We start from the raw sequence: 55,794 nt of genomic DNA on the forward strand, positions 1-55,794 counted from the left end.
AGGGCCCAGCCGGGCAGGCCCGAATCAGACAGGGCCGAGACCACGGTCCAACTCACCAGCGCCCCCACCATCAAAATCTCGCCATGCGCGAAATTGATCAGGTTGATGATGCCGTACACCATCGTGTACCCCAGCGCCACCAGGGCGTACATGCTGCCGAGCACCAGACCGTTGATGATCTGTTGCAAAAAAGTTTCCATGGCCTGTCTTCCTAAAAAAATATTTGCGGATGACTGCCACGCTCCCGGTGAACCGGAAGACGCGGGTCGATGCCAAGACATTCGCAAGCCACATGCCAAAAATCACACATCGCGGGTATTCACCGAGGGCTCCCCATGGGGGCGCAGGCGATTCGGCCCGGCCTGCGGGCCGGCGCGTGCGGAAATCGGCACCAGGCCGCAGCAGCGCGTGTGAAGTTCGACACTGCGCCCTGCAAATCGGCGCTGGCTGGGTGCGCCTGGCGGAGCGGACGAAGGGTCGGCCCTGGGCTCGCAGTGCCAGGCCTCGAGCACAGCCCTCCCGGCTTTGGGCACACTAGCGGCCTGTATGCAGACCCGCAAGCCCAGCGCCCCCCACTCAAGCTCGACCGACTCATCACGTCTGCGTGAGCTGGGTTGGCGCGAACGGGCGGTGCGCTACTGGAGCCAACCCAGCATCCTGGCCAGCCTGACCCTGGTGCTGATGGCCCTGGGCCTGGCCCTGGGTCACCGCCTGAGCGAGCGCGCCGGCATGGAGCAATTGGCCGCCGTGGCGGCCGAGCGCCTGGAGCTTTACGCCGCCAGCCTAGAAGCACAACTGGCGCGTTACGACTACCTGCCCAGCCTGATCGCCATCGATCAGGACATGATGGCCGTACTCAACGCGCCCCAAGATGCCGCCCTGCGTCAGCGCAGCAGCCGCAAGCTGGCCCGCATCAATGTGCGAGCCGGCCTGGGCCTGATCTTCATCATCGACGCCCAGAACCGGGTGGTGGCCTCCAGCGAGGACTATCCCGCCAAGAGCGGCGGGGGCACAGCCGGCCCGCAGACCCCGGCCGAGGCCTTGATGCAGCGTTTGGGGGCCCACATCAGCTCGGGCGCCGGCCAGTTCTTTGCCGCCGACGCCAGCAATGGCAGCACCGACTACTTTCTGATCCAAAGCCTGCAGCGCGAGGGCCGCGACGTGGGTCGGGTCGTCGCCAAGCTGAACCTGGCGCCGCTGGAAGCCACCTGGGTGGACCAGGGCCTGCGCTCCCAGGGCGAACGCCTGCTGGTGGTGGACAGCCATGATGTGGTCATCATGTCTTCGGTGCCGGAGTGGAAGTACCACCTGCTCAATCACAGCACGCCCGAGCTGCGCCAGGAGTTATTAGCCAGCGGCCGCTACGCCGGGCCCATGCTGGCCGGCCTGGGTATCGCCATCGAAGGCCTGGCGCGCAGCGAGACCAGCCTGGTGCAGGTGCAAGAACCCATGCCCGAGGGTTCGAGCAAGCCGGGCGCGCGCAATCTGCTGCTGGCCCAGGAGCGCGCCGTCGTGCCCCTGGCCCTGCGCCTGGTGACGCTGTCCGACCCTAGCGAGGTCTGGCTGCATGCCCGCTATGCCGCCTGGGGCGGCGCGGCGGTGGGCACCTCCATCGGCCTGGTCGCCCTCTACCTGGCCTTCAGGCGGCGGGCGGTGCAGCAGCTGTTCCGCGCCAGCGAGGCCTTGCAGCGCGCCCATGCCGAGCTGGAGCGCCAGGTCAGCGAACGCACGCATGAGCTGCGCAGCACCAATGAGGAACTCAAACACCAGATCAACCAGCGCCTGAAGGCCGAGGACGAGCTGATCCAGGCCGGCAAGCTGGCCGTGCTGGGCCAGATGTCCGCCGGCATCTCGCACGAGATCAACCAGCCGCTGACCGCCTTGCGCGCCCTCTCCCGCAACAGCCTGCTCTTGCTGGAGAAAGGCCGCAGCAGCACGGTGGCCGAGAACCTGTGCGCCATCGACGAGATGGTGGAACGCATGAGCAAGATCACCCGCCAGCTCAAGAGCTTCGCCCGCAAGGCCGAGGCGGTGCACACGCCGGTGCTGCTCAGCGCCGCCATCCAAGGCGCTCGCCTGCTGCTGGACCACCGACTGCAGGCCGAGCAGGTGCGGCTGGAGATCAAGCTGCCCGAGGGCATGCGCGTCAACTGCGACGGCAACCGGCTGGAGCAGGTGCTGGTCAATCTGATGGGCAATGCCCTGGACGCCATGCAGGGCTGCAACAACCCCTGCCTGCGCATCAGCACGGCCCCGTTTGACAGCGATACCCCAGGCAAGACCCAGACGCCGGCTCAAACCCGCGTCTGGCTGCGCATCATCGACAACGGCAGCGGCATGCCGGCCCATCTGCTGCAACGCTTGTTTGAACCTTTTTTCACCACCAAGCCGGCCGGCCAAGGCCTGGGCCTGGGCCTGGTGATTTCATCAAAAATCGTGCATGAATTTGGCGGCAGCCTGCGCGCCCGCGCCAATGCCTCTGAGGGCTCGAACGAACCCGGCATGTGCTTTGAGTTCGATCTGGAACTCAAGACTTGAGGCTTGCGCCACCACACCCACAAAGAATCCCCAAAGAGACCCCCCTCACCATGTTTGAAGGCTACAAAATTTTGTTCGTCGAGGACGACCCACCCGTCCGCGCCAGCTTGACCCAGACCCTGGAGCTGGAAGGCCTGGACGTGATCGCCTGCGGCAGCGCCGAAGAGGCCCTGCCCCATATTCAGGCCGGCGCGCAAATCGTCGTCGCCACCGATGTGCGCCTGCCCGGCATGGACGGCCTGGCCTTGCTGGACCATGTGATCAAGACCGACGCCGAGATGCCCGTGGTGCTGGTGACGGCGCACGGCGACGTGGCCATGGCGGTGCAAGCCATGCGCACCGGGGCTTACGACTTTCTGGAAAAGCCCTTCGCGCCGGAACGATTTGTCGACACCCTCAAACGCGCGCTGGACAAGCGGGTGCTGCAGGTGGCGGTGGACGAGTTGCGCGGGCAATTGCAGCGGCGCAGCGGCATGGAGGCGGTGCTGCTGGGCAACTCGCCCGCCATGCAGCAGGTGCGGGCCCAGGTCTTGAACCTGGCGGACACCTCGGCCGATGTGATGATTCTGGGCGAGACCGGCACCGGCAAGGAGTTAGTGGCGCGCTGCCTGCACGACCAGAGCAGCCGACGCGACCGCAACTTCGTCGCCATCAATTGCGGCGGCCTGCCCGAGGCCTTGTTCGAGAGCGAACTCTTCGGCCACGAGCCCGGCGCCTACACCTCGGCCGGCAAACGCCGCATCGGCAAGATCGAGCACGCCAACGGCGGCACTCTGCTGCTGGACGAGATCGAGACCATGCCCATGACGCTGCAGATCAAGCTGCTGCGAGTGCTGCAGGAGCGCAAGGTCGAGCGCCTCGGCTCCAACGACGAGCTGCCCATCAATGTGCGGGTGATCGCCGCTACCAAGGCCGATCTGCGCGCCCTGAGCGAGCAAGGCAAGTTCCGCAGCGACCTCTACTACCGCCTCAATGTGGCGACGCTGCAGCTGCCGCCGCTGAGCGAGCGGCGCGAGGACATCCCTTTGCTGTTCGAGCATTTTGTGGCCCAGGCCTGTGCCCGCTACGAGCGCCAGGCGCCCGAGCTGACACCGCAACGCCTGCGCGAATTGCTGGCCCACGACTGGCCCGGCAATGTGCGCGAGGTGCGCAATGCGGCCGATCGTTTTGTGCTGGCCATCGATAGCAAGGAAGGCGCTTGCAGCGATGAGGTCGACAAGGCCGCCGCGCCCGGCGCCAGCCTGGCCCAGCAAATGGACCAGGTGGAAAAGGCCTTGATCGAACAGGCCTTGCGCAAATGCCAGGGCCGCATCCCGGCGGCCATGGAGATGCTGGGCACGGCCAAGAAGACGCTTTACGACAAGCTCAATCGGCACGGCATCGAGCTGGACAAGTTCCGCTCGACTTGAGCGTTCGGGCTCAGCGGTAAAGCGCGGGGTCGGGCGAATCCGTAGGCTTGGCGATCACCTTTTTGAAGGCCTCGCTCATGGCCAGCTGCAAATTGATGCCGCGTGGGGGGATGGGTGAGAGAAACCACTTCTTGTAAATGGCCTGGATCTCACCGCGCTGGTAGAGGCCGGCAATGACCCCGTCCACCAAGGCCTTGTAGACCGCATCATCGCGCGGCAGGCCGATGGCATAGGGCTCGACGGAATAGGCCTCCTCCGAGATCACGAACTCGGCCGGATTCGGCGCCGTCAGCAAAGACATGCGCAAGAGCACATCGTCCATGGCGTAGGCGACGGCCCGGTCGGTTTGCAGCAGGCGGAAGGCATCGCGGTCGTCCAGGCCTACGAGGATGCGCAGGTCCAGCTTGTGGGCCTGATTGGCCTGATGCAGGAACTGGATGCTGGTGGTGGCGATGGTGGAAGCCACCGCCTTGCCGCGCAGATCTTCCAGCGTGCGCACCTCGGACTCGCGCTTGGACAGCAAGCGGCTTTCGGCCACAAAGGTGGTGAGGGAGAAGGCCTGGGTCTTTTGCCGCTCGCTGGTATTGGTGGTCACACCACATTCCAGATCCACTGAGCCATTGCCCACCAGGGGCATGCGGGTGGCCGAGGTGACGGGCAGGAGCTTGACCTCCAGCTCCGGCATGTCCAGGCGCTTCTTCACGGCGGCGATGACCTGCTGACACAGATCGATGGAATAACCTTGCGGCCGCAGCTTGGCGTCGAGGTAAGAGAAAGGCGCGGATGCGACTCTAAAACCCAGCACGATCAGGCCGGTGTCGCGGATCTTGCGCAAGGTGGGCGAGTCTTGCACCGAGGCCGGGCTGCTGGCCGTTGCAGCGCCCGCTCCTGCATTCGCACTGGCGCTCGCGCCAGCCGAACCCGCCGCCCAGCTGGCACCGGCCAGCAGCCAAGCCGCCAACAGGATCAGCAGCCATGGGGGAGAGAAGGCAAAGCGCGTGAATGGGAAACAAGGCAGAGGCAAGATGAAATCCAAGAGCACCGACAGCGGGACCCAGGCATTGTCCTCAGGCCACAAGCCTGCACAAGCGGCCTAACCCCGCTTGCCAACAAGGGGCGAGCTGAGGCAGGCTTGGGACGCGGCCCTGTTCAGCCGGCGCCCACCCCTTGTTTTGTGGCAGCATCAAGCCATGCCTTCTGCCAGCGCCCAGAACACCGCCCACGATCTTCCGGCCCTGATACGCGGCCTGCCCGAGCGCAGCCAGCGCCTTTACCGCGAGGCCGAAGCCGCCTGGGACCGCGAACAAGGCCTGCTCTTGTTTGCCTACGGCTCCCTGATCTGGAAGCCCGGTTTCGACCCCGCTGAGCAAGGTCCCGCCCTGGTCCACGGCTTCCACCGTGCCCTGCGCCTGCGCTCCTTGGTCAACCGAGGCAATGCGCAACAGGCCGGCCTGGTCCTCTGTCTTTTGTCGGGTGGCAGTTGCCGGGGGCTGTTTTACCGCGTGGCGCCAACGCAGAGCGCCGCCGTCCTGTGCGAGCTGTGGGCGCGCGAGATGGTCGTGGGCTCCTACGAGCCGCGCTGGCTGCTTTGCCAGACGCCACAAGGCCCGCGCCCTGCCCTCAGCTTCACCCTGCCCCGCCAAAGCCCTGGCCTGCAAGCGCATTTGGACGATGCGGCTCTGCTGCACATTCTGCGCCATGCGCAGGGCCGCTACGGCAGCACCCTGGACTATCTGCAGCGCACCGTCATCAGCTTGCGCTCACACGGGATTTGCGATGCCGAACTGGAACGCCAACTCACCCTGGCCGAGCGCCACGGCCTGTTGAAAGAAGCAGCTCAGAGCTGTTGACTGCGCAAGCGGTCCAGGTCTTCCACCGTGTCCACATCGACCAGCACTCCGGGGTCATCGACCTCCACCGCTTGCGAGGGATAGCGGGCCAAGATGCGGCGCGCGCCTTCGTCGCCTTGCAATTCCAACAGCTCGGAATACAGCTCGGGGCTGAAGCCCACGGGGTGGCCCTGCCGCCCCTTGTACTGGGCAAAGGCGGCCGGGTATTGCTCGATGGCCGCGGCCACCGCCAGGATGCTGCTGGGACGCAGCAAAGGCATGTCGGCCGGCATGATGAGCCAGCCATCGGCATCGCCGCTGGCACTGACACCGGCCGCGATGGAGTAACCCATGCCGACCGGTGTGGGTCGGCCCTGGGCATCAAAATCGGGACGCACCACCACATCGGCACTGGCCACCCAGCGCTGCACCAGTGGCGCGAGTTTGGACGTGGTCACCACCACGACGGGCAGACCGCTGTCGATGGCATGGCGCAGGCTGCGCGAGAGCACGGTGTCTTGACTGAGGTCTGAGAAGTCGGCGTTGCCCTCGGGCTCAAGCCCGGCCATCGGCTCCGCCGACTGACCCAGTCTTTGCGCCAGTTTGTGGCCGGAGCCGTGAAATCGTATGCCGCGCCCTGCCGCCAGCACGACCACAGCAGGTCGCCGTTTGCTCATCCGCTTGAACTCACTTTTAGAAAACCCTCTCGAGCTGCCCCGGTCTGACGCCGGGCTAACGCCAGAGTCCACAGCATGCCGCCCGGGGCCTGGGCGTGGAACTGGGGCCAACACTTAGGGTGTTCTACGAGCCAGCTGACATATGTCCCCTCCTTGGGCCGGGCTCACACAGAGCCCGATCAAGGCAGGCGTCGATAAACATCGCATACTTATGCCCATGAGCAAATTATCCGATCTGCGTAAAAGCTATGAGCAAGGTGAGCTGGACGAGAGCGTCGCTGCCGATCAACCCCTGAGCCAGTTCAAGCAATGGCTGGATCAGGCCTTGGCCGGCGAGATCCCCGAGCCCAATGCCATGACTCTGGCCACGGTCAACGCACAGGGGCGGCCCTCCACCCGCATCGTGCTAATCAAGGGTTTTGATGAGCGCGGCATCGTCTGGTTCACCAATTACGACAGCCGCAAAGGCCAGGAGTTGGCCAACAATCCGCACGCCGCCCTGCAGTTCCACTGGGTGGAGCTGGAACGGGTGGTGCGCATCGAGGGCGTGGTGAGCCAGGTGGATGCCGCTGAATCCGATGCCTACTACCATTCCCGCCCGCTGGACTCCCGCCTGGGTGCCTGGGCCTCACCGCAAAGCCAGGTGATCAGCTCGCGCGGGGTGCTGGTGGCCAATGCCGCCAAGGCCGCCCTGCAGCACGGCATGAACCCGCAGCGCCCGCCGAACTGGGGCGGCTTCCGTCTGGTCCCTGAGCGCTGGGAGTTTTGGCAGGGGCGCAAATCGCGCCTGCATGACCGCATCAGCTACCGCCGGGATGAAGCGGGCCACTGGATCAAGGAAAGACTGGCCCCCTGATCGCCGCCGCAAGCGCGGAGTGAAGATAGAGCGGGGTCAGGTCTTGCCTGCCCCGCCCTCTTGCTTGCTTTGAACTCGCTTAGAAGCGAACCTGCACCCCGGTGTGCAGGGAGCGCCCGGCCAGCGGACTCAAATCTCGGATGGTGGCCACCGAGGAGGCGCTGTAGGCCAGCTTGTTGGTCAGATTGTCCAGCTTCAAGTACCACAGCGCATCGCTATTGCCCAGCATGAACTGGCGCGCCAGGCTCAGCTTGACGATGCCGTAACCCGCGGTGGGCTTGTCCAGCACCGGCACGCGGTCCTGGCGCGCGGCCAGGCGCCATTCCAGGCGGCCCGACCAGGCGCCTTGGCTAGCGTCCAGGCCCAAGGTGGCGCGCAATGGCGCCAGGCGCGGCAAGGCTTCGCCGGTGGCACGGTTCTCGCCGCGCACGCCGTCCAACTGGGCCGAGAGGGTCAGCAGCGCACCCGGCAGCGCTTGGGCCGGCAGGGTCCATCGCCCTTCCAGCTCAAAGCCCTTGAGCAGAGCTGGCACCGATTTAAAAGCATAGACCGGTAAGGCGTCCGCGCCTGGCTCCTGATGCTGCTCGCCGGTCGCATCGAGCGCGATATAGCTGGAAAAGCGCGTTTGGTAGACGTTCAGGCGCAGCAGCTGATTCGCCGTCTTCCACTGCAGGCCCAAGTCCACGCCCTTGGCCTTTTCCAGGCCCAGATCGGCGTCGCCGCGCTCGAAGGCACCGCTGGCCACATGCACGCCATGGGCATGTAACTCATAAAACATGGGCGCCCGCTCGGTGCTATTGAGATTGAGGTTCAGGCTCAGGCCTTGGACCACACTGGCCAGGGAGTAGCTACCGCTGAGGGAGAAGCTGTGCGGCTTGAACTTGCGGGTGCTGGCCGCGCCGAACTTGGGCTCGGCGGCGTCGGCCGCATCGCCGTCGCTATCCACCCGCACCGACTCGGCGCGGGCGCCGGCCGACAGGCTCAGAGGGCCGGCCTCATACTGCTCCAGCACAAAGACGGCGCCGTTTTCGGTGCGCGAACTGGGCACCAAGGCCTCTTCGCCCAAGGCCGAGAAGTCAGACTTCTCCCACTGCAGACCCAGCACGCCGTGCACCGGGCCGAAGGCGCGATGCTCGGCCTCCAGGCGCAGATCATTGCCATGGCTCTTGAACACCGTGCCGACTTCGCCCGTGCCTTCGATCTCCTTGTGCTCGTAGTCGCTGCGGCTGAGCTGCCAGCTCAGGCGCTGCAGCAAGGCACTCTTGTCCTCGCCGGCGCGCCACTCACCGGCGGCGGCCAGGCGCTGGCGTTGCATCTTGATCTTGATATCGGGCTCCACCGTCACGCCGTAGTCGCTGCGGTAGTCATCCACCGAGACGCCCGCAAAACCATTGGCAAACACATAGGACGCGCCCAGCGCTCCACCATGGCTGTCCGAGGCCGAGTTGCGCACATGGCGGCTAGGGCCGTCCACGCTGTCAAAGCGCGGCGTGCTTTGATCACCGGCTCGCCGCCCCGACAGATCGGCATGCCAGGCAAAGCCTGCTTTGCCCTCACCCGTGCCGCCTTCCAGCAGCAAGGCGGCATTGCGCTCGGCAGAGGCGCCGCCCAGGCGCAGCTCGGCCGCACCGCCGAAGCTTCCCAAGGCCTTGCGGGGAATGCGGTTGTCCAGGGTATTGACCACCCCACCTACCGCATTGCCGCCGTAAAGCAAGGCGGCCGCACCGCGCAGCACCTCGACCTGCTCGACCACCAAGGGGTCCAGAGGCACGGCGTGGTCAAAGCTCAGGCTGGAGGCATCAACCGAGCTGCCGGAATTGCTCAGCATGCGCACCCGGTCGCCATCCAAGCCACGGATGGTGGGTCGATTGCTGTTCGGGCCGAAGTAGCTGGCGCCCACGCCGGGCAGGCCGTCCAGGGTCTCGCCCAGGGTGGAGGCACGGCGCAGGATCAAGGCGTCGCCCGAGAGCACATCCACCGGCTGGGCCAGATCGGCGCTGCGCAATGGGTTGCCGGTGGTGACGACGCGGTCAAGCTTCTGGGCACCGGCCGAAGTGGCCTCGGTCGGCAAGGCGGCGGGCTTGGCCGTGTTTTCTTGGCCATGGCCGATCAAGGGGAAAGCAGCCAGGCTCAGGCACAGCAGATGGGCGCTCAGGGCCAGGGGCCGAGGCGCGAAAAAAGTCGTTTGCATGGAAATCTCGTGTAGGCGCGCGTCGACTCGTGAGCGACAGCGCAAGCCAGGATGGGAAGGAAGGAGCAGTCCACCGACCCGCAGCTTGGCGGGCTCGGCAGAGGCCTACAGTTCAAGCCATCAAACGAGAGGGAGGACCGCGCGCGCCGCGCTTCCAAAACAGCTGCGCGGCCGCACTGGCGGGCAGCAGGCCGGGCACGTCGCCCCTGCCCATCTGCAGCAGGCCGAGCTCGCAGCCGGCCGTGGGCAGCTGATGCTGGCCCAGCTGATCCAAGAGATGGCAGGCGGCGTCGCCCGCCTGGTGACCCCAAAAACCAGTGTCGGTCCATGAGCTGGAGCCAGCCTTGGCGCCCGCTTGATGCAGGGCCAAGATCGCCACAGGCGCATTGCCGTGCACCACCCGGTGCCATTGGCCCAGGGCCTGCATGCTCAGCAAGCACAGCGCACACAGCAGCGCCAAGCAGAACTTAACCGTCTGGCTGGCTGCTGCGGTAGTGGGCGGCGCGCGTCTCAGCATCGATTAAGAATCAGGGCTTGTAGGCCAGGGGCTGGCCCTCGCTGAGGCGATAGAACAGGCCGTAGGGGTCGTCATTCAAGACCGACAACACGCCCTCGACCAGCACCGGCTCCAGGCTGTAACGCACGGGCTGTTTGGTCCGCACCTCGATCAAGCCCTCGGGCCCGGCCGGCACGCAAAAAGAACAACTGGTGGGCACCGAAGACAAGAGGAAGTGGCGCTGCTTGTCACCCGGCTCCAGCGGCATCATGAAGCCCTGAACCTTGACGGTCTTCTTGTCCAAGGCCTGCACCGCACTGGGGAAGACCGGAATCAGCCGGGTCTTGTCGGCCTTGGTCGTCACCGAAGACAGCAAGCTCCAGGTCAACACGCCTTCATGCTCTTGCAAAGGTTTGAAAGGGCTGCGCGGGTCGTGATAACCCGGCCCCTGGCCGATGACCGGCGCGGGCTGGGCCCAGACCGACACCGGCGCCAAGCCGGCCAGCACGCTCGCCAGCAGCAAGGCTGGCAAGCCAACAGGCCGAGCAAGGCGAGGGCTGCGCAACTGGCGGTTGAAAGTCGGGGCCTGCTTGTCCACGTTGGCGTTGTTTCTCATGAGTAAGAGCCCGTCAGGCATGACGGAAAGCGCTATTGTGCCTGCGCCTCCATGACAGGGCCGTCACAAGAGCAAGCAAAAAGCCTCCCCAAGCCTTAGCGCGGCGCCTGCAAAAGCTCGGTCACATCCAACCTGAAGGCCCGCCATGCCGGCCAGGCGGCAGCCAGCAAGGCCAGGCCCAGGGCCAGGGGCAAGACCAGCCACTCCCCCGCCGCCCACCACCAGGCGCTAACGGGCAGGGAATGCTGGCTCGCCAGCAGCTGGCCCAACAGACCCGCCAAGCCATGGCCCAGGGCCAGACCCAGGACGGCGGCCAGGGCGGCCAAACTCATGGCCTCCAAGCTCACCAAGGCCGCCACACGCCAGGGCGGCGCGCCCAACATGCGCATCATGGCCAGATCGCTTTGCCTGGCCCGCACCGCATGCAGCAAGGCCACAAACACCGACAAGCCGGCCGAGAGCAGCATCACCGCCGCAAAGCCCTTCAATACTTCCTCGCCCGCCCCCACCATGCGCAGCAAACGGGCCGTTTCCAGGGCCGGCGCGCTGGCCTGCAGACCCGGCTGGGCATTGACCCAGCGCGGCAGGCTGATGGCGGCCAGAGGGCTGCGATAAGTCAGCAAGACCAGCGTGATTTCGCGTGGTGGCTGCTCGGCCTCGTGTCCGTGCCCGTGCCCGTGCTCGCCATGATGCTCATCATGGTCCTCATGCTTGCCTCCTGCTGCTGAGGCTGCAGCCGGATGGTGGGCCTCATGCGCCGCCCACACCGAGCGCAGATCGGTCAGCACCAGGCGATCCAAGACCGCGCCACTACCCTCCAGAATTCCCACCACCGTGTAGGGCTGGCCGGCATGCGCGTCGCCCTGCTCACCCAGGCCATGAGTGCTGGCAAACTGATCGCCCAGCTTCAAACCCAGTTCGCGTGCCACCTCGGCGCCTAGCACGGCCTGCATGGGTGCATCCCACAAACGGCCTTGAGCCAGGGTAGAAGCACTCAGCTCCAGGTACTGCGGCGTCGTGCCCACCAAGCGATAAGCGCGCAGGCTGTCACCCAAAGACAGGGGCACGGCCCGCGCCACCAGGGGGTGGGCGCGCAGGGTCTCCAGCGTGGCCAAAGGAATATTGCTGGTGGGCACGTCCAGATGGAACACCCCCGACAGCAAAATCTGCATGGGGCTGCCCTTGGCGCCCACCACCAGATCGATGCCCTTCAGATCACGCTTGACTCCGGCCTCGATCTGCTCGGACACCAGCATCACAAAGCTGATCGCCGCCAGGCCCAGGCTCAAGAGCAGCAGATTCAAGGCCGCCGTCAGAGGTTGGGACCAGAGGTACGTCCAGGCCAAACGCCACAGCTTCATGCCAGGCTCCCGGTCGCGCCGTCAGCGCTTGTAGCGCTTGTAGCGCCTGTAGCGGCGTCAACGGCATCAGCGGCGTCGGGCAGCACCAGGGTTTTGGCCCCGGCCGTGAGCGTCGAGTCAGCCCATTGCTTGGCAATGCGGCCGTCGTGGGTGGCCAGCAGCAGGCTGGCGCCCTGCTCTCTCGCCGCTTCCTGCAGCAGGCGCAAGACCTGGGCGGCATTCGCGTCGTCCAGGCTGGCACTGGGCTCATCGGCCAGCAGCAGGCGGGGCTTGCGCAGCAGGGCCCGCGCCAGGGCGACGCGCTGGGCTTGGCCCACGCTGAGTTGATGCGGGTAGCGGGCGGCCAATTCGGCCAGACCCAGGCGCTCCAGCATGGCCCCTGCTCGCGCGGTATCCGGCGGCAAGCCCACGCTCAAAAATGGCAGGCTGAGGTTGTCCATCACCGTCAGCGCCGCACTGAGATGCAGGCGCTGGGGCACAAAGCCCAGGAACTCGCCCCGCCAGGCATCGCGCTGACGCAAGCTCAAGCCCTGCAGAGCGCGGCCTTGCACCCTGACCTCGCCGCTCGTGGGGCTCAGCAGGCCGGCCAGCAAAGCCAGCAAGGTGGACTTGCCGCTCCCTGAATTGCCGCGCAAAAGCAGGTGCTGACCGGCGGCCAGCTCGAAATCGGCAAAGCGCAGGCTGCGCCGAGACCCCGGGTAACGATGGCTCAGACCCTGGACCTGCAGCAAGGGTGGCGATCCGGTCTCATTCATCAGGGCTGGGGTGCTGCAAACCAGGGAATTTCATGGGTTTCAGGCGACTGGCCAAGTTAAAAAACAAGGCGCAGAGCATAGCCGCCTCAATCGGTGGCCAGCTTGAGTTCTACCGTCGGCGTCCAGCCCTCGCCCTTGCCTGAAGCCTCGCTGTGATGCAGCTTGGGGCTGGCCAGGAAGATGCGACTATTGGGCAGGCCTTTGGCGATCAAGGCATCGCGCACAGCCACTCCGCGGGCGAGAGCCAGGGCTCGCACGCGGTCCTCGTCTATGGGAAAGCTGACCAAGAGCAGGCTGCGCATCTCAGACGCCGGCAAATCCTTGGCAAAACCCAGCACATTGCGCGGCTTGTTGGGCAGCTTGGTCGCCTCGTAGACCGACTTCAGCAAACGGGCGCGGTCGGCCTCGCTGAGGCTGAGATCGGCCGCGGCCGCTTGGGCATCGCCGCTAGCAGTCTGGCGGCGCTGCAGTTCCAGGCGGCGCTGCGCCAGCATCGCGCGCTCCAGCTGGGCTTGTTGGATGGCATCGCGCTCCTGCTCCAGGTCGGCAGAGCCGATGATGGTCAGGTTCAGGCTGGGCTTGTCGAGCAAGGCCTTGGCCACCTTGTCCAGCACCTGGGGCGAGCTGGGCGTGGCGCTGCCGGGCGCAAAGGCGATGCGGCTGTGATCATCACCCCCGCCGCCGCTCAGCAACGAAAAAGGCGAGGTCAAGGCCTTGCCGATCAGGTTCAGCACCAACTTCCAGACCACGGCCCCCACGCTGAACTGCGGATCGTTGATGGAGCCGGACACCGGCAGATCCACATCGATCACCCCGTTGCGATCCTTCATCAAAGCCACCGCCAGCAGCACAGGCAGCTTGGTCGCGTCGGGGCTGGCCACGGCTTCGCCAAAGGTCAGCTGATTCAGAATCACCTGGTTATTGGCCTGCAAGGCGCCGCCCGGCTCTATCTTGTATTGCACCTTGGTGGACAGCTTGCCGCGTTCGATCGCATAGCCCGCGTATTTGGCGGCATAGGGCGAGAGCGGAGCCAGCTCGATATCGGTGGCGCTGGCGCGCACATCCAGCTGCAGGGGTGAGCCCAGGGGGTTGAGTTGGCCCTCGATTTCCAACAAACCCGTGCCTGCCACCTTGCCCCGCAGTTGCAGCGGCGCCAGGCCGGCCTGGCCGCTCTTGACCGCCCCCAAACTGCCCTCCAACTCGGACAGCTGGGCGCTGTAATTGGGGCGCACGAAGTGATCGGTGAAGTCCACCCGGCCCTTGCTGATGCGCGTCTGCTCCAGGCTGATCTGCAGTGGCAGGGGCGCTGGCGCTGCGACGGCTACCGAGGCGGCAGGCGCCGCGGGCGGGGCCGCAACAGGCGCTTCAGCGGCCTTGGCCTCTTTTTCTGCCCCCAGGCTGCTGAGGTTGAAGTGGCCCTGCTCATCGATCAAGAGGCGGGCGAAGAAATCGCTCAATCGCAACTCGGCAATCGCCAGCTGCGGCGTTTGCTTGGGCTTCATCTCAAAGCGCACGCCGTCGAGATTCAAGGCCTGCCAGTTCAGCAACTCCTCACCCAGCACCCGCTGACCGTCCTGCAGCCGGGTTTGCTGCAAGCGCAGATCGGTCAGCAACACATCGGCTTTGGCGCCGGCCAACCAGTCACTGCCCTGTTGTTTGCCATTGAACTCACCGCGCAAGCCCAGCTCGGCTCGCTGCAGAGAAAAGCCCAGGGCCGGGTCCAGATAGGGGGCCAGCAAATGCAGGGGCAGGCGCTCGGCTCGCAGCTTGCCGCTGGCACTCAGGGGCTCCAGCACAATGCGTCCTCGCCAATCAAAGCTTCCCGCCGGCACGGCAGCGGCGGCGATTTGTGTCTGCCCACGACGACCGGCTCGGCGCCCCTCCTGCTGGGCCGCTTGCACCCCACCCATGCGGAAGTTCAGCTGGGCGGCGCTGCCCGCCTTGCTGCCCGGCCAAGCCACATCATCCAGGCGCAAGCGCAGCTGGTCGGCCTTCAGCGAAGCCACACCGGCCGGCGCGGCCGCGTCCTGCAGACGCAGCTGACCGCCGTCGACCTTGAGCGATTGCAGGCTCAGCCGCCAATCCTTGGACCTTGGAGCCACTGGCACCTTAGGTTCCCCCTCGTCTTCGGGCGCTGACAACTTCAAGACCGGCCGCCTCCCAGCCTTGGGCGCAGGCGCTTTCTTCGCAGCCCCAGCGGGCGCGGCCGCGGGCAGCAGCGCGGCGAAATTCCAATCCGCGCCCTTGGCCCTTGCCAGCAGCAGATCGGGCTTGCTCAAACTCAGCTCGCCCGCCTTGATTGCCTGGCCGCCCAGATCCAGCTCGGCCTTGTCCAGTTTCAAAGCATCCAGTTTGAACAGCGCCTCAGCGGACTTGGCACCCTGGGCAGTCGCACTCAGCTTGCTGACTTGCAGGTCCTGCAGGCCTAGGCTCAGGCGCGCCAACGGGTTCTCATCCAGGGGCTGGGTCAGTTTGATGCTGGCACGGCCCGAGGCATGGGCAGTGAATCTGAGCGGCGTCTGAGCCGCCCAATAGGGTTCAAACCATTGCAGGGGCAGTTGCTCCCAGGCCAGCCCGGCCGTCAACTCGCTTGGGCTGATTTGAGCTTCACCCTTGAGCTGGGACGCCGCCGCGGCCTTGCCCGCTTCAGGCTGCAGCTGGGCGGAAAAAGCAAGTGGGCTGGCCGACTTCAGGGGCCACTGAATCGCCCCCAAGCTCAGCTCCAGCTGCGTCAGGTTCAAAGCCACCCGCCCGGGCACGCCAGCGTCACGCCAGCTCAGCTTTGAATCGCTCAGCTTGAATTGATCCAGACTGAACTGCCAGGGCGAAGCCGCAACCGCATTCTTGCTCGGAACCGGCTTGGCCGATGCGCTGACGGACGCATTGGCGGCCGGCGGCGCCGTGCCGCTCGGCAGCCAGATATGGCCGGCGGCATCGCGGTCGAGCTGCAGGTCCAGGCCCTGCCAGTTCAACTCAGCCAGGGCGATGTGCTGCTGCAGCGGCTGCACCTGCTTGAGGCCAAGCCCCAAGGAATTCCAAGCCAGCCAAGGCGTTTGATCGGGCTTTTGCAAGGCAAAGTCAGCCAGCTTGATCTGACCCGACAGCGTCAGCTGCGGCTTTTGCTTGGGAGGCTGTTGAAACTGAAGGGCCAGCTCGGCCTGCACCTTGCCCTTGACCAAGCGCAGGGGCAAGGCCGCGGGCAGATAGCCCAAATAAGGCGCCAGGTCCAGCTCGTCCAACTTGAAATTCAGCTTGGCTTCCGGCTGGGCTGCAAAAGGCAAGGCCTCCCCCTGGCTGCCGAAATGAACCCCGTTCAGAACGCCGGCCAGCACCGGCTGCACCCAAACCTTGACGTCGGCACTGGCGGTGGAGACAAAAGGCAGGGCCAGTCGCAACTGGCTCAGCTCATGGCGGCGCTGCAGGGGCTGGTCATCCAGCAGGATTTGGCCGTCTTGCAGCTGAATGTTGTAAAGCGCCACCGCCAGGGGCTCGCTCTTGGCTTTAGCTGGCACGGGTGCGCTGAACTTGGCGATCAGATCATCGATGTCGTAATGGCCTTCGGCCGTGCGCGTCAGGCGCAGCACCGGCTTTTGAATGGCCAAAGCGTCCACCACAGGGCTGAGATGCCAGAGCGAGCTGAGGGACAAATCCACGTCCAGGCGATCCAGCGTCAACAGAGGATCGTGCTGCTTGGGCAGGCCTGCCACCCGCACATCCTGCAGGCTGAGCCCCAAGCGCCAGGGGGCAAACTCGACCCGACCGATGCTGAGCTCTCGCCCCAGGGCTTCGCTGCCGGCCTTGGCCCCCAGGGATTGGACCAGTCTGGGCACCAAGAGGTAGCTGACAATCATCAGCAGCAAAAGGCTGGCAAACACCATCAAGACCCAGCGTTGCCAGGACTTCAAACGCGGGCGGGAACTCAGGACTTCGGATTTGGACACGGTGGGCGCTTTGCGGAAAGCCGGCTCAGCCGGCCAAGTCGGGTTCGCTCATTCTCAATCGAATATGCATAGAAAGCGCCATGACCCCCCATGATTTGAAACCTTTTGTCCTGGCAGCCCTGCTGCCACCAACGCCCTTCTTGCTGCTGGCCTTGCTGGGCCTGGGCTTGCAGGGGCGGAAACGCCGTTTGGGCAAGGGGTTCTTGCTTGCTGGCCTGCTCGGGGTTTGGATGAGTTGCACCGACGCGACAGGGCAGCTCTTGGCCAGCCATCTCTTGAGGGTGCCGCCCGGTCTGAGCAAGGAACAGCTGCTCGATTTGAAGCGCTCATCCCTGCAAAACCATGATGTGGCTGTCTTGGTGCTGGGAGCGGGAGCCCGCCGAATGGCGCCTGAGTACCTGGGCCCAAGGCTGAAAACCCTCAGCCTGGAGCGGCTTCAGTATGGGGTTTGGCTGTCCCGCCAGTTGCAAGCGCCCCTGGGTTTTTCTGGCGGCATTGGCTGGAACTCCAAGCAACGCGGGGTCAGCGAGGGCGAATTGGCCCAGGACGCGGTTCAAAACGAGTATCTGAGCCGCCTGCGCTGGGTTGAGAGCAAGTCCAGAGACACGGCGGAGAACGCCAAGCTGAGCTTGCCCTTGCTCAAGGCCGAAGGCATACACAAGGTCCTGCTGGTCACCCACGATATGCATATGCCCAGAGCCTTGCGCGCCTTTCAGGCCGAAAGCCAAGGCGAGCTAGAAATCATCGCCGCGCCCCTGGGCTTGGCGGCCGAGGGCGGACAGACCGACTGGGAGGATTGGTTCCCAAGCTGGGAGGGCATGCAACGGGTGCAATACGCGGTGTACGAGGGCTTGGGGCTGCTGGCAGGCCGCTGAATCGGATCAAGCTCTGCGTCACCCGAGGTTTAGCACCCTGAAAAAAGAAACCCCTGGAAAGAGAAACCCCTCTCGACCCGAAGGCGGAGAGGGGTGGATGGCTGACGCCACCGATGGGGCTCTCAGGCGATTTGCCCGAGGGCTCCTGGCGCGCAATGATTGCGCCAGAGGGATTGCCTTGCACAGGCCTCCTTAATCTAGGTGAGCCCAATCAACAATTCAAGGACGAATCAAGATTTACTCGAAAAAAGGCGATCGAACATCTGATCGGCCTTGCTTTGCACCTCGGGTGTCATCTCAATCGCCCGACCCCATTCCCGGCTGGTCTCACCCGGCCATTTATTGGTGGCATCCAGCCCCATCTTGCCGCCCAGACCGCTGATGGGCGAGGCGAAGTCCAGGTAGTCGATGGGCGTGCTGTCCACCAAGGTGCAATCCCGCACCGGGTCCATACGGGTGGTGATGGCCCAAACCACTTCCTTCCAGTCCCGCACATTGATGTCCTCATCCACCACCACGATGAACTTGGTGTACATGAACTGGCGCAGATAGCTCCACAGGCCAAACATCAGGCGTTTGGCATGGCCGGGGTAGGACTTCTTGATCGAAATCACCGCCATGCGGTAGCTACAGCCCTCTGGCGGCAGATAGAAATCGACGATCTCGCTGAACTGCTTTTGCAAAATCGGCACGAACACCTCGTTCAGCGCCACGCCCAGGATGGCCGGCTCGTCCGGCGGCTTGCCGGTGTAGGTGGAGTGGTAAATCGGGTCGGGCCGCTGGGTCAGCCGGCCGACCTCAAAGACCGGGAACCAGTCCTGCTCGTTGTAATAGCCCGTGTGATCGCCGTAGGGGCCTTCCAGCGCATGCAGATAACCGCCCTTCTCCTTCAGCGGCACGCCGTCTTCGCTGACGCCGGTGTAGCCTAACGCCGCCACCGGGATGTGGCCCTCCAGCACCATCTCTGCACTGGCGGGGACCTGCAACATGCGGCCGCCCTCGCCCACACCGCTGTCGACCAACTCGGTTCGGGATCCCCGCAGCAAGCCGGCAAACTGATATTCAGACAAGCTGTCCGGCACCGGCGTCACCGCACCCAAAATGGTCGCTGGGTCGGCGCCCAGGGCCACGGCGATGGGGAAGGGCTTGCCGGGATTCGCCAAGGCGAAGTCCCGGAAGTCCAGCGCCCCGCCCCGGTGGGCCAGCCAGCGCATGATCAAGCGATTGCGGCCTATCAGCTGCTGGCGGTAGATACCCAAGTTCTGACGCAGCCGCGGCTGAGCAATGCTTTGCGGGCCGCGCGTCACCACCAAGCCCCAGGTCAACAAGGGCGCGACATCGCCGGGCCAGCAGGTTTGAATCGGCAGCTTCTTCAGATCGACCTCGCTGCCTTCAAACACTTCCTCCTGGCAGGCCGCCTTGCGCACCATGCTGGGCTTCATATCCCACAGGGCCTTGGCCATGCTCAGCAAGCGACCGGCATCCTTGAGCCCCTTGGGCGGCTCGGGCTCTTTGAGGCTGGCCAGCACATGGCCGACGTCCCGCAACTCCCGCAGGCTCTCTGCGCCCATGCCCAGGGCCACACGACGGGTGGTGCCGAACAAATTGGTCAAGGCCGGGGTCTTGTGGCCGGTGGGCCGCTCAAACAAGAGGGCAGGACCTTCGGCGCGCAAGACTCGGTCGCTGAGGGCCGTCATCTCAAGCACAGGCGAGACCGGCTCGGCAATGCGCCGCAGTTCCTGGATGTCCTCCAGACGGCGGATAAAGTCACGCAAATCTCTGTACTTCATATCTTTTGGTAATATCAAAGCATTGTCTAAAGCTTGACGAGTTATTTTTGCTCCCTAGAATTTCCGAAACTTTGGGAATCCCAGGGTTAACCCGTGCCTTCGGCCCCAGTGCCTGGAGGCACCCCGCTGCCGATGAAGGTCGACCACTTGGCGTCTTTTGTCCTGCCCTCAGGCAAGACAAAAGCCAGTGGAAGGATCGACCGATTATCACTGTCGCGCTTGCAACGCCTGGCCTCGGCCGGGCGCGAAGCGCCGCAGAACGAAGGAGTCGCATGACAGCACGTCGTGATCTTTTATCCTTGGTGCGTGGCACTCGTGCCACCCTGTCCTTGTTCATCAAGGACATCGGCCAAGGCCTGTTGGTCGTCAGTCATAACAGTTTGGCCCTGGTGGGCTTGGCCGTTGTGGCCCTGGGTCTGGTGTTTGCCAGCCAAGCCGATTTGCGCAAGAACCTCGAAGAGCAAGCCCTGGGCTGGCTCAATGCCCGCGAAGAAGCGCGCGCCCTGGCCGATGGCAGCGCCCCGCTTTCCGCCGCCGAGCCCAATGCCGTCGAGCGCGCCACCGCCGCCGACCCCAAAGACCTACCGCGTCAACAAGCGGCCGTGGCCATGTGGTTGTCGCGCCGCTACAAGGTGGCACCCGAGCCCATCAGCCGCCTGGTCCAGGAAGCCTGGGCGATTGGCCAGAAAGCCCAGGTCGAACCGACCTTGATCCTGGCCATCATGGCCGTGGAGTCCAGTTTCAACCCCTTTGCGCAAAGCCCCGTGGGTGCGCAAGGTTTGATGCAGGTGATGACCAGCGTACACAACGACAAGTACGAAGCCTTTGGCGGCAATCTGGCGGCCTTCGATCCGATCACCAACCTGCGCGTTGGCGTGCAGGTACTCAAAGAATGCATCCAGCGCGCGGGCAGCGTCGAGGAAGGCCTGCGTTACTACGTCGGCGCGGCCAACCTGCCGGATGATGCGGGCTATGCCGCCCGGGTGATGGAGATTCACGGACAGATGAAGAGCGTGGCCACAGGTCGCCCCGTGCAGGCCAAGCCCATGCGCGACGCCGCACCCGTGCCCCTGGCCAGTGCCAGCCCCTTGGCCGGCGGCGACAGCCCTGTGCAGGCCGAAAAGGTCGCCCTGGTTCAGTAAGAACGGCTCGGCTGCGCTTCAGCTGAGGCTACACTTCACGCTTCGCGCGACTGGCGATAAAAGGTTGAGCGGCTTCTAGCCAAGTCAATCGACCCGAGGTGGTGGACCACCGGGAAGCGCGAACGATCTCTGGACTGTGTCCGAGACCGCATCAAGCCGTTCGCCTGGGCAGTTCTGCAGCGCATTCATGGGTCCAACCCAAGATTTGCGTTCGCCAGAAACTCCACTTCAAAGCTCAGCCACCATCATGTTTGATCGCAGCACCTCTACCCTTGCCCAAGTTGACCCCGATCTGTGGGCAGCCGTCCAAAACGAGAACCAGCGTCAAGAAGACCATATCGAGCTGATCGCCTCCGAGAACTACACCTCGCCGGCCGTCATGCAGGCCCAGGGCAGCCAGCTGACCAATAAGTACGCCGAAGGCTATCCCGGCAAGCGCTACTACGGTGGCTGCGAGTACGTGGACGTGGTCGAGCAACTGGCCATTGACCGCCTGAAGGAGCTCTTCGGCGCCAACTACGCCAATGTGCAGCCCAATTCCGGCTCGCAAGCCAATCAGGGCGTGTTTTTTGCCCTGCTGCAGCCCGGCGACACCATCATGGGCATGAGCTTGGCCGAAGGCGGTCACCTGACCCACGGCATGGCCCTGAATATGAGCGGCAAATGGTTCAACGTCATCTCCTACGGCCTGAACGCCAAGGAAGAGATCGACTACGACGCCATGGAAGCCCTGGCCCGCGAGAAGAAGCCCAAGCTCATCATCGCCGGTGCCTCGGCCTACAGCCTGCGCATCGACTTCGAGCGCTTTGGCAAGATCGCCAAGGAAATCGGCGCCTATTTCATGGTGGACATGGCCCACTATGCAGGCCTGATCGCCGCCGGCGTCTACCCCAACCCGGTGCCCCATGCCGATGTGGTGACCTCCACCACCCACAAGAGCCTGCGCGGCCCCCGCGGCGGCATCATCTTGTGCAATGACGAAGCGATCGCCAAGAAGATCAACTCGGCCATTTTCCCCGGCATCCAGGGCGGCCCCCTGATGCACGTCATCGCCGGCAAGGCCGTGGCCTTCAAGGAAGCGCTGACGCCCGAGTTCAAGGCCTACCAAGCCCAAGTGGTCAAGAACGCCAAGGTCCTGGCCGACACCTTGATCGAACGCGGTCTGCGCATCGTCTCGGGCGGCACTGAGAGCCATGTCATGTTGGTGGACCTGCGCCCCAAGAACCTGACCGGCAAGGAAGCCGAGGCCATCCTGGGCGCAGCCCATATGACCTGCAACAAAAACGGCATCCCCAACGACCCGCAAAAGCCCATGGTCACCAGCGGCATCCGTCTGGGCACACCGGCCATGACCACGCGCGGTTTCAAGGAAGAACAGGTGCGCGCCACCGCTCACCTGATCGCCGACGTGCTGGACAAGCCGCATGACGAAGCCAATCTCGCAGCCGTGCGCGCCAAAGTGGCCGCACTGACCCGCGATTTCCCCGTCTACCGCTAATAAAACTCAAAGGCCAGCCCGGCGATGCGTTGCCCCTTTTGCAGTCATACCGAAACCCAGGTCTCCGAGACACGTGAGTCGGATGAAGGCGATGTGGTGCGGCGGCGTCGCCGTTGCTTGGCCTGCGACAAGCGCTTCACCACCTACGAGCGGGCCGAAATCGCCCTGCCCGTGGTGGTCAAAAAGGACGGCACCCGCGCCGACTTCGACCCCAAGAAGCTGCGCGCCTCCATGCAATTGGCCTTGCGCAAGCGGCCGGTAAGCATCGAACAGATCGACGCCGCCCTGGCCAAGATTGAAGAAACCCTGCTGACCAGCGGTGCCCGCGAACTGCCCTCCACCCGCCTGGGTGAGTTGGTGATGCGCGAACTCAAGCGCATCGACAAGGTGGCTTATGTGCGCTTTGCCTCGGTTTATCGCAGCTTTGAAGATGTGGATGAATTCCACAAGCTGATCCGGGAGATCTAAACCTCCCCCCCCCAGCCCCCTCCCCCATCGGAGGGAGCTCGTGCCCCCTTCAGCAGGACAGAAGTCGCCCCCTCGAACGCCTAGATTTTGCTCATCGCCCCGAGCAAGTTCAGCAGGAGTCCGAGATGCGCGCCACCCACTTCATTCAGTTCAGCAGCAAGCGCCACAACCGGGGCCTGAGCCTGATTGAGCTGCTCACCGGCTTGTGCATCAGTGCCGTGCTGCTTTCGCAAGCCGTTCCGGCGCTGGAGCGCATGAAGCAGAGGCAACGCCTGAACCTGCACGCGCAGACCTTGATGATGGACTTGAAGCACGCCCGCCATGAGGCCTTGCTCGGTACCGAAAACGTCAATCTGCTCTTTGAACAACAAAGCCAGGGTGCTTGCTACATCGTCTACACCGGGCCCAGCAAGCAGTGCCATTGCGATGCCAGTGGCGTCGCCGTTTGCACCGGCGGCGCCAGGGCCCTCAAGTCCCAATGGCTGCCCAGCGAGCAGAAGATCGGGTTAAGAACCAAATCCAGCCATCTGAGCTTCAGCGCCAAGCAAGGCGCAGTGACACCCACCGCCAGCATCGACCTCAGCACCCAGGAGGGTGATTCCATTCGGCAAATCATCAGCGTCGCTGGCCGCGTTCGCAGTTGCAGCCCCAATGCCAGCATGGGTCAATATCCGGCTTGCTGAACAAGGTCGGCGGCACCAACGGACCATGAATTGCGCACCGATGGCTCCGCTAACAAAGAAATCAAGTCTCAATCGTGGGGATGTCACCTGTTTGGAAGAAATCCGATCAACGGTTGTATTCAGCAGACAAGCGGCGCGAACTACTGACAGCCAATTCACACGCGCCTTTCCATAATCCGCCCATGTGGCCTGCTTGCAGTAACTCGCCAAACACACTGCTCCAGCGACTTCGGCTGAGCGGGGAAATACCCGCATCCCGAATCCAGGGTTTCACCTTGATTGAGCTGATGTTTGTTGTGGTGATCGTGGGCATCTTGATGGCCGTGGCCCTGCCCAGCTATCAAAAATACATTGCCAAGAGTCGGCGATCCGACGCCATCAGCGCGCTCAGCGCCATTGCCCAGGCGCAGGAGCGCATGCGCAGCAATCGCAGCAGCTACCTCAGTGTTCTGGACGATCTCAAGCTGGGACTGAACAATAGCTTGTCACCTGGCGGGCACTACACATTGAGCCTGAGCGGTGTCGGTGACCCGCCCAGCTACAACTTCGGCTACATCGCCACCGCACAAGCCAGCTCCGGCAGCCCCCAGGCCAAGGACAGCGATTGCGCACAGATGTCGATTGAAATGAGCGGGGGCAATCTGAAATACAAGGCGCAAGACAGCGCCGGCAACGACAGCAAGTCCAAATGCTGGCCCAGCTGAACCTCAGTGATCGAGCACGCCGGGGCCTGTCCCTGGTGGAGCTGATGGTGGTCATCGCCGTCATGGGGATTGTGCTGGCCGTAGCCATCCCGTCGTTCGGCGATATGTTGGCGCGCAAACGAGTGCAGTTGGTTGCGGCCGAGTTGGCCAGCGATTTGGCCTTTGCCAGATCCGAGTCGGGGCTGAAATCCGTGGGCATCTACACCTACTTTAAGCAAAACGCGGAGATGAGCTGCTACGTCATCGTCCAACGGACCGGCGCCATTGATCGCTGCGACTGCACCCGCGAAATCGGCACCGCCTGCGCCGGCACCATAGGCCTGACCGAAATCAAGACCGCCCAGATTTCCAAAAGCTCAGGGGTCACCATCAAGGTGCTGACGCCGCTTGCGATTGCCTCCGGCCTGACCGGACTGCAGTTCCGGCCCCTGCATATGGATCCCTCGGCGGCCGACCTGAAAGTGCTGATATCCAGCAGCCGAGGCAGCCAGCCCAAGCTGCAGATCGAGCTCAATGGCATGGGTCGGGTCAAGCTCTGCTGCCCGGACGGCAGTTTCAGCGGGGTTCAGTCATGCGCCTGACACACCGCCAGCGCTCCGACACCGCCCAGGCTCAGCAAGGCCTGAGCCTGATCGAGATGATGGTGGGCATCACGGTCGGCATGATTGTGGTGGCGGGTGCCAGCCTGATGATGACCCAGCAACTCAGCGAACACCGCAGACTGGTTCTAGAAACCCAGGTGCAACAGGATTTGCGGGCAGCCGCCGATTTGATGCTTCGCGAGCTGCGCCGGGCTGGGGCGATGCGGCAATCGGCCCAGTTTGTGTGGGCCCCGGGGTCCGCCGCACCCTTGCCAGTCAATAACTATGCGATCCGAACCAGGGTCAATGAAGATCAGAACCAGGTGCAATACGCCTACTCGACATCGTCAGCGGCCGCAGAGGACAACCTTGCGGGAAACCAGGAGCTCTTCGGCTTTCGCGTCTCCGACAAGGTCCTGCAGTTTGAATTCACCAATGGCAATTGGCAGCCTTTGACCGACAAAGAGGTTTTGCTGGTCACCAATTTCAGCGTCATTCTCAAGCCGCAACTCCTGCCCTTGCCCGATCTTTGCGAGAAACCCTGCGGGGGACTGGCCAACTGCCCCCCGCAGCTGACGATCAACTACTTTGAAATCGCCCTGAGCGCCCAAGCCAAGCACGACCCACAAATCGTGCGTACCTTGAAGCTCAAGGACCGCACTCGCAATGATGCCGTCACCGGGGTATGCGCACCATGAAGTCGCCCAGCCCTCGCCGCCAGCAAGGTACGGCCACCTTGGTCGTGGTGATGGTGCTCTTTCTCATCATGGCCATGATGGCGGCCTATGGAAGCCGCAATCTGATTTTTGAACAAAAGATTGCGGGCAACTATTTTCGCGCAGGGGTGTCGCAAGAAGCGGCCGAAGCGGGAGTGGAGTGGGCGATCGCCCTACTCAACGGGGTCAAGATAGACGCCAATTGCCAGGTGAGCGCCGTCGGCGCCAACAGCTTTCGCGAGCGCTACCTGAACATCAATGCCGGCGATCGAACCGTGGTCGCGCCGGTTATTTACAAAAACAGAGTGGCCGACTGCGTTCGCAATGAGGCCGCGGGCTGGACCTGCCGCTGCCCCATGGGCAACCCACCCGCCCTCCCCACCCAGGTCGCATTGAATGACGCACAGAACCTGCAACCCCGCTTCGCCCTATCCTTCACCTCCGCAACGCCAGGCCCGTTGCCGGCCACCGTTCCCCGGCCAGGAATTATTCGCCTGATTTCAGAAGGTTGCTCCAGCAGTGGCAGCGCCGAATGTATTGAATCAGACAACTTCGCCGTCCAGGCCTCCGTCGGGGTCAGCTTGGTGACGGTAGACCTCGCCCTGCTCAGTGCCTTGAAAAACCCGCCCGCCACGCCCTTGACCCTCACCGGGGCGATGAGTCTGGGCGCCTCAGGCATTGGCCTTCACAACGCCGCGCCACGCAGCAACGGCCTTTTGCTCAGCTCAGCCTTGGGCAGCAGCCAGACCAGCGGCCTCGATGAAACGCGCCTGGAAAGCCTGCCCGGCACGCCGGGCCGCCAAGCCCTGATCTTTGACGACCCCAGCCTGAAGAACCCCGATGGCACGGCCAAAGACGGCGAGGCCCTGTTCCGCATGTTCTTCGGCATGAGCCGAGCGAGCTACCGCGAGCAAGCGGCCCTGCGTCGCATCGGCTGCCCGGCTGGCGATTGTGGCCCGACACTCCAGCAGGCCTATGACGCCGGGGCGCGCATGGCCTGGATCGATGGGCCGCTCACCATCAATAGCAATGTCACCCTGGGCGCAGACACCAGCCCCATGCTGATCGTGGCCGATGGGGCCGTGCAACTGAACGGCCCCATGCGCCTGACTGGCCTGTTATTCGCGAATGGCAATCTTGACTGGAGCAATGGCAGCGCCATGCCAGCTCAACTCAAAGGCGCGATGCTGGTAGCCGGAGCGCTCAGCACGAGCGGAGTCATCGACCTCTGGTACGAGGGCAAGGTGATGGATGAGTTGAGCAATCGAACAGGCAGCTTTGTGCGCGTGCCTGGCAGCTGGTTTGACTCGCCATGAGCAAGCAAGGCACTCACAAGTCTCGGCAGCCCCGCGGCGTGGCCTTGATCGAAGCCCTGGTCGCCTTGCTCATCATGGCCTTTGGCATGTTGGCCTTGGCAGGCCTGCAAAACAGCATGCGGCGCGGCGCCGACCTGGCCAAGCAAAGAGGTGAGGCTGTGCGTCTGGCCCAGCAAGAAATGGAATGGCTGCGCAGCTTCGCGCTGTTGACGCCCGACCCCGACAAGCCCGAGATCCTGGCCTTTGACAGCATCGTCAATCGCGACCTCAACGATCCCATCTCGGTCAGCGACGCCGACACCAACACCACCTTCACCGTCGTGCGCCTGGTCCAACCCGCGCCAGCAGGTACGCTGGCGACCCAAAGACTGGACATTCGCGTCAGCGTGACTTGGGCCGACCGCAGCGAAGGCGCGCAAATCGTCACGCTGGACAGCATTTTGTCGCGCAGCCCTCCCTCCCTGGGCGTCGCACTGGGGCTGGCCCCTGAGGCCACGCCGGTGCGCCGCCCCGGCGGGCGCGACGCCTCGATTCCGGTAGGCGCCAAAGACCTGGGGGACAAGAGCAGCGTGTTCAGACCCTCGCCCAACACCGCCACGGTCTGGGTTTTCAACAACCTGACCGGCGTGATCACCGGCGTCTGCAATCTACCCAACACCCCGCTGGCCAATATTTCGCCCATCGATGTCGACGCCTGCCGCAACAACGCGCTGGGTTTCTTGCTCAGCGGCTTCGTCCGTTTCTCGGCCGCCTCGCCCAGCGACCCCGGCAATCCGCTAGGCACGGCCCTGCCCATGAACTTGGACTTGCTGCGCAGCGACGAGCCCACCCTGCTGCCCAGCTACCAATGCTTCCATGACGCACCCTATAGCGCGCTGACAACCCAGACCTATGTGGCCTATTACTGCATCGTCTACCCCAAGATCAGCACGACCGCGCTCTGGAGTGGCCGACTCAACATCACGGACATCCCGCTAAGCGGCCCCGGCGCCAAGACCATCTGCCGCTACAGCGCCGACTATGACGGTGACGGCAAGACCAGCAATGCCGAGCATCCCGCCGACTACATCAAGGTGGACAGCGCCCTGACTCGACAGAATTTTCTGGTCATCCCCCAAGGCGAGACTTGCCCCACGGGGCATGGCGTTGACCCCAGCCTGGGCTGGTTCAGCAATACCGCCACGGTTCTACATCAGCCGCCGCCCTGAGCCGCAACCCTCGCTCATTCGGAGCGGCCGCCAAGCCTGAGACAATCGCAGCTTTTCCGCCCCCGGGTTCAACAACACCCGGCGAGGCACAGCAAGCAACGCATGGTTGTCAAAGGATTGCAGCAGTGTTCAAGAACCTGATGGTTTACCGCATCGGCCCGAACTGGCAGGCCACCGTCCCGCAGATTGAAGAAGCCCTCGAGAAAACCGTTTTCGTCGAATGTGGCGCCACCCAAGCCCAGTCCATGGGCTGGGCCCCGCCGCGCGACATCCCCCACGCCCCCCTGGTCGAAGACATTGGCGGCCACTGGCTGATGAAGCTCAAGCTGGAGCAGCGGGTGCTGCCCGGCTCGGTGGTCAAACGCCGCACCGACGAGATGGCCGCCCGGGTCGAGCTGGAAACCGGCCGCAAGCCCGGCAAGAAGCAGACCAAGGAGCTGAAGGAACAGGCCACGTTGGAACTGCTGCCCATGGCCTTCACCAAGCAGTCCAGCATCAAGGTCTGGATTGACCCGGCCCAACAACTGCTGATGATTGACGCCAGCAGTGCCAGCCGCGCCGAAGAAGTGGTCAGCTTGCTGATCAAGGAACTGGCTGGCCTGCAGCTGCACCTCTTGCAAACCGCCGAGTCCCCCGCCGTCTGCATGACGGCTTGGTTGATGGACGGCGTGCCACCGGCCGGCTTCACCATAGACCGCGAGTGCGAACTCAAGAGCGGCGACGAGATGAAGTCCGTGGTGCGCTACGCCCGCCATGCCCTGGACATCGAGGAAGTGCGCCAGCATCTGGCCGGCGGCAAGGCCCCCACCCGCCTGGCCATGAGCTGGAAAGACCGCGTCTCCTTCATGCTCACCGACACCCTGCAGATCAAGAAAATCTCCTTCCTGGACTTGGCCTTTGAAGGCCGCGATTCGCCCGAGAAGGACGAAGCCTTTGACGCCGATGCGGCCCTGGCCACCGGCGAGTTGAGCAAGCTGATCCCTGAGCTGCTGGAAGGCCTGGGCGGCGAGCACGACTTCCTGGCCTCCGGCGCGGCCCTGGCCGCCCTGCCGGTGCCGGGTGCGGTGGCCTTGGAGCTGGCAAGCAACCCCGCAGCGGCCGAAGCCGCACCCTGGGACTGAGGCCTAAGCCATGAGCAAAGCAGCCGCCTGGCCGGAGCAGCACGCCAGCGATCTAAGCGCCATGCAGCATGCCCTGGCCTTGGCCGAGCAGGCCGTGGGTCTGTCCGACCCCAACCCCAGGGTCGGCTGCGTCATTACCGACGCCCAGGGCCGGGTGCTGGGCAGCGGCCACACCCAGGGAGCTGGCCAGGCCCATGCCGAGGTGATGGCCTTGCGCGACGCCCAGGCCCGAGGCGCGGATGTGCGCGGCGCCATCGCTTACGTGACGCTGGAGCCCTGTGCCCACTACGGCCGGACGCCGCCCTGCTGTGAGGCCTTGGTTGCCGCTGGCCTGGGTCGCGTTGTGGCCGCCCTGGTCGACCCCAATCCACAGGTGGCAGGCCAGGGAATGGCACGCCTGGCCGCAGCCGGCATCCAGACCGAAACCGGCCTGCTGGCCGAAGCGGCGCTGGAGATGAATATCGGCTTTTTCTCCCGCATGCAGCGCGGCCAGCCCTTTGTGCGCATGAAAATCGCCGCCTCGCTGGACGGCCAGACCGCTTTGCGCAATGGGCAAAGCCAATGGATCACCGACAGCGCCGCCCGCACCGACGGCCACGCCTGGCGCCGCCGCGCCGGCGCGGTGCTGACCGGCTACGGCACGGTGCGCGATGACGACCCCCGTCTGGATGTGCGCCTGGTGCCCACGGCCCGCCAACCCATGCGGGTGCTGATCGACTCGCGCCTGCAAACCAGCCCGCAGGCCAAGCTGCTGGATCGCGACTCCGGTGGGGGTCAGGTCTTGATCTACTGCGCCGTCGACCCCGACACGCATCCGAACGCCGCCCCGCTGCAGGCTGCCGGCGCTGAACTGTGCCGCCTGCCCAATGCCCAGGGCAAAGTCGAGTTGGCGGATGTGCTCAAAGACCTGGGCCGACGCGGCATCAACGAGTTGCATGTGGAGGCCGGCGCCAAGCTCAACGGCTCTCTGCTGCGCGAAGGTCTGGTGGACGAATTGCTGCTCTATCTGGCGCCAAAAATGCTGGGCGCTGGACTGGGCATGGCCGAGATTGGCGAGTTCCAAAGCCTGGATCAGGCCTTGCAATGGCGCTGGCTGGAGTGCTCGCCAGTCGGGGTGGATCTGCGCCTGCGGGCCAGGCACATCGCAGGATAGGACTGAGCCGCAGCCGAAAAGCCGCGCGGATTGAGAACTGGATCTAGGGTTTAAACCCAGAGCAGGCCCGCGCCCGCCTACAATCGGGGGATGCCCATCTCACCCGTACACGAGCTCGTTGCCGAGCTGGCCGCTGGCCGCATGGTTATTCTGGTTGACGAAGAGGACCGCGAAAACGAGGGCGACCTCGTCCTCGCCGCCGACCACGTCACACCCGAGGCGATCAATTTCATGGCCAAGTTTGGCCGTGGCCTGATCTGCCTGACCCTCACCCGCGAACGCTGCGAGCGGCTCAATCTGCCGCCCATGGCCAGCCGCAACGGCACCAAGCATGCGACCGCCTTCACGGTCTCCATCGAGGCGGCCACCGGCGTCACCACCGGCATCTCGGCCGCCGACCGTGCCCGCACGGTACAGGCCGCCGTGGCCCGCGACGCCCAAGCCCGCGATCTGGTGCAGCCCGGCCATATCTTCCCCCTGCAGGCCCAGGACGGCGGCGTGCTGATGCGCGCCGGCCATACCGAAGCCGGCTGCGATCTGTCCAAGATGGCGGGCCTGACGCCCGCCGCCGTGATCTGCGAGATCATGAAGGACGACGGCACCATGGCTCGCCTGCCCGATCTGGTCGAGTTCGCCAAAGAGCATGGCCTCAAGATCGGCACCATTGCCGATCTGATCGAACACCGCAGCCGCAACGAAACCCTGGTCAAACGCGTGGGTGAACGCAAGCTGCAAACGGCCCAGGGCGAGTTCGACTGCGCCGTCTTCCAAGACCGCACCGGCGGCACCCATCTGACCCTGAGCCATGGCGCTTGGGAGTCCAGCGACGAGGTGCTGGTGCGTGTGCACGAGCCCCTGTCGGTGCTGGATCTGCTGGATGTGCAGGCCGGTGGTCATTCCTGGCCCCTGCCCGCCGCCCTGGCCGAACTGAAGAAGAGCAAGGGCGGCGTCGCCGTTCTGCTCAATTGCGGCGACGATGCCGGCAGCCTGCTGGGCCGCCTGCTGCCAGAACAAGCCAGCGAACAAACCCCCGCCAAGATCATGGACCTGCGGACCTACGGTGTCGGCGCCCAGATCCTGCGCGAGCTGGGCGTGCACCGCATGCGCCTGCTGGGCAGCCCACGCCGCATGCCCAGCATGACCGGCTATGGACTTGAAGTCACCGGCTTTGTGGCCGCCGACGCGCAAGCCTGAACACCCTCCCCAAAAAAGAAGAGAGCAAGCGAATATGCAAGGATCCGACAAAGGCACGGCCACGGCGGGCTCCCTCCAAGGTGAGGACCTGCGCATTGGCATCGTGCAAGCGCGCTTCAACAACGCCATCACCCAGGCCCTGGCCGATGCCTGCGTGGCCGAGTTGCTGGCCCTGGGCGTGGCCGAGAGCCATATCCGCCATGTGACGGTGCCCGGCGCGCTGGAAGTGCCGGTGGCCCTGCTGGCCATGGCCGATAGCGAGGACTACGACGCCTTGGTGGCCCTGGGCTGCATCATCCGCGGCGAGACCTATCACTTCGAGCTGGTCGCCAACGAGAGCGGCGCCGCAGTGACCCGCATCGCCCTGGATTTCCAGACCCCGATCGCCAATGCGATCCTGACGGTCGAGAACGAAGAACAAGCTTGGGCGCGAGCCGAAGAAAAAGGCCGCGACGCGGCGCGAGTAGCGGTCGAGATGGCCAATTTGATGGAAGAACTGCAGTGAGCACGAACGACAGCGCCCCGACCCCTACGCCTGCCAAGAAACCCGCGACCAAGCGCGCACAGCCCAAGTCGGCTCGCCGCCGCTCGCGTGAGCTGGCCCTGCAAGGCCTGTACCAGTGGCTGATCACCGGTGACGACGTCGCCACCATCGACGCCCATATGCGCGAGCAAGAGGACTTCGACAAGGCCGACCGCAGCCATTTCGACGCTCTGCTGAACGGCTGCATCCTGGAGGCCGCCGACCTGGACGCCGTGCTGGCCCGCCATGTGGATCGCAAGACCACCGAGCTCTCGCCCATCGAGCACGGCGTGCTGATGATCGGCGCCTACGAGCTCAAGCATTGCATCGACATCCCCTACAAGGTGGCGATCAACGAGGCCGTCGAGCTGGCCAAGTCCTTCGGCGGCACCGATGGTCACAAGTATGTGAACGGCGTGCTGGACCGCTCGGCCACCGATCTGCGGCCGACCGAAGTCGCCGCAGTACCCAAGCGCAAGGTCTAAGCAAGAGCGGCCACTCCAGCAATGAAACTGGCCACCAGGCTTGATCAGATCGAGCCCTTTTATGTGATGGAGTGTGCCAAGGCCGCCGCCGAGATGGCGCGCGGCCCCTTGTGCGACCCGGCCCAGGGCGGCCGGCGCATGATTTACCTGAATATCGGCGAACCCGACTTCGGCGCCCCGCCCATGGTGCAAGCCGCCGCCCAGCGCTGCATCGAAGCAGGCCGCACCCAATACACCTCGGCCACAGGCCTGCCGGAATTGCGCCAGGCCTTGTCGGACTGGTATCAACAGCACTTTGGCCTCGCCATAACGCCCGATCGCATCGTCATCACGGCCGGTGCCTCGGCCGGCTTGCAACTCGTTTGCCAAGCATTGTTCGAGGCGGGCGACGAGGTGTTGATGCCCGACCCCTGCTATCCCTGCAACCGCCATTTCGTGGCCGGCACGGACGCGACGCCGGTGCTGCTGCCCACCGGCCCCGAGCAACGCTTCCAGCCCAGCAGCGCACAGATCCGCCAGGCCTGGAACGAACACACCCGAGCCGTCTTGCTGGCCTCACCCAGCAACCCCACCGGCACCTCGATTGAGCCGGCCGAGCTGCGCGCCATCGTGGAAGCGGTGCGCGAGCGCGGGGGCCTCACCATCGTCGACGAAATCTATCTGGGCCTGAGCTACGACCCGCGCTTTGAAGCCTCGGCTTTGGGCTTGGGTGACGATGTAATCTCGGTCAACAGCTTTTCCAAATACTTCGGCATGACCGGCTGGCGCCTGGGCTGGCTGGTGCTGCCGCCGGCCTTGGTGGCGCCGATCGAGAAGCTGGCGCAGAACTTCTTCATCTGCCCCTCCAGCATCGCCCAGCATGCCGCCCTGGCCTGCTTCGAGCCTGCCGCAATGGCCATTTATGAGCAGCGCCGGGAGGAGTTCCGTGCCCGGCGCGACTACATCGTGCCGGCCTTGCAAGCCCTGGGCCTGCAGGTGCCGGTTCCGCCCGATGGGGCTTTCTACGTCTGGATGGATTGCAGCGAGTTCTGCGCCAATAGTTGGGACCTTGCTTTCGAGCTGATGCGTAGCGCCCAAATTGCGCTGACACCCGGCCGCGATTTTGGCCGCCAGGGAGCCGAGCGCTGGCTGCGCCTGTCTTTCGCCAGCAGCATGGAAGATTTGCAAGCAACCGTCGCCCGCCTGGCCGAGGTACTGCCTCGCTACCGCGCCAACCCCACTCACACCGAATGAGCTTGCTGTTCCAACATTCCCTGCGCATCTACTGGGAAGACACCGACGCCGGTGGCGTGGTCTTCTATGCCAACTACCTGAAATTCTTCGAGCGTGCCCGCACCGAATGGCTGCGCAGCCTGGGCTTTGAGCAAGAAGCCATGCGGCACCAGGAGCGGGTGATGTTCATCGTCGGCAGCACGCAAGTGAAGTATCTGCGGCCGGCGCGCCTGGACGATTGGCTGCGCATCACCGTCGAGGCACGCGAACTGGGCCGGGCCAGCATGGTCTTGTTCCAGCAAGCCTGGCGCGGCGAGACCTTGCTGGCCGAAGGCGAGATTCGCATCGGCTGCGTGCGCAGCAATGTCGAGGCCGAGAACAGCCCTCGCACGAGCCCGGCCGCCGAGCCACTAGACTTCAAGCCCTGCCGTATTCCGGCCTCGCTGATCGAGGCCATCGAGAACCCGACCAAGCCCGCCCAAAGCTCATGAACCAAGACCTGTCCATCGTCGCCCTGATCCTGCATGCCAGCCTGCCCGTGCAACTGGTGATTGCCGCCTTGCTCTTCATGTCCTTGGCCAGCTGGAGCGTGATCTTCAGCAAGTTCACCGCCATCTCGCGCATCAACAGCGGCAACGAGGCTTTTGAGCAGGAGTTCTGGTCGGGCAAAAACCTCAACGAGCTTTACAACGGCGTGGCCAACAAGACCGAGGGCGCACCGCTGGAGCGCATCTTCGCCTCCGGCATGCGCGAGTTCTTGAAGCTGCGTGAACGCCGCGTGACCGAGCCCACCGCCTTGCTGGACGGCGCCCGCCGCGCCATGCGCGCCAGCTTCCAGCGCGAGCTGGATGCGATGGAAAGCAATCTCTCCTTCCTCGCCTCGGTCGGTTCGGTCTCGCCCTATGTGGGGCTGTTCGGCACCATCTGGGGCATCATGCACGCCTTCGTCGGCCTGTCCAATCTGCAGCAGGTGACCCTGGCCACGGTGGCCCCCGGTATTGCCGAAGCCCTGGTGGCCACAGCCATCGGCCTGTTCGCCGCTATTCCCGCCGTGCTGGCCTACAACCGCTTTGCGCGCCAGATCGACCGCAGCGCCATCACCCTGGAGTCCTTCATCGAGGAGTTCTCCAATATCCTGCAACGCAACGCCAGCCAGCCTATCGCAGGCACCGGCGCTGGCACGCGCTAAGCAGCGGCTCAGGTCATCGCCATGGCTGCCATCAGCTCGCGCGGCTCGCGCCGCCGCCGTACCATCAACGAAATCAATATGGTGCCCTTCATCGATGTGATGTTGGTGCTACTCATCATCTTCATGGTCAGCGCGCCTCTGATCACCACCGGCCTGGTGGACCTGCCCAGCGTGGGCCGCAGCAAGACCCAGCCTCAGCATGTGATCCACGTCATCGTGGGCGCCGACGAGAAGCTCAAGATCAAGCTGGACAAGCAGGAACCCGAGTCCCTGCAAATCAACCGTTTGGCCGAGCGGGTCAAGTCCGCCCAGGCCGGTGAAGCGACGACGCCGGTGGTGATCTCGGCCGACAAAAGCGTCAAGTACGAGGCCGTCGTCAAGGTGATGGACATTCTGCAAAGCGCCGGCATCCAGCGCGTCGGCCTGGCCGTGCGCAACGGCCCGGCGGAAAGCAGCGAGCACAAGCCCTGATTGGCATGACGAGCCCCAGCCTGAGCCCCGCCTTCGCGCCCGATCCCCTGCGCCCGCCGGACAATCCCGGCCTGGGCCGCGGCTTCGCCATTGCCGCCATCGCCCACGCCGCCCTGCTGGCCGCGCTGAGCGCGGGTGTGCACTGGCGCTCCGAAACCCCGCCCGCCTTCGAGGCCGAACTGTGGTCGGCCGTGCCCCAAGCCGCGGCACCCAAGGAACAACTCCCTCCCGAGCCTGAGCCCGAAGCCGAGCCCACGCCGCCGCCCAAGCCGGTGCTCGCGCCTCCTCCGCCCCCGCCCGCCGAAGACTTGCAAGCCGAACGCGAGGCGGAAATCGCCATCGCCAAGGCCAAGGAAAAAAAGAAGCAGGAGCAGCTAGAGGCCAAGCGCGAGGCCGAACGTGAGGCCCTGCGCAAGAAGGAAGAGTTGGCCAAAAAGGAGAAAGAAAAGGAACGCGAGAAAGAGCGCGAGAAGGCCGAGAAGAAGGCAGCCGAAGAGAAAGAAAAACAAAAACAAGAAAAGCTGGAGAAGCAAAAACAGGACAAGCTGGCCAAGGAAGCCGCCGCCAAAAAGGACGCCGCCCGCGAGGCCAAGGCCGAAGCCCAGCGCCAGGAAAACCTGCGCCGCATTCAGGGCATGGCAGGCGCGACCGGCGCGCCGAACGCCACGGGCTCGGCCCTGCAGTCCTCCGGCCCCTCGGCGAACTATGCCGGCCGTATCAAGGCGCGCGTGCGCCCCAACATCATCTACCCCGACACGGGCGCCGCCAACCCGGTGGCCGAGGTCGAGGTGCGAACCGCGCCGGACGGCAACATCATCTCGCGCAAAATCCTCAAGGCCAGCGGCGACACCGAATGGGACAACGCCGTGCTGCGCGCCATCGACAAGACGGCCGTGCTGCCGCGTGACACCGATGGTCGCGTGCCCTCGGTGCTCATCATCAGCTTCAAGCCACGCGAGTGATTAGCCTCTGTTAGGCCGGAACAAGAATTCATCCACAGAGAGACGCCCCGCCCCGAACAAGCCCAGCAGCAGGAGCAAGACGCCCCAGAGCTGATGGCCAAGCAGGGCCGCCGGGGCGATCTCGGCAAGGCTGAGTACCGCCATCAGATTGACCACGCTCAGGCCCAGGGCGGCGAAGCGCCCGCCCAGGCCCAGCACCAGCAAGACGGGCAAGGCCAGCTCTCCGGCCGTGCCCAGGTATGCCGCCAGCTCGGGCGGCAAGAGGGGGACTTGGTACTCGTCCTGAAACAAGGCCAGGGTGACGGACCAATCGCGCAGCTTGGTCAGGCCCGAGAGAAAAAAGACTTGCGCTACAAACAGCCGGGCCAGCAAGAGGGCCAGAGACTGGGCCGCGCCCAGCCCTCCGCTCAGCCAAGCCGGTAGTTCGCGCGAACGCAAGGAGAGCCGCCCCGGGTCGCAGAAAACGCGTGCCGCGAGCGCTAGGTATTGCAAAGCCATGTTCATCATGATTCCTTGGTTTCGATCTCGTAAGCCGCCCATAGGCAGTCCTCTTGCAGCAGGGTTTGCAGGCAAATGCCAAAGTCAAAATCGGCCTGAGCGCTGAAGGCCAGGTGCAAGGCGGTGTCCAGGTCCTCACCCGCCAACAAAGCCTGCAAAAAAACATGCTCACCGGCAGCCAAGACGCGAGCACGGGCCACCCAGGCCTGACGCCAGACCAGCACGGGGCATGCTTGCTCCTCGCCCGCTTCGATCTCGGCCTCCGGCGCGCCGCGCCAGCAGGCCAAGGCCGCGGGGCTTGCTTGCACCAGGCAGACGCCCGGCCGCAGTCGCAGGCCCAGGTCTCGCGGCTCGCGCTGAGCCAACAGTGCCAGCGAGGGCGCATCCAGCTCGGCGTCCCGCGCGGCTTCGACCCGGTGCGCGGCCCAGCACAGACGGGCTAGCTGGCAAGGCAAAGCCTCCATCTCGGCTTGGGCAGCCAAAAAGTCCGCCAGGCCCTCGCCCCATTCCGCCAAGTCGCCCCGCTGCGGCGGGCTGGCGCGCCAAAAGGCCCAGGCCAAGCCCTCGAAGGACGCTGCACCCAGCCAGTCTCGCAAGGGGCTGTAGACGGCGGCCAAGGCCCGGCAAGCCAGGGCTTGGGCATTGACGCGATAGGCCAGCAAACCGCGCCTCAAGCCCGCAGCCGCCGGGCCCAAGCCCAGCAAACCCTGTACCTCGACGGTGCTGGAACTCAGGGCCGCGACCAAGGCCGCCTGATCTGCCTGCAGCTCAAGCCGGCTCATGCTGCAAGCCCTCCATGGCCCGCGCGGCCAGGCGCGCCTCGTCCAGCAAGACGCTCAAGGGCGGCAGATCGGTATCCCATTCGATCAGGGTCGGCACGGAGCCGAAGCGTCGCAGTCCGTGACGGTAGGCCTGCCAGACCTCGGCGCAGACGCGGCTGCCGTGATCGTCGATCACCAAGTCCTCCAGCTCCGCATGGCCGGCCAGATGAACCTCGGCCACGGCCTCGGGCCGCAGCGCGTCCATCCAGGCACACACTTGTTGCAGCGCCTCGGGCCGAGCCGCGCCGCTGTTGCGGGCATTGACGAAGAGGTTGTTGATGTCCAGCAGCAGGCCGCAACCGCTGCGCCGCGCCAGTTGATTGAAGAACTCAGGCTCGCTCATGGCCTCATCCACCTCCCAAGCCAGATAGGCGCTGAGGTTCTCCACCAGCAGGGGCCGGCGCAAACGCTCCTGCACCTCTTGCACATGAGCCACCATCAGGTCCAGGCTGGCAGGGCTGAAGGCGATGGGCAGCAGATCGCTGGCATGTTGAAAACCGGCGCCGCCCGGCCTAGGCACACGGGCAAAGCTGGCGTGATCAGACACCCGGCAGGGCTGGACGCGCTCCACCAGCTGAGCCAAATGGTCCAGATGCCAGGCGTCCAAGCCACAGGCCGAGCCCAGCGACAAGCCGACGCCATGCAGGCTGATCTCGTAATGCTCGCGCGCCTCGCTCAGCAGGCTCAGGGCAGCGCCGCCCTCGGCGAAGAAGTTCTCCGAATGCACTTCCAGAAAGCCCAGGGCCGGCCGTTCCAGCATCAGCTGCTGGTAGTGAGGCTGGCGCCAGCCTATGCCCACCGGGAGATTCGAGTTGCCGAGCATGGCGGGTCTGCCTCAGGACTTCTTGGCGGCTGCGGCAGCGGGCATGGCGGCCTTGGCCTCGGCAGCGCTCAGGCCTTTGAGGCTTTTGCAGCTGCCCTTGGGCACATACTTCCATTCATCCGGCGTCATCGCCGCCGTGGCCTGACCGGCGCAGGAGTGGCTGCCGCTCAGATTGGCGCAGTCGTTCTGCCCGGCCTTGCTGATGCCATAACATTTTTCTTTGGCGGCCTTTTCTTCGGCGGCCGAGGCGGGCGACAACAGCCCCAGGGCGCAAACAGAAGCCAGAGCGGAAGCGATCAAGACATTGGTTTTCATCAGGGACTCCAAGATTTGGGATTCAAAAAAGTCGGGCGGCTTGTGCGGCCCGCATCCGACAGCTTTGTGTCGCAACAAGGCCCGCTGTCCTTACACTGCGTTCTGAAAAAATTCTCGAAAGCGCGCATGACCGAGCCCGCAACAAAAGCGATTCAGGCCGAGATGGCCCCGCAGCTGGAGAAGCTCAGGCCCCAGTTGCTCAAGTACGCCACGCTGCAGTTGCGCAACGCCGCCTGGGCGGAGGACGCGGTGTCCGACACCTTGCTGGCCGCGCTGGAGCGGCCGCAGAGTTTTGCCGGTCAGTCCCAGCTCAAGACCTGGTTGATCGGCATCCTCAAGCACAAGCTGGTCGATCAGATCCGCCGCAATAGCAAGGAGATGTCGACCACGGCCGAAGATGGTCAGGACCTCGACGAAGATCTCTTCCATCCCAACGGCCATTGGCGCGAGACGCCGCAGGACTGGGGCGACCCCGAGCATTGCCTGCGCCAGCTGGACTTCATGCGGGTGCTGGAGGCTTGCGTGGAACATCTGCCCGGTCAGCAAGGGCGTTTGTTCATGATGCGGGAATGGCTGGAGCTGGACACAGAAGAAATCTGTAAGGCTTTGGACATCAGCGCGACCAATCTCTGGGTCATGCTGCACAGGGCCCGGCTGCGCCTGCGCGAATGCCTGCAGCTCAACTGGTTCGGGGCACGGGCCCCACAAACCCAAGAACAAGGAGGGGCGCTGTGAAGCTCAGGCCCAATTGCCGCGAGGTGACCGAGCTGGTCCTGCTGGCCCAGGAAAAACCCCTCTCGCTGGGCGAGCGTGTGGCCGTGCGCATGCATATGCTGATCTGCAAGGCCTGCCCACGTTTTCTCAAACAGGTGCAGCTGATGCGCCAGGCCAGCGAGCGCTGGCGCCACTACAGTGAAGAGTGAAGCTGTAGGCTCTGTGCCCGCCAATTCAGCGCTTTGACGTGGCCCTCAGGCAGTAGCATCGAAGGCGCAAAGAGCCGTAGAGCCGGGACGTCGCTCAAACGTTCCACTCAAACCCTGTCCGGAGGAATGAATGCCCGATTTGTCTGCCCCGCTGAACTGGCCCCACGGCGAAGCCCCTGCCGGCTCGGCCGAAGCCAACAATGCCACGGGCAAACTCAATTTCGTCTGGCCCATGCCGCCCTTTGCGGCCTACCCGCGCGCCAAGGCACAAAGCACGCCCGAACCCTGCGAGGTCTTGGGCCTGAATGGCAGCCGCAATCCCGGCCATCTGATTCTGATGGCGCCCCAAGACCGGGTGGCCCAGGTGCTGGTGCCACCGGCCCGCAACGCCATGCCGCTCAAGTTCGGGCAGTTCCGCGCCCTCAAGCTCTTGCGACCCATCGTCGCGGCGCCGCGTGAAATCGACCCGGCCGACGATGTGCTCAAGCTGGATTCACGCCCACGCAGCGAGTTCAAGCTCTTTTTCGTGGGCGGCGGCGAACTCAAGGGCCGCACCATCGGCCATTGCCAGGACGACTTAGGCCTCTTTCTCTTCCCACCCATCAGCGATGCGGACGACTCGGTCTACCGCGTCTTCGTCCCCCGCGAGGTGCTGGACCATTTCGAAATCGGCGAGCGCATCGGCGATGTGCTGGTGAAAGAAAACTTGGCCACCGCCGCCCAGATCAACGAAGCCGCCAGCGAGCAGCAAAGCCTGCGCTCGCGCCGCGTCGGCGACATTCTGGTGGCCGAGAGCATCGTCAGCGCCGAGCAGCTGATGATCGCCATCGAGCAGCAGGCCCGCATGCCCATGGTGCGTATCGGCGAGGCCTTGCTGGCCCTGGAGCTGATCACCGAGGAGCAGCTGGAGCACGCACTGGAGCTGCAACGCGGCGACCGCTCCGTGCCCCTGGGCGAGCTGCTGGTGCGCAAAGGCATCGTCACCCGCCAGGCCTTGCAGTCCGCCCTGGCGCGCAAGATGGGCTACCCCATCGTCGATGTGGCCAGCTTTGCCATCGAACCCGACGCGGTCAAAAAAATCCCCTATGCCGTGGCCAAGCGCCTGGACGTGCTGCCTCTGCTGCTGCGCGATGGCCGCTTGATCGTGGCCATGGAAGACCCGACCCGGCGCGAGGCCCTGGACGAGATCGAGTTCATCGCCCAGCTCAAGGTCACACCCACGCTGACCAAGGTCGGCACCTTGCTCAGCGCCATCCCAAGCACCTACGAGCGCTATGGCGGCGACGCCATCGCCCGCAGCGAGCTGACGCCCGGCAGCTACCAGGCGATCGACTTCTCGCTGGACAAGGCCGATCAGCTGATCGAGACCCTGGAGCGCGAGGTGCAGGACCGCGGGGGCCGCGATGAGGAAGTGCCGCTGGAGCAGAGCGACAACTCCCTGGTGCGTCTGATCAACACCATGATCATCGAGGCCAGCAGCCAGGGCGTGTCCGACATCCATATCGAGACCTATCCGGGCAAAGAGAAGCTCAAGATCCGCTTCCGCAAGGACGGCGTGCTCAAGCCCTATCTGGAGCTGCCCAATACCTACCGCAACGCCATGATCGCGCGCATCAAGATCATGTGCGAACTCGATATCTCCGAGCGCCGCAAGCCGCAGGACGGCAAGATCAACTTCGCCCGCTTCTCCCCCCAGCACAAGCTGGAACTGCGGGTCGCCACCATCCCCACCAACAACGGCTTGGAAGACGTGGTGATGCGCTTGCTTGCCTCGTCCAAACCCATCCCGCTGGAAAAACTGGGCCTGACCACCCGCAATCTGAGTGAGTTGAAGAAAGCCGTCAGCCGCCCCTACGGCATGGTGCTTTGCGTGGGCCCAACCGGCTCGGGCAAGACCACCACCCTGCACTCGGCGATGAGCTATATCAACACGCCGGACCGCAAGATCTGGACGGCCGAGGACCCGGTGGAAATCACCCAGGCCGGCCTGCGCCAGGTCCAGGTCAACCCCAAGATCGACTGGACCTTTGCCAAGGCCTTGCGCGCATTTTTGCGAGCCGACCCGGATGTGATCATGGTGGGCGAAATCCGCGACGAAGAGACCGGCGAGATCGCCGTCGAGGCCTCGCTGACCGGCCACCTGGTGATGTCCACCCTGCACACGAATAGCGCGGCGGAAACCATCACCCGTCTGCTGGACATGGGCATGGACCCCTTCAACTTCGCCGACTCCCTGCTGGCCGTGCTGGCCCAGCGCCTGGTGCGGCGGCTGTGCCCCTCCTGCCGAACTTCCAAGCCGATTGCCGAGGCCGGCCTGCAGGAATGGCTGGACGACTATCTGCACATCTACCCGAATGAGCAGCGCCCCTCGCGCCAAAGCGTGCTGGACGATTGGGTCAAGAGTTATGGCCATAAGGGGCAAATCCTGCATTACCACAGCCCCGGCTGCGAGGTCTGCGATCAAACCGGCTACAAGGGCCGGGCCGGCCTGCATGAGTTGCTGGTGGTCTCCAAAGTGCTGCGCCGCCAGATCCAGACCGGCGCTCGCGCCGAAGAGCTGTTGCAGACGGCCCTGGCCGAGGGCATGCAATCCCTGCGCCAGGACGGCATCCTCAAGGTTCTGCAAGGCATCACCACCATGGCTGAGGTTCGCGCGACGAGCAATGCCTGAGTCCACATCGACAAGAGAAACAAGCAAAACCGACGATGGATACAGAAAACAGCGCAAGCAATGCTGACGCGGGCTCGGGCCCACCAAAAAAAGTGCGCCTGGGCGATGTGCTGGTGCAGCAGCAGCTGATCTCCGAAGCCCAGTTGCAACAAGCCCTGGAGCTGCAGCGCAGCTCAGGAAAGAAGTTAGGCCGGCTGCTGATTGAAGCCGGCCTGATCACCGAAGAGGCCCTGGCCCATGTGTTGGCGCGCCAGCTGCGCATTCCCTTCGTCAATCTCAAGACCTTTCCGCTCAAGACCGATCTGGTGCGACTGCTGTCGGAGACCCCGGCGCGGCGCTTTCGCGCCATCGTGCTGGAAGACCGCGGCGAGGCCTTGTTGGTGGCCATGGCCGACCCGCTGGACCTGTTTGCCTACGACGAGCTGAGCCGCCTGCTCAAGCGCCGCATCAATATGGCCGTGGTGGCCGAAAGCCAGCTGCCCACCGCTTTTGACCGCCACTACCGCCGCAGCGAGGAAATCAGCGGCCTGGCCAAGGCGCTGGAGAAAGACATCGGCGACGCGGTGGACTTCGGCGCCCTGCAAGCCAGCGTGGGCCAGGAAGGCGCGCCGGTGGTGCGCCTGCTGCAAAGCGTGTTTGAGGACGCGACCCAGGCGGGGGCCTCCGATGTGCACATCGAGCCGCAAGAAGGCGAGCTGCTGATACGCACCCGCATCGACGGCGTCTTGCAAACCCAAACGCAGGCCGACAAGCGCATTGCCGCCGCCCTGTCCCAGCGCCTCAAGCTGATGGCAGGTCTGGACATTTCCGAAAAGCGCCTGCCGCAGGACGGCCGCTTCACCCTGCGCCTGCGCGAGCGCACCATCGACGTGCGCCTGTCCACCCTGCCCGGCCAGTACGGCGAATCGGTGGTGATGCGGCTCTTGGGCCAGGGCAATGCGATTCGCCGCCTGCACCAGATCGAGATGCAGGCCGACATGCTGGCGCGCTTTCGCGAGATCTTGTCCCAGCAGTCCGGCATGGTGCTGGTCACTGGCCCCACCGGCTCGGGCAAGACCACCACGCTCTACGCTGCACTCAGTGAGCTGAACGCCGAGCAAAGCAAGATCATCACCGTGGAAGACCCGGTGGAGTACCGCCTGCCCGGCCTGACCCAGGTGCAGGTGAACGAGAAGATCGAGCTGGACTTTGCCCGCGTGCTGCGGGCCACCTTGCGGCAGGATCCGGATGTGATTCTGGTCGGCGAAATGCGCGATGCGCAGACGGTGGAGATTGGCCTGCGCGCCGCCATCACCGGCCATATGGTGCTGTCCACCCTGCACACCAGGGACGCGATGAGCACCCCGTTTCGCCTGCTCGATATGGGCGCACCGCCCTTTATGGTGGCCACCTCGCTGCAAGCCGTGATCGCCCAACGGCTCTTGCGTGCGGTGTGCGAAAACTGTGCCGAGGTGCACCGGAGCAATCCACAGGAGGCGGCCTGGCTGCGTGCGGTGGCCGGCAGCGGCAGTGAAGACATCGAAACCCTCAAAGGTGAGGGCTGCTCCGCCTGCAATGGTTCGGGCTATTCGGGGCGTCGAGGCATTTACGAGATGCTGGAGATGAATGCTGACATGGCTCTGGCCGTACAGCGCAGCGACGCCGCGGCCTTTATGCAGGCAGCGCGCCTCGCGCTCAAGGGCAAAACCCTGGCCGACCAAGCCTTGGCCTTGGTCTTGGCCGGCAAGACCTCGCTATCGGAAGCCATGCGCATTTCATTTGACGGTGATGCTTGATGCAAGCCTTTGCCTGGCGAGGACGTAACAACCGCGGCGAGCTGCTGGAAGGCGTGATTGACGCCGACAGCGCGGACGCCGTGGCCGCCCAATTGATGGCCGGGGGCGTCGTGCCCACCGGTATCGAAGTCAGCGGCAGCAGCCTGTCCACGCCCAAGCAGGACTTCTGGCAAAGACTGCAGGCTAGGCCCGTCAGCATCGAGGACTGCCTGGTGATGACACGCCAGCTCTACACCTTGCAAAAAGCCGGCGTGCCGATTCTGCGTGCCCTGGCCGGCTTGGAGGCCTCAACCGCCCAGCCGGCCATGGTGGAGATGCTGCAAGACCTGCGTGCCAGCCTGGACCAGGGCCGCGAGCTGTCCACCGCCATGGCTCGCCACCCCAAGGTCTTCAGCCCTTTCTATATCGCCATGATTCGGGTCGGCGAGATGACGGGTCGGCTGACCGAGGTGCTGCTGCGCCTGGCCCAGCATCTGGAGTTCGAGATCGACATCCGCTCCCGCATCAAGCAGGCCCTGCGCTACCCGCTGATGGTAGTGGTGGCCATGGCCATCGCCATCATCGTCATCAATATCTTTGTGCTGCCCACCTTTGCCACGGTGTTCGCTGGCTTCAAGGCCGAGCTGCCTTTGATGACGCGCATCTTGCTGGGCTTTTCGGCCTGGACCCTGCGCTGGTGGCCCCTGGTCATCATTGGCGCAGCCGGCCTGGTGATGGGCGTGCGCGCCTGGCTGGCCACACCGACCGGTCGCTACCGCTGGGACCGCCGCAAGCTGCGCCTGCCGATTGCCGGCGAGATCGTGCTCAAGGCCACGCTGGCCCGCTTCTCGCGCAGCTTTGCCCTGGCCTATAGCTCGGGCGTGCCCATCAGCCAGACCATGACCGTGGTGGCGCAGACGGTGGACAACGCCTATATCGGCAGCCGCATCGAGCAAATGCGCGATGGGGTGGAACGCGGGGAAAGCATCTCGCGCTGTGCGGCGGCCGCCGGCGTGTTCACCCCCATCGTCTTGCAGATGATTGCCGTGGGCGAAGAGACCGGTGAGTTGGACGGTTTGATGATGGAGATCGCGCAGATGTATGAGCGCGAGACCGACTACAGCATCAAGAGCTTGTCCGCCTCCATCGAGCCCATCCTCTTGCTCATCATCGGGGTGCTGGTGCTGATCCTGGCGCTCGGCGTCTTCCTGCCCTTGTGGAACTTGGGCCAGGCGGCCATGGGCCGCGGCGGCGGTTAAGCGAAACCGGCCATGGCAAAGCGGGACTTTTTCACAAGGCGGCAAGGAAAGACCGGGGAAAACCTGCTTGATCTCAAGTCGCCCCGCCAGACCCCGATATACAGTTTGTTCGAATGGCCGCAAAGGTATGCAGCGATGTCTTCCCCAGTGAAGGCTTCACCGGCCAAGCCCAATAATTGTTGAACCCATCTCCCCCCGAAAAAAGGAACATCATGAAGAAGCAAGCCGGTTTTACCTTGATCGAACTGGTGATGGTGATCGTGATCCTGGGCATCTTGGCCGCCGTGGCCCTGCCCAAGTTCGTGGATCTCAAGAGCGATGCCAAACAAGCCGCCGTGGCGGGTGTGGCCGGTGCTTTGAGCAGCGCGTCTGCCGTCAACTATGCTGCACGCAAGGCCAACGCGAACAAGGGTGTCGCCATCACCAGCTGCGGCACGGTGGCCGACGCACTGCAAGGCGGCATGCCCGCCACCGTGGTGATCACCCCTGGAATCGCCTCTTCCGGTGTGCCCGTCGACACCTCGGTGGCGACCTGCACCGTGCAGGACTCGACCGACAGCACCATCACGGCCAGCTACACGGCCATCGGCATCAAGTAAGCGGCAGGCTTGAGCAGCCTGCCTGATGAGCCCGCCCCTGTGCGCCCGCCTTTACCAGCCCGGGCCAGCAGGGGTTTTACGCTGATTGAGCTGGTCATCGTGATGACCATGATTGGCGCCCTGGCCGTCTTCGCCCTGCCGCGTTTGGTGGATACCGAGATGTGGCGGCTGCGCGCCTTCAGCGACGATTTACAAAGCCAAATGCAGGCCATGCTGCGCCTGTCCCTGGTGCAGAGGCGGCCCATCATCGCCACCATCAGCCCCACCGGCGCGACTTTCGCCTATGTGGGCGGTGGCCCGGCGCTCGCCAGCGTGGACTGCCCCGCCAGCTCCAGCCCCTGCATCGCCGAATCCGGCAGCCGCTCCATCACCTTCAACAGTGGCAATAGCGGCTCCAGTATCAGCTCCACCGGCGCGGCCCTGGCCGTCACCGTCAGCTCAGGCAGCTACAGCCAGGGCTATGTGCTGGAGAACGAAACCGGCCTTTTTTACGCCACGCCATGAGCCGGGCCACTGAAACCGGGGCGAGTGGCTTGAGCCGGCAACGCGGCCTGTCCCTGATCGAGCTGATCCTCTTCATCGTCGTGGTCAGTGCGGCCCTGGCCGGCGTCCTGCGCGTCTTCTTGCAGGCCGGCAGCAGCAGCGCCGACCCGCAAGCCCAGCGCCAGGCCCTGGCCATTGCCGAGTCCTTGATGGAAGAGGTGCAGCTGATGCCCTTCACCTTTTGCGACGGCGACGACGCCAATCTGGAAACCGCGGCGGACAGCACCGGCTGTTCCAGCCAGGCCGAGGCCATGGGCCCCGAGGCCGGTGAGAACCGCTTCACCACGCCCCAGTTCGACAACGTCAATGACTACCATGGCTATGTCATGAGCGGCGGCATTCGCGACATCAACAACCAGGCCGTCGTGGGCCTGGAAGCCTATAGTGCCTCGGTCCAGGTCACAAACAGCGCCTTGGGCAGCATCTCACAGGCCAGTGGCGATGCGCTGATGATCACCGTCAGCGTCACTGGCCCCCACGGCGTACAGGTCCAACTCAGCGGTTTCCGCAGCCGCTATGCACCCAATGCCGGCATCTAAGCACGCGGCAGCCCAACGACGCGGGCAACAAGGCTTCACCCTCATCGAGGCGGTGATCGTCATCGTGCTTACCGGCATTTCGGCGGCCATCGTCAGCGTCTTCATCGTCGGCCCAGTGCAGGCCTATATCGCCAGCAGTGAGCGGGTCCGCCTGGTCGACAACGCCGACACCGCCTTGCGCCGCATGGGGCGAGATCTGGCCCGCGCCCTGCCCAATAGCGTGCGGGTGACGGCCAATGGCCAAGGCCTGGAACTCATCCCCACCACCGATGCGGCCCGTTATTCGACCCAGGGCAGCAATGCCCTGCTCTTTGGCGTCACCGACAGCAGCTTTGATCTGGTCGGCCCCGGCCTGAGCCTGGCCAGCGGCCAGCAACTGGTGTTCTACAACCTGGGCGTGGATGTGCCGGACGCCAATGCCTATGCCGACAATAGCAGCGCAGCGGCCCAGGCCAGCTCCAACCGGCGCAGTTTCAGCAATGGGCCAGGGCTGGCCACCACCATCAATCTCAATGCCCTGGGGCCTTTGCCCACCGGCCTGCTCTCCCCCCCTTACCGCGTCTACGCGGTCAGCAGCCCCATCACCTACCGCTGCGACCTCATCAACAAGACCCTGGTGCGTTACCAGGGCTATGGCTTCCTGGCCACCCAGCCCGACCCACCGAGCGCAGGCAGTAGCAACTTGCTGGCCAAGGGCGTGGCGGCCTGCAGCTTCAGCTACAACCCCGCCTCGGTGGCCGCCAGAGCCGCTCTGATTACCCTCAGATTGACTCTTGGCACCAACACCGACGGCACGGGCGAGACGGTTAGCCTCTACCATGCCTTGCATGTCGACAACCTGCCTTGAAGGGCCCCGGGCAAGACCTGACCCTCAACCCGCCACAGCCTGCCGCTCCCGGGTGCGGCAGGCAGGTTTCACCCTCGTTTCCATGGTCTTCATCCTGGTCGTGCTGGCCGTCTTGGGCGCGGCCATGGCCAAGTTCAGCATGCGCCAACAACTCGGTTCGGCCAGCGAGCTGGCCGCCGCCCGGGCCATGCAAAGCGCCAACGCCGGGCTGGAATGGGCTAGCTTTCAGCTGCTGCGCAATCCGCCGCCGCCCAGCGCCGCCCCGGGCTGCTTTGCCAAGACCAATATCGCGCTGCCGGGCGGGCTGAACGACTTCGTCGTCACCGTCAGCTGCAGCCTCAGCAGCGGAGTCGATGGCGGCGACAGTTTCAGCTTCTATCAAATCACCGCGACCGCCTGCAATGCACCCAGCGCCGGGGCCTGCCCCAGCACGGCCCCGCTCAATCCCAGCTATGTGGAGCGCCAGCTGAGCCGGCGTTTGGTGAGATGAACTTGCACCCTCAGGCCTTGCTCGCCTGGCTCTGCACCCTGCTGGCGCTGTGCCTGTTCAGCCCAGAGGCCGCTGCCGTGGCCTATAGCTTTCCCGGCAATCTGCCGGCTGGCTGCACGGCCTCGGGCTCGACCTATACCTGCGGCTCTTTGGCCCTGGGCGCGGGCGACACGGTCAGCATCGCTGCGCCCAAGCCGGCCACCGTCAGAATCAACGGCACGCTGGACATCAGCAACGGCGCCACCTTCAATGCCTCGGGCGCGGCCAGCGATGTGAGCCTGGTTATCAGCGGCGCTTTGACTCTGGGATATCAGAGCGTGATCATGGGCAATGTCACGGCGGCCTCCATCAGCACCAATAGCAATGGCCTGGTGATTGGCGGCACGCTGACGGCCACCGGCAGCGGCAGCATCCAGCTGCTGGACTGCAGCTCCATCGGCGGCGCCATCAGCAGCGGCACCGGCCCCATCAGCGTGGGCCAGAACTGTGTCGTCAACGGCGGCATCAGCAGCACAAGCGGCGCCATCGCCAATGGCTACCTCAGCCAGGTCAAGGGCAGCATCAGCAGCGCAGGCGCCATCAGCGTGGGCCAGGCCAGCGTGGTCACCGGCGACGTCAGCAGCAGCGGCAGCACGGTAGATCTGGCCTACCAAGCCCAGGTCAGCGGCGATATCTCGGCTTCGGGCAGGATCACTCTGACCCAAGCCTCCATCGTCGGCGGCAATGTGACGGGCAGCAACAACACCATCAGTCTGGGCTACCAAACCCAGGTGGGCGGCAATATCAGCAGCACAGGCGGCATCAGCATTGGCCAGTCGGCCGTCGTGGGCGGCAAAGTCACGGGCGGCAGCGGGGCCATCAGCTTCGACTTTGCCGCCAAGGTCAGCGGCGAGGTCAGCAGCACAACCGGCAGCATCAGCTTCGCCCAGTCCTCGATTGCCCAAGCCTGTGTGCGCTCCAGCAGTTCGGCCAGCATCAGCTTGGGTGCCTCGGCCTCCATCAACAGCGTTTGCTGCGGCAGCAGCTGCGGCAATAGCTGCGTCAGCAATAACACCGGCTTCCCCATGCCGCCAGCCTGCATGCCCACCCCGGTGCTGGACTATCACTTCGACGAATGCAGCTACAAAGGCAGCTCAGGCGAGGTCAAGGACAGCCGCGGCAACTACCCAGGCACGGCCCAGCAAGGCGCCACCACCGGCGGCAACAGCCCCCTGGTGATCGACCGTTATGCCGACCTGAGTTCCAGCTCCGGCCTGCGCTACATCACGCCCAATAGCTTTGTGCCCACGGGCAATAGCTGGACGGTCAGCGCCTGGTTGAAGTTCCCGCTCAACACCTCGGGTGGCAGCCCTTACCACATCCTGGCGGCGGTCGATGGCGGCGGCGATCTGATCTTCATCGACGGCACCAGCAACTACGTCTGGGGCAGCTATAACAACAACACCATCACCCGTGGCAGCTTCCGTTTCAGCAGCCTGAGTTCGGGCTGGCACCATGTGGCGGTCACCGGCAGCGGCGGCGTGACCACGCTCTATATCGACGGCGCGTTCAAGGAGTCCGTCAACTCGCAGACCAAGGGCAATCTGGCCTTTGTGGGGGCCTCCTGGGACATCGACTCCGGCACGCACGAGAGCATCAACACCCTGATGGACGAGTTCATGCTCTTCAACAGCGTGCTCAGCGCGAGCAATATCAGCAGCCTCTACAACAACCAGAGAGCCGGCAGCAATTACGACGGCAGCGCCCGCACACCCAGTGCCTGCGTGGCCACGGTGGCCAGCTTTGTGGTGAGCAGCACGGCCAGCGCCTCCACCTGCAGCCCCAAGAGCTTCAGCATCACCGCCAAGGACGCCTCGGGCAACACCCTCACCGGCTATACCGGCACGGTCAGCCTCTCGACCTCGACCAACCGGGGTGATTTTTCAAGCGGCAGCCCCAGCCCTGCCGGCACATTGACGCCGGGCACGGCCAATACCGGCCGTGCCAGCTACAGCTTTGCGGCCGGCGACGCGGGCGTGGTCAATCTGCAGCTGACGCATGGCCTGGCGCAAAACCTCACGATCAGCGTGCAGGACAGCAGCCTCAGCGCGGCGGTGGGCAGCTCCGGCACCATCCAGTTCCGCGACACCGCTTTTGTCTGGTCTGAAGACCTCAGCAACAAGATCAGCGGCAGCAATATCGTCGTGGCCGGCCGTAATCACGATCTGCAAGTGGCCTTGTGGAAGAAGGACAGCGTCACCGGCAACTGCGCCATCGCCAGCGACTACAACGGCAGCCGCAATCTCAAGCTCTGGCGCACGGACAGCGGCGGCCCCTGGACGGCCCCCGCCATCAGCTCGCCCGCGCTGACCATTCCCGCGGCCAGACCGGCCAGCAACAATCTGCTCAACACCAATTTCAGCAATGGCGTGGCCAGCCTCAGCTTGACCACCAGCGACATCGGCAAGTACGCCCTGAACCTGGACGACGACAGCTTGCTCTATGCCGCCACCACCATCAGCGGCGGCTTGGGGCCCCTGACCGTGCGGCCCTTTGCCCTGGTCGTCAGCGGCCTGAGCCTGGGTGGCGTCAACAATCCGGCCGGCAGCCAAGCCAGCGATGCCAAGTTCGGCGCGGCCGGTGCGAGCTTCAGCGCCACCCTGGGGGCCTATCGCTGGAGCAGCACGGCCGATGCCGGCAGTGACGGCCAGGTCGACAGCGGCGCCAGCCTGGCCCAGGTCACCGCCGGCGGCCTCGCCCCCTCTTACAGCAGCGCGATCGCCTTGAGCCCGCTCAGCGGCAGCCAAACGCCCAGCATCGGCGTGCTGGGCAGCCTCAGCAATAGCAGCGGCAGCAACCCGTCCATCGGCGGCTTCAGCGGCGGCCAGGTCACGGTCAACGACCTCAAGTACAGCGAGGTCGGCAGCTTCGCCCTCAACACCAGCGGCGTGGTGCAGAACTTTCTGGGCACGGCCGGCCTCAATCTGGACGCCACCGTCTTCGCGGGCACGGTGCAAAACAAGCGCGTGGGCCGCTTTGTGCCGGCCGGCTTTGTGGCCAGCAACGCCGTGCTCACCCATCGCCAGGCCGCCAGTTGCAGCCCGGCTTCCGTCTTCAGCTATCTGGGTGAGGATTTCAAGATCGCCTTCACCCTGACGGCCCAGAACGCCCAGGGTGCCACCACGCAGAACTACACCGATGTCTTCGCCAAGCAAGACCTGAGCGTGCTGAACCTGGCCGGCATTCAAGGCAGCACCCCCTTCAAGACGGGCGGCCGCCTGGTCAGCAGCAGCTCGGGCACTTGGTCCCTGGGCCAGGCCAGTCCCATCCTGGTCGCCCGGGTCAGCCGCGCCAGCACGCCCGACGGCCCCTTCGCCAGCGCCAATTTCGGCATCGCGCCGGTCGACGCGGACAGCGTGGGCATGCGCAGCTTTGATCTGGACACCGACAGCCCCGCCAACGGCAATGACCGCAGCGCGCTGAAAACCGCCGCCGCCCCCCTGCTGCCCATGCCCGTGCCGCTGCGCTTTGGCCAGCTGCGTCTGCAAAACGCCATCGGCCCGGCCACCCGTGACCTGTATCTGCCGCTGCAAGCCCAGTACTGGAACGGCACGAACTTCATAACTAACACCGATGACAGCTGTACTTCCATCGATTCCAAGACCGTGAATTTCGGAAACTACAGGAAAACGTTGGCGGTAGGAGATGGCAGCCTGATTTCAAAGACCTATCAGCTCAACAAGGGCACGACCAGCCTTGGCTTGAGCCGCCCCGGCGGCGGGCGCAGCGGCAGCCTGGATGTGGCCCTGAGCCTGAACACCTTGAGCGACCAGAGCTGCTTGCAGACCTGGAGCCCCAGCCCCGCCGCCTCGGCCACCGCCTCCCTGGCCTATTTGCAGGGGGCCTGGTGTGGCGCCAATCCGCCGAGCTATGTCAAAGATCCCTCGGCGCGGGCCACCTTCGGCCTGTTCCGCGGTTCCGACAGCCTGATTTACCAACGCGAAAACTACTGAGAAGCCCAGAGAAAGAGATGCAGCGATGAGATGGCCCTGGTTGAAAGCACGCGGCAGCAAGAACAAGCTGCGCCTAAGCCTGCGCTGCAACGGCCAGCTGATCGCCTATGTCTTGAGCGATCCCAGCCTGAACCAGAACCTGCCCTGCCCGCTGCTGCGCTGGGGTGCCATCCCCCTGGACGCCGAGCTGGACTTTGAGCAGGCGGTGGACAAAGCCCTGCAGTCCCTGAATCTGAGCGCCTCGGAGGTCATCGCTTTGCTGGAGCCGCAGGAGTACCAAATCCTCAAGGTCGACACGCCCAATGTGCCTAATGAGGAACTCAAGGCCGCGGCCCGCTGGCAGATCAAGGAATTGGTGGAAAAACATCTGGACGATCTGACCCTGGACGTGATGCATGTGGGCGGCGATGTGCCTCGGGTGCAGCGCCAACTCTTTGTGGTCGCCGCTCGCAGCCGGGCGGTGGAGCAGCGCAGCACGCATTGCGCCGCCGCCGGCTTGCCTCTGCAGGTGGTGGACACCTGGGAGACCGCGCTGCGCAATCTGCAAACCCTCAAGGCCCAGTCCGAGGGTCTGCAAGAGCGCGCCTGCGCCGCCCTGCTGATGATGGAAGACCAGTGCCTGCTGACGATCAGCGCCGGTGGCGAACTCTTCTACACCCGCCGCCTGGACCAAGACCCCCGCCTGGCAGCCCGCGCCACTGGGCAACTGGTGGTCAAACCCCAGCAAGAAGCCCCGCTGGGTTTTGAGTACACCCCGGGCGCCGACTACCTCAGTGCGCAAGACGATAGCGAGGAGTCGGTCCTCATCATCGAATTGCAGCGCTCCATCGATCTGTGGGAGCGCAGCTGGCCCGAGCTGCCCCTGGCCCGGCTCTATCTGCTGTCCCCTGAGCATGGAGACGCGGTGGCCGCCTTGATGCAGCGCGAGCTGGGTTTGCGCACCATGGCCATGGGCGTGCCGCAGCTGTTCAGCGGCATCGACGAAGCCAGCCTCCAGGACCCTGTGCGCCTGCGCGAGCTCGAAGCCTGCCTGCCTCTGCTGGGCGCCGCCCTGCGCCAAGAGTCGCGCGCCCTCTGAACCCGAGCCAGGACAGAACAAGAACACCGCAACCATGGTTCAGCAAGTCAATCTCCTCACCCCCATCCTGCTGACGCCCAAGCGTCTGCTCTCGGCCACGACGATTCTGCAGGCCTTTGGCCTGCTGCTGGCTGCCACCCTGGCCCTGGGCCTGTGGCTGAGCCTGCAGGCTCAGGCCTCGCGCCAAGCCTTCAAGCAAAGCCAGGATCGCGGCGCGGCCGAGATGCAAAGCCTCAGCCAGGCCCTGGCCGCCCTGCCCCCGCCGGTGGATCCCAAGCTGCTGGCTCAGCGATTGAGCGAGCTGGAGCAAGAGAACCAGGCTCAGGCACGGGTGCTCAGCTTGATCAAGGGTGGCCTGGCCGCCGAGGGCTGGCGTCATTCCGATCTGCTCAAAAACCTGGCGCAAACCGTGCCCCCCACGGTTTGGCTGGCTTCGCTGCGCTGGCAAAGCGGCCATCTGGAACTGCAGGGCGCCACCCTGGACCCGGTGGCCCTGCGCACCTGGCTGGAACGCCTGGCCAGCAAACCCATGCTGGCCGGCCTGGAGCTGGGCGCGGTCAAGGTCGAGAAATGGTCGGCCGAGGGTCCGCCCGTTGCGGATAACAACGAGGGCTCACCCGGCGCCATGGCGCCGCCGCCCCTCGCCTTGCAGACCCCCAGCCTGCCCAAGCCCCGCGCCGGTCAGGCGGTTTGGTCCTTCCGGGTGGTCAGCGAACTTCCCATGAATCCTGCACCCCATGCGCTGGCAGGGAGTCAGCCATGAAAGCCTTACCCACCTCCGGCCTGCAGCAGCGTTGGCAGCTGTTTGCCAAACGGGTCGATGCGCTGAGCCTGCGCGAGCGGGTGTTTGCCTTTCTCTGCCTGGCCGCCTTGCTGATCGCGGCCTTTGACAGCTTGCTGATCAGCCCGCTCAAGCAAGAAGCCATGCAACAGGCCAAGGCTCTGCAAAGGCAGAACCAGGACCTCAAGACCTTGCGCGATCAGTTCAGCCTCAGCGCCGGCCAAGGGGCCGCGGCCGCTTCGGCGCCCGCTGCGAGCGACTCAGGCCCGGCCCTGAAGCAGCGCCTGATCCTGGCCGAGCAAGAACGCGCCCAGCTGCGCCAAGCCATCGCGGCCGGTGCCCAGGGCATGGATCAAAACCAGCTGGGCTTGCCCGAGCTGCTGGCCACCTTGCTCAAGCAGCATCCCGGCCTCAGCCTGGTCAAGCTCAGCACGCTCAAGAGCGGCAGCCTGCCGCCGCTCTTCGACGCCGCTGCCCCGGCCGCGCCGGCCAAGCCCGCCCCTCCTGCCAACAGCCCCAACAGCGTGAACAACAGCCTCAATGCCGGCCTGCCCGGCGTGGAATGGCTGGGCCTGGAACTACAACTCTCGGGCGACTATCTGGACCAGCTGCGCTATCTAGGCCAGCTTGAAAAAGCCGTGCCCAAGCTGCACTGGGGTGAGATGCGCCTGTGGTCTCAGGGCGATGGCAAGCCGGTGCTGCTGCAGCTGCAAGTCTTTTTGCCCAAGGTGAAGCCATGATGCCCAAGCTCCTCCGCCATGTCCTGGGCCTGCTTTGCGTCAGCTTGGGCCTGCTGCTCAATGCGCAGGCGCAAAGCCCGGCCGCGGGCAAAGACGCCGGCAAGGACGGCGCCGTCGAGACCTTGCGCGACCCCAGCAGCTGGCCTGCCGCCCTGCGCGGCCCGGCCGGTGGCACGGGCGAAGGCGACAGCAGCGGCGAGTCCGCGGGGCGCCAGATCAAGCAGATCGTGGTGCGCCAAGGCAAGCCGTTTGTGGTATCCGGTGGCCGCGAATGGGGCGTCGGAGCCAAGCTGGGCTCGGCCACCATCGTGCGCATCGAAGAACAAGCCGTCTGGCTGCGTGATGCCAGCGGCACCCGCCGCGAAGCCATCTACCCCGGCATCGAGAAGAAGGCGGCCAGCGAGGCGAAGCACAACCAGCCGCGCGCCACCTCCGCCAAGGCCAAGAAATCCAAAGCCGAACCCAGCGCCCCACTCCAGGAGACACCATGAAGCCAAGGCGCCACCCCCAAGCAGTCAATCCGCCCATGACGACCTCTTTCATGTTCTCCTGCCCCAAGCCACGCTGGGCCCGCCCGGCCGCCTCGCAGCTGATGCTGCTGGCCCTGGCCGGCCTCCTGAGCGCCTGCGCCGACAAGCCCCTGCAGCTGGCCCAACCGCGCCAGGAACTGCGCCAGGAGCTGGAAGCTGCACAACAAGCCCAGGCCCAGCAAAAAGCGACCGAGGCCGCGCGCGCCCAGGCCGCAGCCGCCCCAGCGCCGGCGCCAATCCAGCCCCAGCATGAAGCGCCACCGCCCGAGCCGCGCTTTGACCTGATCGTCAACGGCGCGCCGGTGCGCGATGTGTTTTTGTCCCTGGTCACCGACACCCGCTACAGCATGATGGTGCACCCGGCCGTCAGCGGCAGCCTCTCGGTCACCCTCAAGAGCGTGACCTTGCGCGAGGCGCTGGAGTCCCTGCGCGATGTCTACGGCTTTGACTTCAAGATCGATGGCCGCCGCATCACCGTCTTCCCGCCCACCATGCAAACGCGGGTGTTCACGGTGAACTATTTGCAGCAAACCCGGGTCGGCCGCAGCGAGCTGCGGGTCAGCTCGGGCGCCGGCCCCAGCAGCACCTCGGGCGGGACTGCGGGCAATGGCAGCGGCAGCAATAACGCCAA

Annotated in this window: 53 protein-coding genes, 1 pseudogene and 1 riboswitch (1 of these 55 only partly in view); of the genes and pseudogenes, 40 read left to right on the top strand and 14 right to left on the bottom strand. The window is 64.6% G+C overall.

Annotated features, from left to right (window positions below):
- A pseudogene (locus DBR47_RS20560) lies at positions 1–200 on the bottom strand (branched-chain amino acid ABC transporter permease); the annotation flags it as partial.
- Between the two features lie 346 nt (positions 201–546).
- Here DBR47_RS20560 and DBR47_RS20565 point away from each other — a divergent pair.
- Both DBR47_RS20565 and DBR47_RS20570 read left to right on the top strand, forming a co-directional pair.
- Complete coding sequence (locus DBR47_RS20565; RefSeq protein ID WP_124453615.1) at positions 547–2,538, top strand: ATP-binding protein; 1,992 nt, start codon at positions 547–549, stop codon at positions 2,536–2,538.
- A gap of 50 nt (positions 2,539–2,588) precedes the next feature.
- On the top strand, positions 2,589–3,947 hold the full coding sequence (locus tag DBR47_RS20570; RefSeq protein WP_124453617.1) for a sigma-54 dependent transcriptional regulator: 1,359 nt from the start codon (positions 2,589–2,591) through the stop codon (positions 3,945–3,947).
- A gap of 10 nt (positions 3,948–3,957) precedes the next feature.
- On the opposite strand, the gene DBR47_RS20575 is transcribed toward DBR47_RS20570, so the two are convergent.
- Complete coding sequence (locus DBR47_RS20575; protein ID WP_231512422.1) at positions 3,958–4,971, bottom strand: amino acid ABC transporter substrate-binding protein; 1,014 nt, start codon at positions 4,969–4,971, stop codon at positions 3,958–3,960.
- A gap of 166 nt (positions 4,972–5,137) precedes the next feature.
- Here DBR47_RS20575 and DBR47_RS20580 point away from each other — a divergent pair, with 166 nt between their 5' ends.
- On the top strand, positions 5,138–5,797 hold the full coding sequence (locus DBR47_RS20580; protein WP_124453619.1) for a gamma-glutamylcyclotransferase: 660 nt from the start codon (positions 5,138–5,140) through the stop codon (positions 5,795–5,797).
- On the opposite strand, the gene DBR47_RS20585 is transcribed toward DBR47_RS20580, so the two are convergent.
- Complete coding sequence (locus DBR47_RS20585; RefSeq protein WP_124453621.1) at positions 5,785–6,453, bottom strand: NTP transferase domain-containing protein; 669 nt, start codon at positions 6,451–6,453, stop codon at positions 5,785–5,787. The two genes, DBR47_RS20580 and DBR47_RS20585, sit on opposite strands and share 13 nt — an antisense overlap.
- 217 nt (positions 6,454–6,670) lie before the next feature.
- Between DBR47_RS20585 and pdxH the strand changes: the two genes are divergently transcribed.
- Positions 6,671–7,309, top strand: coding sequence for a pyridoxamine 5'-phosphate oxidase (pdxH, locus tag DBR47_RS20590; protein WP_124453624.1), 639 nt, complete (start codon positions 6,671–6,673; stop codon positions 7,307–7,309).
- Positions 7,310–7,388: 79 nt separating this feature from the next.
- Here pdxH and DBR47_RS20595 read toward each other — a convergent pair whose 3' ends face one another.
- The 6 genes from DBR47_RS20595 to DBR47_RS20620 all read right to left on the bottom strand — a co-directional run bounded on the left by DBR47_RS20595 (position 7,389) and on the right by DBR47_RS20620 (position 16,669).
- A complete protein-coding gene (locus tag DBR47_RS20595; RefSeq protein ID WP_124453626.1) occupies positions 7,389–9,500 on the bottom strand; it encodes a TonB-dependent receptor in 2,112 nt (703 codons plus the stop codon).
- Between the two features lie 112 nt (positions 9,501–9,612).
- Entirely contained in the window at positions 9,613–10,017 is a 405-nt protein-coding gene (locus DBR47_RS20600) for a hypothetical protein (protein ID WP_124453628.1), read from the bottom strand.
- A 10-nt stretch (positions 10,018–10,027) separates the two neighbouring features.
- Complete coding sequence (locus DBR47_RS20605) at positions 10,028–10,612, bottom strand: DUF3299 domain-containing protein (RefSeq protein ID WP_124453630.1); 585 nt, start codon at positions 10,610–10,612, stop codon at positions 10,028–10,030.
- 95 nt (positions 10,613–10,707) lie between these two features.
- Entirely contained in the window at positions 10,708–11,973 is a 1,266-nt protein-coding gene (locus tag DBR47_RS20610; RefSeq protein WP_124453632.1) for an FtsX-like permease family protein, read from the bottom strand.
- Positions 11,970–12,728, bottom strand: coding sequence for an ABC transporter ATP-binding protein (locus tag DBR47_RS20615; RefSeq protein WP_124453634.1), 759 nt, complete (start codon positions 12,726–12,728; stop codon positions 11,970–11,972). Before DBR47_RS20615 ends, DBR47_RS20610 begins: the two co-directional genes overlap by 4 nt.
- Positions 12,729–12,814: 86 nt before the next feature.
- Positions 12,815–16,669 (bottom strand): DUF748 domain-containing protein, encoded by a 3,855-nt coding sequence (locus tag DBR47_RS20620; RefSeq protein WP_124453636.1) that lies wholly within the window; start codon positions 16,667–16,669, stop codon positions 12,815–12,817.
- Positions 16,670–16,749: 80 nt separating this feature from the next.
- Between DBR47_RS20620 and DBR47_RS20625 the strand changes: the two genes are divergently transcribed.
- A complete protein-coding gene (locus tag DBR47_RS20625) occupies positions 16,750–17,544 on the top strand; it encodes a YdcF family protein (RefSeq protein ID WP_124453638.1) in 795 nt (264 codons plus the stop codon).
- Positions 17,545–17,774: 230 nt separating this feature from the next.
- Here DBR47_RS20625 and DBR47_RS20630 read toward each other — a convergent pair whose 3' ends face one another.
- Positions 17,775–19,334, bottom strand: a complete 1,560-nt coding sequence (locus tag DBR47_RS20630) for a UbiD family decarboxylase domain-containing protein (protein WP_124453639.1) — start codon at positions 19,332–19,334, stop codon at positions 17,775–17,777.
- A 272-nt stretch (positions 19,335–19,606) separates the two neighbouring features.
- Here DBR47_RS20630 and DBR47_RS20635 point away from each other — a divergent pair, with 272 nt between their 5' ends.
- From DBR47_RS20635 to tolA, 19 genes are all read left to right on the top strand, one after another.
- Positions 19,607–20,476, top strand: coding sequence for a lytic transglycosylase domain-containing protein (locus tag DBR47_RS20635; RefSeq protein WP_124453641.1), 870 nt, complete (start codon positions 19,607–19,609; stop codon positions 20,474–20,476).
- A gap of 36 nt (positions 20,477–20,512) precedes the next feature.
- A riboswitch (ZMP/ZTP riboswitch) is annotated at positions 20,513–20,653 on the top strand.
- 70 nt (positions 20,654–20,723) lie between these two features.
- Positions 20,724–21,974, top strand: coding sequence for a serine hydroxymethyltransferase (gene glyA, locus DBR47_RS20640; RefSeq protein ID WP_124453643.1), 1,251 nt, complete (start codon positions 20,724–20,726; stop codon positions 21,972–21,974).
- 24 nt (positions 21,975–21,998) lie between these two features.
- The gene (gene nrdR / locus DBR47_RS20645; RefSeq protein WP_124453645.1) at positions 21,999–22,442 is read left to right on the top strand and encodes a transcriptional regulator NrdR; all 444 of its coding nucleotides are present in this window, start codon (positions 21,999–22,001) and stop codon (positions 22,440–22,442) included.
- Positions 22,443–22,567: 125 nt separating this feature from the next.
- Positions 22,568–23,125: a GspH/FimT family pseudopilin gene (locus DBR47_RS20650; RefSeq protein ID WP_124453647.1), complete on the top strand. Its 558-nt coding sequence runs from the start codon at positions 22,568–22,570 to the stop codon at positions 23,123–23,125.
- 275 nt (positions 23,126–23,400) lie between these two features.
- Positions 23,401–23,829, top strand: coding sequence for a type IV pilin protein (locus tag DBR47_RS25280; RefSeq protein ID WP_370454939.1), 429 nt, complete (start codon positions 23,401–23,403; stop codon positions 23,827–23,829).
- A complete protein-coding gene (locus DBR47_RS20660; RefSeq protein ID WP_124453651.1) occupies positions 23,814–24,410 on the top strand; it encodes a Tfp pilus assembly protein FimT/FimU in 597 nt (198 codons plus the stop codon). Before DBR47_RS25280 ends, DBR47_RS20660 begins: the two co-directional genes overlap by 16 nt.
- Entirely contained in the window at positions 24,401–25,108 is a 708-nt protein-coding gene (locus tag DBR47_RS20665) for a PilW family protein (RefSeq protein ID WP_124453653.1), read from the top strand. The genes DBR47_RS20660 and DBR47_RS20665 overlap by 10 nt, the downstream gene beginning before the upstream one ends.
- Positions 25,105–26,442 (top strand): PilX N-terminal domain-containing pilus assembly protein, encoded by a 1,338-nt coding sequence (locus DBR47_RS20670; protein ID WP_124453655.1) that lies wholly within the window; start codon positions 25,105–25,107, stop codon positions 26,440–26,442. The genes DBR47_RS20665 and DBR47_RS20670 overlap by 4 nt, the downstream gene beginning before the upstream one ends.
- On the top strand, positions 26,439–27,650 hold the full coding sequence (locus DBR47_RS20675; RefSeq protein ID WP_124453657.1) for a hypothetical protein: 1,212 nt from the start codon (positions 26,439–26,441) through the stop codon (positions 27,648–27,650). Before DBR47_RS20670 ends, DBR47_RS20675 begins: the two co-directional genes overlap by 4 nt.
- Positions 27,651–27,775: 125 nt before the next feature.
- Positions 27,776–28,771: a recombination-associated protein RdgC gene (locus tag DBR47_RS20680; RefSeq protein WP_124453659.1), complete on the top strand. Its 996-nt coding sequence runs from the start codon at positions 27,776–27,778 to the stop codon at positions 28,769–28,771.
- 10 nt (positions 28,772–28,781) lie between these two features.
- Positions 28,782–29,924, top strand: coding sequence for a bifunctional diaminohydroxyphosphoribosylaminopyrimidine deaminase/5-amino-6-(5-phosphoribosylamino)uracil reductase RibD (gene ribD / locus DBR47_RS20685; protein WP_124453661.1), 1,143 nt, complete (start codon positions 28,782–28,784; stop codon positions 29,922–29,924).
- Positions 29,925–30,014: 90 nt separating this feature from the next.
- A complete protein-coding gene (gene ribBA, locus DBR47_RS20690; protein ID WP_124453663.1) occupies positions 30,015–31,118 on the top strand; it encodes a bifunctional 3,4-dihydroxy-2-butanone-4-phosphate synthase/GTP cyclohydrolase II in 1,104 nt (367 codons plus the stop codon).
- Positions 31,119–31,152: 34 nt separating this feature from the next.
- Complete coding sequence (gene ribH / locus DBR47_RS20695; protein WP_124453665.1) at positions 31,153–31,623, top strand: 6,7-dimethyl-8-ribityllumazine synthase; 471 nt, start codon at positions 31,153–31,155, stop codon at positions 31,621–31,623.
- On the top strand, positions 31,620–32,126 hold the full coding sequence (nusB, locus tag DBR47_RS20700; RefSeq protein ID WP_124453667.1) for a transcription antitermination factor NusB: 507 nt from the start codon (positions 31,620–31,622) through the stop codon (positions 32,124–32,126). Before ribH ends, nusB begins: the two co-directional genes overlap by 4 nt.
- Positions 32,127–32,147: 21 nt before the next feature.
- Complete coding sequence (locus DBR47_RS20705) at positions 32,148–33,359, top strand: pyridoxal phosphate-dependent aminotransferase (RefSeq protein ID WP_124453669.1); 1,212 nt, start codon at positions 32,148–32,150, stop codon at positions 33,357–33,359.
- Positions 33,356–33,829 (top strand): tol-pal system-associated acyl-CoA thioesterase, encoded by a 474-nt coding sequence (ybgC, locus tag DBR47_RS20710; RefSeq protein WP_124453671.1) that lies wholly within the window; start codon positions 33,356–33,358, stop codon positions 33,827–33,829. Before DBR47_RS20705 ends, ybgC begins: the two co-directional genes overlap by 4 nt.
- A complete protein-coding gene (gene tolQ / locus DBR47_RS20715) occupies positions 33,826–34,527 on the top strand; it encodes a protein TolQ (RefSeq protein WP_124453673.1) in 702 nt (233 codons plus the stop codon). The genes ybgC and tolQ overlap by 4 nt, the downstream gene beginning before the upstream one ends.
- A gap of 21 nt (positions 34,528–34,548) precedes the next feature.
- Positions 34,549–34,998, top strand: a complete 450-nt coding sequence (gene tolR / locus DBR47_RS20720) for a protein TolR (RefSeq protein ID WP_124453675.1) — start codon at positions 34,549–34,551, stop codon at positions 34,996–34,998.
- Between the two features lie 5 nt (positions 34,999–35,003).
- Entirely contained in the window at positions 35,004–35,960 is a 957-nt protein-coding gene (tolA, locus tag DBR47_RS20725) for a cell envelope integrity protein TolA (RefSeq protein ID WP_124453677.1), read from the top strand.
- Here tolA and DBR47_RS20730 read toward each other — a convergent pair whose 3' ends face one another.
- The 4 genes from DBR47_RS20730 to DBR47_RS20745 are packed head-to-tail and all read right to left on the bottom strand — an operon-like array spanning position 35,961 to position 38,417.
- Entirely contained in the window at positions 35,961–36,464 is a 504-nt protein-coding gene (locus DBR47_RS20730) for a DoxX family membrane protein (protein ID WP_231512423.1), read from the bottom strand.
- Complete coding sequence (locus DBR47_RS20735) at positions 36,464–37,240, bottom strand: putative DNA-binding domain-containing protein (RefSeq protein WP_124453679.1); 777 nt, start codon at positions 37,238–37,240, stop codon at positions 36,464–36,466. Before DBR47_RS20735 ends, DBR47_RS20730 begins: the two co-directional genes overlap by 1 nt.
- Positions 37,227–38,102: a DUF692 domain-containing protein gene (locus tag DBR47_RS20740; RefSeq protein WP_124453681.1), complete on the bottom strand. Its 876-nt coding sequence runs from the start codon at positions 38,100–38,102 to the stop codon at positions 37,227–37,229. Before DBR47_RS20740 ends, DBR47_RS20735 begins: the two co-directional genes overlap by 14 nt.
- A gap of 12 nt (positions 38,103–38,114) precedes the next feature.
- Complete coding sequence (locus tag DBR47_RS20745) at positions 38,115–38,417, bottom strand: DUF2282 domain-containing protein (protein ID WP_124453683.1); 303 nt, start codon at positions 38,415–38,417, stop codon at positions 38,115–38,117.
- 126 nt (positions 38,418–38,543) lie between these two features.
- Here DBR47_RS20745 and DBR47_RS20750 point away from each other — a divergent pair, with 126 nt between their 5' ends.
- From DBR47_RS20750 to DBR47_RS20825, 16 genes are all read left to right on the top strand, one after another.
- The gene (locus DBR47_RS20750) at positions 38,544–39,152 is read left to right on the top strand and encodes a sigma-70 family RNA polymerase sigma factor (RefSeq protein ID WP_124453685.1); all 609 of its coding nucleotides are present in this window, start codon (positions 38,544–38,546) and stop codon (positions 39,150–39,152) included.
- Positions 39,149–39,340, top strand: a complete 192-nt coding sequence (locus DBR47_RS20755; RefSeq protein WP_197047202.1) for a zf-HC2 domain-containing protein — start codon at positions 39,149–39,151, stop codon at positions 39,338–39,340. Before DBR47_RS20750 ends, DBR47_RS20755 begins: the two co-directional genes overlap by 4 nt.
- A gap of 130 nt (positions 39,341–39,470) precedes the next feature.
- Entirely contained in the window at positions 39,471–42,011 is a 2,541-nt protein-coding gene (locus DBR47_RS20760) for a GspE/PulE family protein (protein ID WP_231512424.1), read from the top strand.
- 35 nt (positions 42,012–42,046) lie between these two features.
- Entirely contained in the window at positions 42,047–43,786 is a 1,740-nt protein-coding gene (locus DBR47_RS20765) for a GspE/PulE family protein (protein WP_124453690.1), read from the top strand.
- Positions 43,786–45,024, top strand: a complete 1,239-nt coding sequence (locus DBR47_RS20770; protein ID WP_124453692.1) for a type II secretion system F family protein — start codon at positions 43,786–43,788, stop codon at positions 45,022–45,024. The genes DBR47_RS20765 and DBR47_RS20770 overlap by 1 nt, the downstream gene beginning before the upstream one ends.
- 212 nt (positions 45,025–45,236) lie before the next feature.
- Positions 45,237–45,623, top strand: a complete 387-nt coding sequence (locus tag DBR47_RS25395) for a type II secretion system protein (RefSeq protein WP_124453693.1) — start codon at positions 45,237–45,239, stop codon at positions 45,621–45,623.
- A gap of 39 nt (positions 45,624–45,662) precedes the next feature.
- Positions 45,663–46,127, top strand: coding sequence for a type II secretion system protein (locus DBR47_RS25400; RefSeq protein ID WP_305037023.1), 465 nt, complete (start codon positions 45,663–45,665; stop codon positions 46,125–46,127).
- Entirely contained in the window at positions 46,124–46,705 is a 582-nt protein-coding gene (locus tag DBR47_RS20785; protein ID WP_124453695.1) for a type II secretion system protein, read from the top strand. The genes DBR47_RS25400 and DBR47_RS20785 overlap by 4 nt, the downstream gene beginning before the upstream one ends.
- Entirely contained in the window at positions 46,692–47,552 is an 861-nt protein-coding gene (locus DBR47_RS20790) for a type II secretion system protein J (protein WP_197047204.1), read from the top strand. The genes DBR47_RS20785 and DBR47_RS20790 overlap by 14 nt, the downstream gene beginning before the upstream one ends.
- A gap of 82 nt (positions 47,553–47,634) precedes the next feature.
- Entirely contained in the window at positions 47,635–48,042 is a 408-nt protein-coding gene (locus DBR47_RS20795) for an agglutinin biogenesis protein MshP (RefSeq protein ID WP_124453700.1), read from the top strand.
- Positions 48,039–52,034: a DUF6701 domain-containing protein gene (locus DBR47_RS20800; protein ID WP_124453702.1), complete on the top strand. Its 3,996-nt coding sequence runs from the start codon at positions 48,039–48,041 to the stop codon at positions 52,032–52,034. The genes DBR47_RS20795 and DBR47_RS20800 overlap by 4 nt, the downstream gene beginning before the upstream one ends.
- A 25-nt stretch (positions 52,035–52,059) precedes the next feature.
- The gene (locus tag DBR47_RS20805) at positions 52,060–53,112 is read left to right on the top strand and encodes a hypothetical protein (protein ID WP_124453703.1); all 1,053 of its coding nucleotides are present in this window, start codon (positions 52,060–52,062) and stop codon (positions 53,110–53,112) included.
- A 34-nt stretch (positions 53,113–53,146) separates the two neighbouring features.
- Entirely contained in the window at positions 53,147–53,875 is a 729-nt protein-coding gene (locus tag DBR47_RS20810; protein WP_124453706.1) for a PilN domain-containing protein, read from the top strand.
- Positions 53,872–54,633 (top strand): hypothetical protein, encoded by a 762-nt coding sequence (locus tag DBR47_RS20815; protein WP_124453708.1) that lies wholly within the window; start codon positions 53,872–53,874, stop codon positions 54,631–54,633. The genes DBR47_RS20810 and DBR47_RS20815 overlap by 4 nt, the downstream gene beginning before the upstream one ends.
- Positions 54,633–55,124: a hypothetical protein gene (locus DBR47_RS20820; RefSeq protein ID WP_124453709.1), complete on the top strand. Its 492-nt coding sequence runs from the start codon at positions 54,633–54,635 to the stop codon at positions 55,122–55,124. The genes DBR47_RS20815 and DBR47_RS20820 overlap by 1 nt, the downstream gene beginning before the upstream one ends.
- 35 nt (positions 55,125–55,159) lie before the next feature.
- Positions 55,160–55,794: the 5' end (the start) of a secretin N-terminal domain-containing protein gene (locus tag DBR47_RS20825; RefSeq protein WP_197047205.1), read on the top strand. Its footprint extends 1,243 nt past the window's final position; the window shows 635 of its 1,878 coding nt (coding positions 1–635); its start codon is at positions 55,160–55,162; the stop codon falls past the right edge of the window.

Origin of the sequence: Paucibacter sp. KBW04, from assembly GCF_003852425.1 — a bacterium.
In the GTDB taxonomy this organism is placed as follows: Bacteria; Pseudomonadota; Gammaproteobacteria; order Burkholderiales; family Burkholderiaceae_C; genus Paucibacter_A.

Excerpts from the sequence above, each read along its gene's own strand:
- DBR47_RS20820 (WP_124453709.1), top strand. The coding sequence starts at position 54,633 with ATGCCCAAGCTCCTCCGCCATGTCCTGGGCCTGCTTTGCGTCAGCTTG.
- DBR47_RS20750 (WP_124453685.1), top strand. The coding sequence starts at position 38,544 with ATGACCGAGCCCGCAACAAAAGCGATTCAGGCCGAGATGGCCCCGCAG.
- tolQ (WP_124453673.1), top strand. The coding sequence starts at position 33,826 with ATGAACCAAGACCTGTCCATCGTCGCCCTGATCCTGCATGCCAGCCTG.
- DBR47_RS20580 (WP_124453619.1), top strand. The coding sequence starts at position 5,138 with ATGCCTTCTGCCAGCGCCCAGAACACCGCCCACGATCTTCCGGCCCTG.
- DBR47_RS20625 (WP_124453638.1), top strand. The coding sequence starts at position 16,750 with ATGACCCCCCATGATTTGAAACCTTTTGTCCTGGCAGCCCTGCTGCCA.
- nrdR (WP_124453645.1), top strand. The coding sequence starts at position 21,999 with ATGCGTTGCCCCTTTTGCAGTCATACCGAAACCCAGGTCTCCGAGACA.
- tolR (WP_124453675.1), top strand. The coding sequence starts at position 34,549 with ATGGCTGCCATCAGCTCGCGCGGCTCGCGCCGCCGCCGTACCATCAAC.
- DBR47_RS20815 (WP_124453708.1), top strand. The coding sequence starts at position 53,872 with ATGAAAGCCTTACCCACCTCCGGCCTGCAGCAGCGTTGGCAGCTGTTT.
- DBR47_RS20660 (WP_124453651.1), top strand. The coding sequence starts at position 23,814 with ATGCTGGCCCAGCTGAACCTCAGTGATCGAGCACGCCGGGGCCTGTCC.
- DBR47_RS20770 (WP_124453692.1), top strand. The coding sequence starts at position 43,786 with ATGCAAGCCTTTGCCTGGCGAGGACGTAACAACCGCGGCGAGCTGCTG.
- DBR47_RS20600 (WP_124453628.1), bottom strand. The coding sequence starts at position 10,017 with ATGCTGAGACGCGCGCCGCCCACTACCGCAGCAGCCAGCCAGACGGTT.
- DBR47_RS20630 (WP_124453639.1), bottom strand. The coding sequence starts at position 19,334 with ATGAAGTACAGAGATTTGCGTGACTTTATCCGCCGTCTGGAGGACATC.
- DBR47_RS20805 (WP_124453703.1), top strand. The coding sequence starts at position 52,060 with ATGAGATGGCCCTGGTTGAAAGCACGCGGCAGCAAGAACAAGCTGCGC.
- ribD (WP_124453661.1), top strand. The coding sequence starts at position 28,782 with ATGAGCAAAGCAGCCGCCTGGCCGGAGCAGCACGCCAGCGATCTAAGC.
- DBR47_RS20740 (WP_124453681.1), bottom strand. The coding sequence starts at position 38,102 with ATGCTCGGCAACTCGAATCTCCCGGTGGGCATAGGCTGGCGCCAGCCT.
- DBR47_RS20585 (WP_124453621.1), bottom strand. The coding sequence starts at position 6,453 with ATGAGCAAACGGCGACCTGCTGTGGTCGTGCTGGCGGCAGGGCGCGGC.
- ybgC (WP_124453671.1), top strand. The coding sequence starts at position 33,356 with ATGAGCTTGCTGTTCCAACATTCCCTGCGCATCTACTGGGAAGACACC.
- glyA (WP_124453643.1), top strand. The coding sequence starts at position 20,724 with ATGTTTGATCGCAGCACCTCTACCCTTGCCCAAGTTGACCCCGATCTG.
- DBR47_RS20795 (WP_124453700.1), top strand. The coding sequence starts at position 47,635 with ATGGTCTTCATCCTGGTCGTGCTGGCCGTCTTGGGCGCGGCCATGGCC.
- DBR47_RS20570 (WP_124453617.1), top strand. The coding sequence starts at position 2,589 with ATGTTTGAAGGCTACAAAATTTTGTTCGTCGAGGACGACCCACCCGTC.
- DBR47_RS20800 (WP_124453702.1), top strand. The coding sequence starts at position 48,039 with ATGAACTTGCACCCTCAGGCCTTGCTCGCCTGGCTCTGCACCCTGCTG.
- DBR47_RS20565 (WP_124453615.1), top strand. The coding sequence starts at position 547 with ATGCAGACCCGCAAGCCCAGCGCCCCCCACTCAAGCTCGACCGACTCA.
- DBR47_RS20610 (WP_124453632.1), bottom strand. The coding sequence starts at position 11,973 with ATGAAGCTGTGGCGTTTGGCCTGGACGTACCTCTGGTCCCAACCTCTG.
- DBR47_RS20665 (WP_124453653.1), top strand. The coding sequence starts at position 24,401 with ATGCGCCTGACACACCGCCAGCGCTCCGACACCGCCCAGGCTCAGCAA.
- DBR47_RS20790 (WP_197047204.1), top strand. The coding sequence starts at position 46,692 with ATGCCGGCATCTAAGCACGCGGCAGCCCAACGACGCGGGCAACAAGGC.
- DBR47_RS20760 (WP_231512424.1), top strand. The coding sequence starts at position 39,471 with ATGCCCGATTTGTCTGCCCCGCTGAACTGGCCCCACGGCGAAGCCCCT.
- tolA (WP_124453677.1), top strand. The coding sequence starts at position 35,004 with ATGACGAGCCCCAGCCTGAGCCCCGCCTTCGCGCCCGATCCCCTGCGC.
- ribBA (WP_124453663.1), top strand. The coding sequence starts at position 30,015 with ATGCCCATCTCACCCGTACACGAGCTCGTTGCCGAGCTGGCCGCTGGC.
- DBR47_RS20810 (WP_124453706.1), top strand. The coding sequence starts at position 53,147 with ATGGTTCAGCAAGTCAATCTCCTCACCCCCATCCTGCTGACGCCCAAG.
- DBR47_RS20745 (WP_124453683.1), bottom strand. The coding sequence starts at position 38,417 with ATGAAAACCAATGTCTTGATCGCTTCCGCTCTGGCTTCTGTTTGCGCC.
- DBR47_RS20785 (WP_124453695.1), top strand. The coding sequence starts at position 46,124 with ATGAGCCGGGCCACTGAAACCGGGGCGAGTGGCTTGAGCCGGCAACGC.
- DBR47_RS20605 (WP_124453630.1), bottom strand. The coding sequence starts at position 10,612 with ATGAGAAACAACGCCAACGTGGACAAGCAGGCCCCGACTTTCAACCGC.
- DBR47_RS20735 (WP_124453679.1), bottom strand. The coding sequence starts at position 37,240 with ATGAGCCGGCTTGAGCTGCAGGCAGATCAGGCGGCCTTGGTCGCGGCC.
- DBR47_RS20765 (WP_124453690.1), top strand. The coding sequence starts at position 42,047 with ATGGATACAGAAAACAGCGCAAGCAATGCTGACGCGGGCTCGGGCCCA.
- DBR47_RS20650 (WP_124453647.1), top strand. The coding sequence starts at position 22,568 with ATGCGCGCCACCCACTTCATTCAGTTCAGCAGCAAGCGCCACAACCGG.
- DBR47_RS25395 (WP_124453693.1), top strand. The coding sequence starts at position 45,237 with ATGAAGAAGCAAGCCGGTTTTACCTTGATCGAACTGGTGATGGTGATC.
- ribH (WP_124453665.1), top strand. The coding sequence starts at position 31,153 with ATGCAAGGATCCGACAAAGGCACGGCCACGGCGGGCTCCCTCCAAGGT.
- DBR47_RS20670 (WP_124453655.1), top strand. The coding sequence starts at position 25,105 with ATGAAGTCGCCCAGCCCTCGCCGCCAGCAAGGTACGGCCACCTTGGTC.
- DBR47_RS20675 (WP_124453657.1), top strand. The coding sequence starts at position 26,439 with ATGAGCAAGCAAGGCACTCACAAGTCTCGGCAGCCCCGCGGCGTGGCC.
- DBR47_RS20730 (WP_231512423.1), bottom strand. The coding sequence starts at position 36,464 with ATGAACATGGCTTTGCAATACCTAGCGCTCGCGGCACGCGTTTTCTGC.
- DBR47_RS20705 (WP_124453669.1), top strand. The coding sequence starts at position 32,148 with ATGAAACTGGCCACCAGGCTTGATCAGATCGAGCCCTTTTATGTGATG.
- DBR47_RS20595 (WP_124453626.1), bottom strand. The coding sequence starts at position 9,500 with ATGCAAACGACTTTTTTCGCGCCTCGGCCCCTGGCCCTGAGCGCCCAT.
- DBR47_RS20615 (WP_124453634.1), bottom strand. The coding sequence starts at position 12,728 with ATGAATGAGACCGGATCGCCACCCTTGCTGCAGGTCCAGGGTCTGAGC.
- DBR47_RS20635 (WP_124453641.1), top strand. The coding sequence starts at position 19,607 with ATGACAGCACGTCGTGATCTTTTATCCTTGGTGCGTGGCACTCGTGCC.
- pdxH (WP_124453624.1), top strand. The coding sequence starts at position 6,671 with ATGAGCAAATTATCCGATCTGCGTAAAAGCTATGAGCAAGGTGAGCTG.